The following is a 57,671-nucleotide window of genomic DNA, read 5'->3' on the forward strand; positions in this document are numbered from 1 at the left end:
ATCCACCAAAAAATCTGAACCCAAAACCGAACCTAAAAAAGCGGTGGTTAGCGGCAGTCGCATCAACGATAAGAACGATGATGATTATGTAATCAATGTTGAAGATTCGAGTTATTTGGTGCAACAGCTCATCAACGCTGCTTCAGAGCAACTCGGAACCCGTTATCGAAGCGGCGGAACCACAGCCGATGGCTTTGATTGTTCAGGGCTTATGTTTAGTACTTTTAAGAAATTTGACATTACTCTGCCGCGCTCTTCGGTTGAAATGGCTCGCATCGGACGGGTATTAAACGAAGATGATATTAGAAAAGGCGATTTGATTTTTTTTAAAACCAACGGACGCAGAACCATTAACCACGTGGGAATGGTTACTGAAGTGACCGATGAAGAAATCAAGTTCATTCACTCATCAACTCAAAAAGGAGTAGTGATATCTTCAACCAAAGAACCTTATTACGGAAGAACTTTTGCGCAAGCCAATCGAATACTAGAATAATTTTTTGGCTTATTGGCTTAAATTGAATACTTTAGAGCCATGAACGCCATACAGTTTCCGTTGACCCGGGTGGCAATCGGGTTGACCTTAGGAATTTTATACGCCCGATTTTGCCCATTACTCCCATTGCACAGTCTTGCCCTATTTGGGTTACCGTTGCTGATGCTTATCACTTTGCATTTACTGGTCAAAAAACGACCTAAGCTTATACCTATGATAGGCTTGACTATTTTTTTAACATCAGTTGGTGTTGGAATTTCAGCTTTTACAATTCATTACGAAAAAGGTTATCCGTGTCATTTTACTAATTATTTGAAAGCTGAATCCATTGATCATGTAGATGTTTTATTGCGTGAAAAATTAAAATCTTCAGACAAAAACTACCGATTTGTAGCCCAAGTTGAGCGCATCAATCAAAAAGCATGTTTTGGAAAAGTAATCGTTTATTTAAGTAAAGTTGATTTCAAAGCCCCCTCTATCGCTATTGGTACTAGGCTGAGCATCAACTCGATGATTTACACCTCAAAGCCTCAGATGAACCCAGGAAGTTTTGACTATTGGGATTATCTTCAACTCAAAAATATTTATGGGCAAGTTTTTGCAAATGGTCAAAATACTGCCATACAAAAGCAACCAAAGCAGGATGTTTTTTATTGGGCCGACAAAATACGTCAAAGAGCCATGACTAAATTACAACAAAGCGGTCTAAACTCTGAAATTTTACAGATTTTAGCAGCGCTTACAGTAGGCCAACAACAAGAAATTTCACCTGAAATTATTCGTGATTATCAATCCGCAGGCGTGGTGCATATTTTATCTGTTTCGGGCTTGCATGTTGGTTTTATCGTTTTGTTTTTGGGATTTATACTGAAATTTTTACCAAAAAATCAGAAGACTCGTTGGGTGAAATTGATTGTTATTTTAATTTCTCTTTGGGGATTCGCACTGCTCGCCGGGCTTTCTGCGTCAGTGGTTCGTTCGGTAACTATGTATTCTTTTGTGGCGATGGCCATGCATTTAAAGCGCCAAACAAACATCTTTCATACTTTGTTGGTATCACTTTTACTCATCTTACTAGCAGCACCAACACTCTTATTTGATGTAGGCTTGCAATTGAGTTATACTGCCTTATTCTTCATTTTATGGTTACAACCTCTCTTAAATAAATGGTGGGCTCCTAATTATAAGATCACACGATATTTTTGGCAAATAACTACTGTATCATTGGCGGCCCAAATAGGTACTTTACCATTGAGCTTATACTATTTCCATCAATTCCCAGGGCTTTTCTTACTGGCAAATTTAATCGTTATTCCGATGATTGGATTGATTATGGCGGTTGGTGTTTCGATAATGATATTTGCAGCAATTGGTTGGGTTCCCAAAACCGGAATAGAGCTTATTAGTTGGTTGATTCAGAGATTAAATGGGTTTATCAAATTCATTGCTCAGGCTGATGAGTATGTTTTTAAAAATATTCCATTCAATTTATGGATGACTTTTGCGGCTTACCTTTTTGTCATACTTGTGGTATGGGCTTTAAAAAAACCGATATATAACCGAGTGAAATGGGCTTTGGTTGGTGTTTTGGCTTTACAAATAACCTACACTATAAGTACTCAAAATACAAGAACAAAAAGAGAATGGCTTGTGTTGCATCAAAGAAAAGCAACCGCTATCGTAAATCGATTCGGAACAAAAATGGAAGTCTATTATCGTGAGACTTTACCTAAAAATATCCTAGAAAGTTATCAAACTTCTGAATTTATAAAAAAGGTTCAATATCAGAAGTTAGGTCGGCAAGGGCGTTTTAAAAATTCAAAAATCTTAATTGCTGATGATCTGAGTGACTACTCAAAAAAACTAAATCCAGATATAATTGTGCTTTGTAACCAACCCAAAGTTAATCTTGAGCGTTTGCTGGTTGACATGAACCCAAAACTTGTTATAGCTGACGGAAATAACTACCCATCAAGTATAAAACGATGGGAACAAACTTGCCGTCAAAAAAAAATCCCTTTTCACTACACAGGTAAAAAGGGATTCTTTAGATTATCAGATGAAAATTATTTTTTATTTGCTAAAATTTGATTAGCTCCTTCTAACCATTTTGATGGACCTCCAGCTACGTATCCGGTACTGCCCAATTTGTCAAGATTTATTTTTCCATCTTTCTTGTTTGGATGAGCAAACCAAATGGTTGGATATCCGCGAACACCAAAAACTTGTTGTAGTTCATTGTTTTGCTGTTGAATTTCGGGCAATTGAGGAGTTCTTCTCGGGAAATCTAACTCAACCAAAACTACATTTTCTTTGGCCCATTTAGCAAAATCAGGTGTTTTAAGTACTTCGTTTTGCAATCGAATACACCAACCACACCAATCACTTCCGGTAAAAAACAACAGCAAAGGCTTTTTTGTTTTAATAGAAATATCGGCAGCCTTCTTAAGGTCTGTTTCCCATTTAAGCTCTTGAGCCTGAACTGCTATCGAAGATGTTATCAACAATAAAGCAAAGAATATTTTTTTCATAAAAATCAATTTAAAAAGTTGGCCGCTTGTGGCAATAATAGTGCCGAAGTTAATAATTTATCTAACATCTTGCATGAGTTTTTTTACCAGCGGAGAAATAGCTATTAAAGCAACTCCAGCGACAAGTGCATAAATAGCCAATTGTTCGTATCCGTCGGCATACACATTTAATTTTTCAAGATTGGATGCATTTTCAGAGGCACTGGCTATATTGGCTCCGAGCAATCCGGCAAAGTATTGCCCATAAGCGCTGGCTAAAAACCACATACCCATAATAACCGCTTGTGTCTTTTGCGGCGAAAGTTTGGTCATGGCACTCATTCCGATGGGAGACAAACACAACTCACCAAACGTGATGACAAACCAACCAAAGGTGAATAAATCTAAAGAAGTTCTTCCGTCGGGCGAGGCGAAAAATTTGGTGTAATAAAACACCCAAAAACCGCCGGCGAGGAATAAAAACCCAAGCCCAAATTTGACTACGGTGTTGGGTTCTATTTTCTTTTTGGCCAGGAATATCCAAACCATACCCACCAAAGCAGCAAATATGATCACAAACAGAGAATTGGCTGAATTGTTCACACCATTCGGATCAAGTGCAACACCCAAAACAGTATTGTGCAGATTGTTGGCCGCAAACAAACTCAATGAACCTCCGCTTTGCTCAAAAAACGCCCAAAAGAAAATCGAAAATATAATGAACACAAGTGCTGCCAATAGTTTTTTGTTTTCAGATGAACTAAAATTTCGCATCTCATAAAACAGATATACAATAGAAGCCGGCCCAATAATCATCATGAAATAATCGGTATAAACCGTGTTGGCCACCATCATAATAATAATGGGAATAATGGCCAATGAACCAATGTAAGTTAGAACTTCATATAGTTTTCGCTTGGAATTTTCGATGTTGAGTAAAGGTGAAAGTCCAATTTCTCCAAGGCTTTTTTGCGTTTGGGTAAACGTGAGCAAACTAATTACCATGACAATCGCAGCAAATCCAAAAGCATAGTTCCAACGCAAGGCTTCCGGAACCAACGATGCCCACAAATTACCGTTGGCCACAGCAATACAAATATATCCGCCAATAAGCGCACCGAGATTAACTCCGGCATAAAACAATGAAAAACCGGCATCGCGTCGCGGATCATTGTCTTGGTACAATTGGCCTACCATTGATGAAATATTGGGTTTAAAAAATCCAGTTCCCACGATGGTAAAACTAATCCCGATGAAGAAGAAATTCTTCGGATCAACCGCCAAAATCACACTGCCCAAAATCATGAGCATACCGCCCCAAAAAAGTGATTTTCTAAAACCCAGAATCTTGTCGGCAAACAAACCACCAATAAACGTAAAAGCATATACCCAGGCTTGTGTTGCGCCGTATTGCAAGTTGGCCACCTCGTCTTTCATGCTGAGTTGACTCACCATAAAAACCACGAGCATACCGCGCATTCCGTAAAAGCAGAAGCGCTCCCACATTTCGCTAAAAAACAAATACCACAGTTGTTTTGGGTATTTTCCGGAAAAGTTTTGAATTTGTTCGGTGGTGATTTTTGATTCCATAGAAGTTAGTTTATTCCTTTTTCTTTCATAACGGCGTTGAGTTGTTTGAGCAAAACAAACATCAATGCGGTAGCAAACATAAGCAATCCGAAGTTAATCCAGAAAAAATCGGTCTTGTCTTCATAAGAATCCCACATACTGGCCAAAACGCCACTGAGTTTATTGCCGATGGACGTTGACAAAAACCAGCCGCCCATCATGAGTGAAGTAATATTTTTAGGACTGAGTTTGGAAACTACTGAAAGCCCCATCGGACTTAAGAACAATTCGCCAATGGTTATGATTCCGTAGTTGGCCACGAGCCACCAAACACTGACTTTTTCGTTACCGTTGGCACCAGCTTTCACCGCAGCCACCATCACCAATACGGACAAAGCCGAAATAAGCAAACCAAAAGCGATTTTAGTAGGCGTGGATGGTTCTTTTTTCTTGCTTCTTAAATAAGTAAAAAAAGCTACCACCAAAGGCGTGAGCAAAATAACCCAACCCGGATTAATCGATTGACTTAAGTTGGCCGACCAATTGTAGACTTGAGTTCCGTCTGCCGGAAGTTTGTCTTTGGCTACGTTTCTGAAATACAGCGGATAATCAACTACTTTAACTACTTTTCCGTCTTTTTTCTGAATGCGAAAAGCTTCGTCATACAAAGCCACCGAGTCTTTTTTATAAATCAGTGTATCGGTCAGAACCAATTGGGAAGCAATTTGTTGTGAAGTGCCTTGCAACGAACGATCGGTGTATTTATCGCCCCAATTATTGAGCGCCGATCCGTTGAGCTTGAACACCGCCCAAAACAGAATAACGACACCAAAAATAGTAAGCAATGCGCCAATAGGACGTTTCTCATCAGCCTTGGCTTTAAAGTACAAACTCGTATAAAAAAAGATAACCGGAATACAAGCAAAGATAAAAGCATCGGTACTGTCAGAACCAAAAATAGCGCAATCCGGATTTGCATCTGATTGCACGCCTTTTAAAAACCAACCAATCATACCAAAAACAACTGATGGCAATAGAATAAACAAAACAATTTTATAAAATGGCATATCCCCGGGCTGTACGCCTTTCTTTTCGGTCTTATCGCCATAGTGTCGGGTTCCGGCCAAAAAGACAAGCACACCTATAAACATGCCCACTCCGGCGGCCATAAACGCATATTGCCATCCGAATAAAATCTTGAAAGCCGCGCCAAAGAAATTACAAATAAACGCCCCGACATTGATGCCCATGTAAAAGATGTTATAACCTTCATCTTTGCGTGATTTATAGGGTTCGTCGTTGTAAAAATTACCGAGTAAGGTTGAAATGTTGGGTTTAAAAAATCCGTTGCCCACAATCACCAAGATCATCGCAAGGTATAACATGGTCAGATTGTGAATGCCCATCATCATATAACCCGCGCCCATCATGAGTCCGCCAATAACGATGGATTTTTTATAACCCAAATATCGATCGGCAATCAATCCACCAATAAAAGGCGTGAGAAAAACCAGGGCAATGAAGGTTCCGTACAAATCGGACGCTTCTTTTTCGGTCATGGCAAAACCGGCTTCAACATCTTTGAGATAAAGTGTAAAAATACCGATCATGAGATAGTATCCGAAACGCTCCCACATTTCAGACAAAAACAAATAAGGCAGAGCCTTTGGATGATTATTCCACATAGTTGTTTGATTTTAAAAAAAGAAACCTACAAGCGAGTAACTTGTAGGTTTGAAAGATATAAAAATATTTTGAGTTGTTCTTAGCGAACCCCGTGCATTAGTTTTTTCAACAACGGTGTCAAAGCAAATAAAATAATGGCTGCCAAGCCGCAAAGCACCACAAAAACCATAAAGAATTCAAAAAGATTGTGGATTTCAAATCCGGCGAAAATTGGGTTGTGATCGCTGATTTGGTTATCGGCTAACAACTTAGCTTGCTCTGGAGTCAAGGTTACGGTTTTGTCTAATACGCCTTGCAAGTCAATTCCAAGTTCTTTGGCTTTGATGAATTTATCTCCGGTGGCCGGCATAATTGAACCCAAAGTTCCCGCCAAAGCATAACCTGAGGCATTCGATAAGAAAAACACTCCGTATAAAAGTGATGAGAAACGTTTAGGTGATAGTTTTCCGACCAACGACAATCCAATCGGTGACAAACACAACTCAGCACAAGTCTGAATTAAATACAAAAGAATCAACCATTTGATGGCCAATAATCCGCTGTTGCCCAAATCTTTTACGTTGTGCGCAATGATGAAGTAGCTCAAAGCAATCAACGCCAATCCGAAGGCTTGTTTCATCGGAGAAATCGGCTCTTTACTTTTGCTTCTGAGGTAATCCCAAAGCATACTAAACGGAACCGCAAAGGCTACAACGAACAATCCGTTGAAGATTTGAACCATCGATGGCGGCATGTTCCAGCCGAAGAAATTTCTATCGGTTTGGTTGTCAGCGATAAAGGTTAATGAAGAACCCGCTTGTTCAAAAGCAGCCCAGAAAAAGATGATAAAGAAAGCTACGATGTAGATAACAAAAATTCTGTCGCGTTCAACTTTGGTTAAAGAAGAATCAGAGACAATAAGTCCTGCCAAAGTCAAACCACTCGAATAAATTAAAGTATATATCAAGTTCTGATCAAAAACAAAATGAATCAAAGCACCTAAAGACAAAAATGCAACACCTGCCATGATCAATGCAGTTGAAGAGAAAACTGCTTTTTGCGATTCTCCTTCTTCGTAATCTGCTGCCTCATTTTTTGAAGGTAATCCGCCCAATGGTCTGCCTTCAGGAGTAACTACATATTTATTTTTTAAGACATAAAACAATGCTGTACCGATGAGCATGGCCATAGAAGCTGCCAAAAATCCCCATTTGAACGCGTGGATATCGCGGATACCTTCAGCATTTTTGACATCGCCAACAATCGGGCAAATCAACTGTCCGAGGAAAGCACCTAAGTTGATGCCCATATAGAAAATGGTAAACGCAGTATCAAGTTTGCTTTTTTCTTGTTTTGGATATAAACTACCCACCATCGATGAAATATTGGGTTTGAAGAATCCGTTCCCAAAAATGATGATTCCGAGTGCCGACCACATTAAAGTATTGGCCAAACCAATGTTAGTTCCGAAAACGCTGGCACTAAAGAACAATAGTAATTGTCCGATGGCCATCATCAATCCGCCGAGTAAAATACAATTGCGGTTACCAAAAAAACGGTCGGCTATGAATCCGCCCAACATCGGTGTGAGGTAACAAAGTCCGAGGAAACCGCCATAAATCAGCGATGCATCTTCTTCTTTCATCATGAGTGAATTCACAAGGAACAAGGTCAAAATAGCGCGCATTCCGTAAAAGTTGAAACGCTCCCACATTTCGGTTCCGAAGAGTACCCAAAGCCCTTTTGGATGTCCGGTTTTTGCTGTAGTTTCTGTCATAATAATGGTTTTATAAATTGGTTTTTAGTTTAGAATTATAGGTTTTCTTTGATGAAATTGGTGATTTTGTTAAACAACTGAATACGCGTTTTTCCGCCGTAAATTCCGTGGTTTTTATCGGGATAAATTTGCGAATCAAATTGTTTGTTGGCTTGAATCAGCGCTTCCATCATTTGCATTGAGTTTTGTACGTGTACGTTGTCATCGGCCGATCCGTGAATCAGCAAAAACTTGCCTTTGAGCTTATCAACGTGGTTGATCGGTGAGTTATCGTCATAACCCGATGGATTTTCTTGCGGCGTTTGCATATAACGCTCGGTATAAATGCTGTCGTAGAATCTCCAATTGGTTACCGGCGCCACCGCCACGGCCATTTTGAATACATCGGCGCCTTTCATGATGCAGTTTGAGGCCATAAATCCGCCGTAACTCCAGCCCCAAATTCCGATGCGGTTTTTATCGACATACGGATAATTCCCGAACACTTTGGCCGCGTCAATTTGATCTTCAACTTCGTATTTTCCGAGTTGTTTTTGGGTACATTTTTTAAAGTCGGCACCTTTAAATCCGGTTCCGCGCCCGTCTACACAAGCTACAATATACCCTTTTTGAGTAAGCATCGAAAACCAATAATCATCAGAACTGTTCCAGTCGTTGTTCACTTGTTGCGAACCCGGCCCTGAATACTGATACATCAATACCGGATATTTTTTGCTGGCATCAAAATCTTTAGGTTTGATCATCCAGGCATTGAGCTCGTGGCCTTTTTCAGTTTTGAGCACAAAGAATTCTTTTTGCGGCAAATCGTAGGCTTTGAGTTTGTTTTGCAAAGCCTCGTTGTTTTCAATGACTTTGATGGCTTTGCCTGATTTTGATTCGTTGAGCGAATATACCGGCGGCTGTTTGGCGCTTGAATACGATTGAATAAAGTATTGAAAATTCGGGCTAAAAGTAGCCGAACTGGTTCCGGTTTGTGCTGTCAAACGAACTTTGTTTTTTCCGTTGATACCGATGCGATACACATCGCGGTTGATCGAACCGTTCTCAACCGATTGATAATAAACCGTGGCTGTTTTCTCGTCAAATCCGTAGTAATTGGTCACTTCCCAAGGCCCGGAAGTCACTTGTTTTTTGAGTTTTCCGGTTTTGTCATACAAATAAATATGGTTGAAACCGTCTTTTTCGCTGGTCCAGATAAAACTGTTGTCTTTTAAAAACGTTAGGTTATCGGTCACATCTACATAGGCTTTGTCTTTTTCGTTGAGCACCACTTTGGCCGCCGCCGAATTTCCGTCTACAAACAACAAATCAAGGTTGTCCTGGTGACGATTGAGCACTTGAGCTGACAAAACGTTGGCATCATTGGTCCATTTGAGGCGCGCAATGTAAAAATCTGAGTATTTGCCCAAATCAACTTGTTTTTGCGATTTGGCGGCCACATCATAAATGTGCAACGAAACTTCTGAGTTTTTCTCGCCGGCTTTCGGATATTTGAACGTCTCCATTTTGGGATACAAATCTTTGTGAAAAACGCTCATCGAAAATTCCGGAACTTGGCTTTCGTCAAAACGAATATAGGCGATTTTTTTGCTGTCGGCGCTCCAATCAAAAGCGCGAACAAAAGCAAATTCTTCTTCATAAACCCAATCGGTAATTCCGTTGATAACGGCGTTTTTCATGCCGTCTGATGTTACTTGGGTTGATGTTTTTGAAGCAATGTCATAAACAAACAAATTGTTCTCATGCGCATAGGCTATTTTGGTTCCATCGGGCGAAAAAGTAGGTTCTTGCACCTGAAAATCAAAGAGTTTAACAAGTGTTTTTGCGTTTAAATCAAACAAAAAATAATCCGCCGTAAACGAATGGCGGAAAATTTGGTTTGAATTGGCAGCAATTAAGATTTTCTTTTCATCAGCACTGAATGAATAGCTGTCAATGCCATCGGCCAAATCAGTAAAGTTTTTGGTGTCAATCAACGTTGATACTTTGCTGAGCGTTGCAAAATCGTACAAATCAATTTGCATGCTGCGTGTGGCGCGATCAAAATTGAGTACGGTGTACTGATTGGTGTTTTTGAGTGATTGCAATTCGTCCATGCCTTTAGCTCTGAACGCACCGCTGTAGATTTCTTCTACGGTGATTTTCTGTTGCGCGACAACCGTGGTACAAACCAACAAAACAAGCGCGAAAAGTTTGTTTAATTTCATCATGTAAAATGTATAAAAACCGTCAATTTTAGTGAAAAAATTACACATATGCGTACTTTTTTCGGATAAATCCATGAGTCACCAAAATCAATAAGCTGTTACAATCAGAATATCAACTTAAAACAATTTGAGCTGACCATCTTTATAGGGCGCATGCAGCGAAGTATTGAGTTGCGGAAATTTTTTATCAGCAAAGTATTTTCGTTTGGCTAAATGCATTTGCGAACGAATCATCTCGGCCATTTCGCCTTCTCCGCGCATGCGACTTCCCCAACGACTGTCGTTGAGCGATCCGCCATGACACGCCTCAATTTGATGCAAAACTTTATCAGCTCTGTCGGGCATCGCTTTGCGAATCCAATCGGTAAAAATTTCGGCAATGGCGCCATTGAGCCGAACCACCGTGTGCGCAATCGAGAGCGCTCCGGCCTCAGATACTGCTTTTGCCATCGGTAAAATTTCATGACTGTTGATGCCGGGAATAATTGGCGCAAGCATGACATTCACCGGAATACCATTCTCTGACAAAACGCGAATGGTTTCAAGCCTTTTCTGAATGGTTGTGGTGCGCGGCTCGAGCAACATTCTGGTTTTTTCAGATAGCGATGTCACAGAAACATGAACACCCACCAATTGTTCTTGAGCTAATTGCCGGAGCAAATCCAAATCGCGCAAGACCAAAGCATTTTTGGTGATGATGCCCACCGGATGTTTGTATTTCAAAAACACCTCTAAACATTGACGCGTGATTTGATAACGACGTTCGGCGGGCTGATAACAATCGGTATTGCCCGAAAGAACAATCGTATGCGCTTGCCAACTTTTGCTTTTGAGCTTTTCTTCGAGCAATTGGGGCGCATTTTTCTTGACCAAAATGCGTCGTTCAAAATCCAACCCGGCACTATACCCCCAATATTCATGGCTGTTTCGCGCATAACAATAAATACAACCGTGCTCACAACCTTGATACATATTCATCGAATAAGTCATACCAACATCTGGGCTATCAACCGTATTGACAATGGTTTTCGGGAAGACTTCTTGATAGATGGTTTTATTGCTTTCGGGTGTTTCTTGTTCGAGCGCACAATAGTTCAAAAACTCATCTAAAATTTCTTGTGATTGCGCCAAAAAACGATTCTGCACATTGATTTGCGCGCCTCTTCCTTTGATATATGCGGGTTGATTTTCGGAGTTCATCGTTTGAAAAATTACTTCTAAAAGCCGGGCTAACCAAGTCATTTTGTGTTAAAAATAACGTTTGTTGATAAAATTTAAAACCGCACAAAAACCAAGGGTTTCGGCTTAAAATGTATCTTTGCCAAAAATTTTATACGATGGATCAAGCCGTTTCTGGATTTTCAAAATTGTCAAAAGAAGACAAGATCAATTGGATTGCTCAAACCTATTTTTCTGAACCTGAAAAAGCAGTGAAGCTGATTAAAGGTTATTGGAATTCTGATCCTGCACTTCAAAAACTCCACGACGAATTCATCGAAAACACCATTACCAATTTTTATTTACCACTGGGAATCGCTCCTAATTTTGTCATCAACGGAAAAAACTATACCGTTCCGATGGCTATTGAAGAAAGTTCAGTGGTAGCGGCGGCAGCCAAATCGGCTAAATTTTGGGCCACACGCGGCGGTTTTAAAACCACTATTATTGATACAGAAAAGATTGGTCAAGTGCATTTTATTTTTCACGGAAGTGCCGATAAAATTCAATCGTTTTTCAATCAAAACAAAGCTGATTTGATCGCATCAACTGATTCGATTACGCAAAATATGCGCGCGCGCGGCGGCGGAATTAGAAGCATTGAATTACGAAATTTGACCCATCAACTCAACGGGTATTTTCAGTTGCATGTGACCTTTGAAACCAAAGATTCGATGGGTGCGAATTTTATCAATTCGTGCTTAGAACAACTCGCGCAAACCCTCAAAACCAAAGCTGCTGAACACAGTGATTTCAATGCCGAGGAAAAAGCGGTTGAAGTGGTCATGAGCATTTTGTCGAACTATGTTCCGAATTGTTTGGTGCGTGCTGAAGTTTCATGTGCCGTTTCAGATTTGGTTGAAAAGAAAATCGAAAATCCGCAAGCCTTTGCTGAGAAGTTTGTACAAGCGGTGCGCATTGCCGAGATTGAGCCTTATCGCGCAGTAACGCACAACAAAGGCATCATGAACGGAATTGATTCAGTGGTGCTCGCTACCGGAAACGACTTCAGAGCGATTGAAGCCGGCGTGCATGCTTATGCTTCACGCAACGGACAATACAGCAGTTTATCATATGCCGAGATTAAAGACGGTATTTTTAGATTTTGGATGGATGTTCCGCTGGCCTTGGGCACCGTGGGCGGTTTGACTTCATTGCATCCGATGGTGAAATTTGCTTTATCGGTGCTGGAACAACCATCTGCGCGTGATTTGATGCAAATTGTAGCCACCGTTGGTCTGGCACAAAACTTTGCCGCGCTTCGATCGTTGACAACCACCGGAATTCAAGAAGGCCACATGAAAATGCATTTAAACAATATTCTGAATCAATTTCAAGCCAACGATGCTGAACGCCAACAAGTAAAAGAATACTTTAAAAACCAAGTAGTTTCACACGCCGGTGTGGTAACCTTTTTGGAGAACCTGAGAAAATAGAATTATGCAAAAGCGCTTTTACAGCAACGGAAAACTCCTGATTACCTCGGAATATCTGGTTCTGGACGGAGCGACTGCCTTGGCATTGCCCACTAAATTTGGCCAAGATTTAGTGGTTGAAGAAACGCAAAATCAAACCATTGCTTGGACAAGTTATGAAGTTGATGGCGGCATTTGGATGGAAGTTCATTTATCGATTGAGAGCATTATCTCTGGCCATGGCAACAATTTAAATCCGCAGGAAGAAAGATTATTTTCAATACTGCATCAAGCGCATTTGATGAATCCTAACTTGCTCCAAAACACTTCGGGTTTTAGCGTTGAAACTCATTTAGGCTTTCCGAAACTTTGGGGATTGGGCAGTTCATCAACTTTGATCAACAATGTGGCGCAGTGGTTTGACATAGACGCCTATCAATTGCTCGAGAGAACCTTTGGCGGTAGCGGATATGACATTGCTTGCGCGCAACACAATTCGGCCATTCTGTACCGAAAACATCAAAACAATCCCGAAATACAAGAAATTGATTTTGAGCCTGCCTGCGCTGAGCACATTTATTTTGTTTATCTAAACCAAAAGCAAGACAGCCGAAAAGCTATTGAAACCTATAGAACCAAAAATCAAACCTCTAAGAATATTACTGTATTTAATACTTTGACTCAAGATGTTTTGGCTCAAAATGATTTTGATTCACTAAGTCAAATCATGCACAAACACGAGGAGCTTTTATCTGAAATTTTAGAAATAAAACCGGTTCAAGAAACTTTATTTAATGACTTTAACGGAACGATTAAAAGCCTGGGCGGCTGGGGTGGTGATTTTGTGATGGCTCTGTGCAAGTCAAACCCAAAAGATTATTTTGCAGCAAAAGGATTCACAACCATTCTGCCCTACTCAGAAATGATTCAATAAAAAAACCGGCTGATTGCTCAAGCCGGTTTTTTTGTGCTGATATAGTGAATTAATAATTGAATCTTGCTCTATTATCTTCGATGTCAGCATCATCTTTCAAAGCTCCGATTACTCTTCCAGAATAACCTGAAACTTGAGGTTTTAATTTATCTACATACTCCTTATAACTTGGCAAGGCAGGAGCTTTAGTGATTACAGTTGGTTTTACGACGTAAACTCCAACTCCGCCCTCAATTGGTTTAGAGATTTTGTTTACACCAGTGGCAAAAGCAGTACCAACTACTTTGCGCTCAAATCCTGCATTTGGAATGTTTGCATTTTCAAGAGTCAAATCAACCGCTTGTTGAACAGTTGTTCCATTTGCAGCAGCTATAGCTTCAAGGCTAGCTCCCTTCATTTTGGCAGCAATTTTCTCAGCTTTTTTCTTGTTTCGTAAAATTGGCTCAATCATCGGACGAGCAGTCTCAACCGGCATTAATCCTTTTTCGTTTACTTTTTTAAGTTTGGCAATGATGTTTCCAACATTCACAATTTCAAAACGTTTAACATCGCCTACGTTGGTTTCTTTTTCATAAGCCCAACGAATAATTTGACGTTGTTGCCCTGCGGCTCCGAAATACTCATCCATAGCTTGAACTTTTACAGCCGGATTCACAGTAAGTCCAGCGGCTTTAGCCACTTTTTCAAAATCTTGTTTGTTGGCATCCATTTCAAACTTAACTGCTTTAGTGTATAATTTATCCGCAGTAGCTTCAGACGGCTCAATTTTACGAGCAATGGTTGCTAAACGAACAGCATCTTGCTTATCGGTTACATTGATGATGTGGAAACCAAAATCTGTTTCAACCAAACCTATTGAACCAACAGGGCTATTGAATACATAATCATTAAATGGTTTGACCATTTGGCCTGGCGAAAAATAGCCTAAATCACCACCTTGCTGAGCTGATGAGTCATCAGAGTTGGTCATCGCCATCATAAAGAAATTACCCGGATTAGCTTTTACTTGAGCTAACAATTGCTCTGCTTTGGCCTTGGCTTGTTCTTTAGTTCTTTTCTCTTTTTTGTTTGGCACTTGAGTACCTTCATAACTAATTAAGATGTGGCTGGCTTTTGCATTCGCGCCCGCTTTTCTACCCATTCCTTTTGAGATACAGTAGTATTTGTCACGCATGTATGGTCCAAAAATCTCACCCGCAGGCAAACTAAACAATTGCTCAGAAACCTCAGCAGGTAAATCTTTTTTGGCAACATATGCAGAATCATAAGGAATATCAGAGTTTTCATTAACAAACTCTGCTACATTTGTTGCATATTTAAAACCAGGCAAAGTATCATTTTTTCCTGTAGCCTCATTGTAAACTACTCTTGAATCTAAAAGCGCATTTACCGTAGTTTTAACCTCATCGATATCTTCGTTTGAAGGTTTGTCTTCAATCATCACATAGTCAAGTTCACGAGTTTCTTCGGCCTTGTAGCGTTTTTCATTTTTCTTCATGTAATCAACGATTTCTTCGTCTGATACTTTAACGTCTTTGTCGTTGATTGTTGCATATTGTACAGAAACATAATCAAAGTTAACCTTGTCTGCTTCCATTTGGTATTTTAATTTACCTTCAGCCTCAGTAGTGTACAATCCTGCTTTAACCAGAGTGTTGTAAATCTGATATTTAGAATTTAGCTCAGCATCTTTCTCACGATCTTTTAAAACCTGTGCTTGCTCTGGGTTAGCTTTGAAAAACTCTTTGAATTTAGCTAAATCAAACACTCCGTTGGTTTGAAACATAGGGCTTTGGCCGATACTTGGATCAGCTTTAAAAACTTCTAAAATATGTTTTTCACTGGTTCGGATGCCCAATTTTTCGAATTCTGCGGTTAACAAAGCAATCGATACTTCTTGATCCCAAACGCGATTCACTGCTTGGGTAGGAGTCATTCCTTGTTGTCCGCTTTTTTCGACGTTGCTTACTTTTACTCTGAAATCTTCAAAAGCAATGTCTTTACCGTTAACGGTTCCTACATTTTTAGGAAGATCATTAAAGCCTCCTTTGTTGTACAAATCCTGTACAATAAATGCTAATAATGAAAAACCAATAACGAGGATCAGAAGTAAAGAACGTTGTCTGATTTTTTGTAAAACTGCCATTGTATAAATTGTTAATTTTTAATTCAGTTTGCGAAAATACAATTATCTATTTAATAACCATAACCACAGGGTTATATTTTGCAAGTTTTTTTGTTTGGAAATGGATTTTTAGTCTTCCAAAGTCATTTTGACCAATTCGATTTTTTGTCCTGAGGCTTTTTCAATAATAAAATGAAAGCCTTGAATACTCAAATGGTCTCCGTTTTGGGGAATTTCTTTGGTGTGATTTACAATAAATCCGCCAAGTGTACTATATGAATCATCTTCAGGAATTTGCAATTTGTAGGTTTGGTTAAGATAGTCAACTTCATGTCGTGCTGAAAACAAAAATTCTGCAGCAGAAATCTTCTCTTCAAGAAGTTCTTCGACAGCATCGTGTTCATCTTCAATTTCGCCAAACAATTCTTCAACAATATCTTCAACGGTAAGCATTCCGGAAGTTCCGCCGTATTCATCAAGCACAACAGCCACACTTCTTCTCTTTTTAGTCAGCAAATCGAGAATATCTTTAACAGACATCGTTTCAGGAACAAACTCAACCGAGATAAGCACTGATTTGATGGTGCGCGGTTTCTTGAACAAATCAAATGAATGCACATAACCCAATATATCATCAAGCGAATTCTGATAAATCAAAATTTTAGAATATCCCGTTTCAATGAATTTTTCTTTGAGTTCAGCAACCGAATCGTGAATTTCAACAGCCGAAATTTCGGTACGAGGTGTCATGATATCGCGGGCTTTAACAGCTGAAAACTCAAGAGCGTTTTGAAATATCTGTATCTCAGAATCCATATTTTCTTGATCTTCAACCGAATTGATTTGCTCTGAAATATAATTTCCTAACTCAATTTTACTAAACAAAAGCGGAACTTGATCGCCTTGGGTTTTAAAAAATCGACGCAAGATAAAATCCGATATCCACAAGACAAAAGTTGAAATCCAATAAAACAGCAAATAAAAAAAATAAGCCGGCAAGGCAAAAAACTTAATCAAATGATTGGCGTAAACCTGAAAAAAAACCTTGGGTAAAAACTCTGAAGTAATGAGCACCACAAAAGTTGAAATAGAAGTCTGAATGAGTACATTGGAAAAATCGGTAAAATGATAACCGAGCCGAAAGATATATTGCATGAGCAAATCGCCCATATAAAACCCGTAAACCACCAAAACAATGGTATTACCAATGAGCATTGAAGCTATAAACTTTGAGGGATTTGCGGTGAGCTTGGTGAGAATTCGAGACAAAAAACTGGCTTGCTTTTTCTCAATTTCAAGATAAATTTTATTGGCTGATATGAAGGCAATCTCCATACCTGAGAACAGTGCGGCAAGTAATAGGCATATAATGATAATACCTAATTGCATGGTTTAGCGGGTTTTGTTGCGTTGTTGCATTTTTTGAGCAAAACGTCTGCGAAAAAAAAACATAAATAGTGACATGGCAGCCAAAAAGAAAACCATCCAAGGAGATTCGCCGGATTGGTACTTTAGATATCCTTCATAAAGAAAAATAACAACAAAAATCAAATAAAGATATTGGGTGTATTGAAGTATGCGCATAATTTATTCTGCTCTGTTGATTGCTCCGCTGATTCGCTGTGAGTTTACGATGCTGAAATCTTTACTAAAATCAACACCTTCCCCATACGAAACACCATTCGGGTCAGTAAATTTATATTTTTTTTCGGTAAAAAACCATTCATTTTTTTGGTCAAAATACAATTGCTCAGTTTCAAGTTGCTGGCCTTTTTCATTGTATATCTTGATGTTTTTTTGCAAATCAATAATATCGGTACCTTTAAAAGTAACCGCATAATCTGAGCTGATAAAAGTGCGTTGACCGCGATTGTCGTACATGGTAACGTTAACACCTTTCGGAAACTCGGTAAAAGGATAATCAACCGTTGCGTAATCAAGCATTTTTGGACTGACTAAAATAGATTTGATTCTTCCTGAATCGGTATATTTTAAATTAAAATTATCTGCCTCGCCTGTAGGAACAAACTCTGTGTAGTGAATTTTTTGGACTTCTTTAAAATTACTTTCACAACTGCTCAAAAACACTGTAAAGAGTACACTCAGAAAAAACAATATGAAAGCCTTAATTTTCAAGTACTAAAAAAGTTTAGTCGTATTTGCGTTTGATAAACCAACGATCATTAAGTGAAAGACTAATGATCACATTGGTGTAGTTTTCTTCGATGAGTAAGGCTTTGGCGGTTCCGCGACGCCCCCATTCAACTCCCAAATTCAGGTTTGAAAAAGCACCGCCCAACGGCAATCCGAATCCACCTGTTATAGCGTAATCGCGAATAGGTTCTTGATTGATAATCATTCCGGTTTTTTCATATCTAAATCCGGCACGGTAGGTAACTTTATTGAGGTAATTTGAAAAACTCGCATAGTTGGGAATATAATAACCCCCAAAACTGTATTTAAAACCATTTTCGTATTCAACTTTGTTCAAATCGTTTGTGCGCGAACCAAAGTTACTGGTTTGTTGTAAGGTCAATTCGGTTCCGACCATCCATTTCTTATTTTGGCCAATACCAACACCTAAAGTATATTTTGCGGGTAGATTTAATGTACTATTGTCATTAATTTCATCAAGCTGATCCACTTCAATAGGCTCAAAACCATTATACAACAATACCGACGAAATTATTCTTGAATTTCGAGATTTTAAACTGGTTTGCGGTGTAAAAACAAAACTGGTTTGCAAATCAAGCTTTGAATTGATTTTGTATTTGTAATACACTCCTAAATCAAGGCTAAAACCAGATAATTGAGAGGTGTTTGCTTCTTGCGAGCCCAATTGAGCTTCAAAAATTTTAGCGACAGTTGTGGTTTCAATCTGCCCAAAGTTGTAGTGACCACTGAGCCCTAAACTCAAACTATTGTTTAATTTGTATGCGTAACTTAAAAACACTTTATTTAGTCCTCCTGTTCCTTCAAATGCTCTGTAGTCAAGCGTTGTAGAATTGGTATTTCGGATTTTATAACCTACTGAAGAATACGGTATCAAACCAAATCCAAAACCGGAATTTTTCATAGGTATTGCAACCATTAAATAATCTAAAGTGCTTCGCTGTGATTTTTCGTTTCCGTTGTATGCATTCAGACGTGTTGCATTAAACGAGCCTCCAGCAGTATATGTAGATAGTTTAACTCCCGAAAAACTTGCCGGGTTAGTGTAGTTTATATGTATACTATCGGCAAAAACTGAAGCGCCACCCATCATTCTGTTCTCGGCATTGCCTTTAAATCTGACATCACCTATACCGTAAAATGAATATGGCGAAGAAGTAGCTTGCTGTGCTCTTAAAGTTATCGAAATCAGCAGAACAAAAGCAATGAGAATTTTTTTAATCATTTTGGGTTTGATATTGAAACATTTGGTTCAAACTATCGAGCAGAAAATTTGAATGGGCAAATATGGTATTTTTTAATCGTTTAGCCAAAAAATCTGCATCACCGCCCGTTAAAATTATGATAATGTTTTCGTTGGTCTGCTCATATTGATCGATAAAACCTTCAATCTCGTGAACAACACCCAAGACAACCCCCGAATGTATTGAACCGGCCGTTGATTTGCCAATAAAGTCATCCGGCTGTAATTTTTCAAGTAAAGGAAGTTTGGCTGTGAACTGATGCAAAGCCTTGTAACGCATTTGTATTCCGGGCGATATTGCGCCTCCGTGATACACATCTTGCGCATCAACAAAATCATACGTAATACAAGTTCCCACATCAATAATAAGTCTTGCTTGTTTCGGATATTTCAAAACAGCACCTGAAGCGAGAATCATTCTGTCAATGCCAAGTGTTTGAGGTGTGTGATAATGATTGATAAAAGGAAATTTAGCAGCGTGATCAACAAGATGAACTCGAACACTTGAAGAGTATTTTTTAAATTGATCAGATGATATCTGACCAACCGATGCCAAAACCCAATCCAGACAGTCCGGATACTTTAGAAGTATTTTTTCAAATCCTTTTTCATAAGCATCTGCAGTAAATTGAAATCGCTCAATGAAGGTATTCTCTTCATATACAGCTGCTTTAACCAAAGTATTGCCAATATCAATCGCTAGGCGCATAAACACTCGTTTGATGAGGCGAAGGTACGAATAGATTTTTTTTAATATTTGTTTTGGATAAATTAAAAATCGTTCTATATTTGCAACCGCTTTAAGAGCATGGTACCTTAGCTCAGATGGTAGAGCAACGGACTGAAAATCCGTGTGTCCCTGGTTCGATCCCTGGAGGTACCACAAAAAAACCCAAAGTTCACGCTTTGGGTTTTTTGTTTTTTACATTAAATCTTCAATGCTCCTGATGTTGTCGGGTAATCGACCCACATTTTGCAACTTGATGCTCGCCAGTTTTTGTGCAACAGATATGCATTCTTCCATTGATTTCTGGTGTAGACGGGCAAATAAAAAGCCGGTCCAAAAAGCATCTCCCGCGCCGGTTGAATCTTTTACTTCTTTGAGCGGAATAGCCGGTCTATATAAAGTTCCTGTATGAATATCTGAAACAACAACCCCATCTTTCCCTTTGGTTAGACAAATGGTTGAAACGCCCAGCTGATGAAAATAATCAAAAATAGTTTGTTCCGATTTTACCTCGCCAAACAATCGCATACAATCGTCATCACTCACTTTCACGAGTGGATTGGTTGAGAGATAATCTTTTAGAATTTGATGCGCTTCATAGCGATTGGGCCAGATTTTTTCAGAGTAATTAATATCAATACTCATTTGCAAACCAAGCGATTTGGCTTTGTGCGCCCGATTGAGAATCGTCATGCGCGCCGGATCTTTGCTCAGTGCAAAACAAGTAGTGTGAAAAATCTTGGCGTTTTCAAGTAAAGCATCAGGCAATTGGTCTTCAATGATTTCGCGATCGGCTTCCCGAAACGGAATAAACTCTGGCGTTTGTGTTGAACGCGAAACAAAAATAACCGAAGTTGGCAACGAAAGTGATTTGCGCATATAGGTTGTCAACACTTGATTTGCATGAAGTTTCTGATGAATGTAATCGCCAAAACCATCGCTCCCACTGGTGGCTACAAGCGCAGATTTAAGACCTAAACGTGCGGCATTAACAGCAACATTGGTCGGTGATCCGCCCAAAAAGCGATGAAAATCTTTGGTTTTATCTAATGAAGATATTTCGTGACCGATAAAGTCTATGAGTACTTCGCCGACACAGATGATATCAACCGATTTGTTCATTATAAAAGTAATTTAAAGTTGGTATGTAGTTTTTGATGCAACAAAACAGCTCCTGCCGCACTCCACGCACATTGCGGAACGCCGTTGGGCTGAGTTGTTTGCGAATTGAAATTTTCAAAAAAGGCACCTTGCTCTTGCGCATTCGCCTGATGAATCGAAGTTAGAAGTTGTTGTGATAAAGAAGCATCGTAAGATGAAATAGCCCATCCGACAAAACCATTCACCATGGGCCAACTTCCGCCATTGTGAAATTCGTATGGATGATTGCGAAACTCGTATTTGCAATTATTTTTGAGTAAATTCCACTCTGGGTCAGATTCAAAAATAGGCGGCCAAAAAGCCGGAACCATGCCTAGTTTTTGTTGCTCAATTAAGTTTTCGTAATACCTGACAACCCTTTTTCTGAAGGAATATGAACCCACCTCAAGCATTAAAGCCAGCGAATTCCCAAAAGCGTCAAATGGTTTTTTGTAACCGGCCGGAGTAAAACAGCACGGAAAAAAATCATCAAAGCTATGCAACTGATGTGCTTGCGGATGGAATTTTTCAGATGGACATTCATCGGTGAAATTGGCTTCAATGACTTGTTTAACTTGCTTTATCTTGAGCTGAATCTCAGCTGACTGAACAAAATAAGCGTATGATTTTAAAGCCCAAAGCCGCAATAATTGATCGTACAAAACATAGCCTTCAACAATATATTCATCTGCCCAATTGCCTGAAAGCGGAACATAAAGCAAATGCTTGTTATTGAATTCCCATGCCTGAAGCAAAGCAAAGCACTTTTCAATAGATGCTTTGTGCTGATCAATCCAACTTGGATTTTGAGTGGCATAAGCATATTGACAATGGCCAATAATATACCAAGTAACGGCATCAACACGACCGGCCAATCCACCGTAACTTACATCAACACCTGCTTGGGTAAAAGCCACATTTGACGGAATCGTTCCGCAAGAATGCTGGTGTTGGGCTAAGGTTTCGAGGGTTTTTTTAAACGTATCAATGAGTTGTGCATCGCCCGATGCCAAAGCGGCCAAACCACATATAACTCCGTCGCGCGCCCAAACTCTTTTGTAGTTTGAAATGGGTTGAGCGCTGGCCAAAAAGCCTTGGTCAGACGAGCAAAGCTTTAATAAATCAATAGCTTTTTGATAAGAAATGTTCTGCATTACACTACTACTTCATTCTTGTTCTTTACGGTAATAAACAACGTACACAATCCGCCTAAAATGAGAAAAGTTCCTGCTAAACGAATCACATTAATCGGGTTTTGACCGAGCCAATCAAACACAAAAAACTGCATCGTAAATATTTGAATCGCCATAGGAATCACGATAAACATATTAAAGATGCCCATGTAAACGCCTCTTTTTTCTTTGGGAATTGAACCCGCAAGCAATTGATAAGGCATGGCCATCATTGAGGCCCAGGAAATACCCAATCCGAAAGAGAAAAGGTAAATTGAGCTCACCGATATAGACGTTCCGAACGGATTATACAATTCAAATAATACATCGGTATTGTTTAAATAAGGCATTAAAAGCAAACCGGTTCCTCCGATCAGAAGCGCAAAAACATGGACGCTTTTGGCTCCAAACTTTTTAGCCATGGGTACTAAAGCAAATGCGACCAAAAAACAAATGATGTTATAGGTTCCGTTGAGATTACCGGTTAAAAGTTGTGCTTTCATAAAGCCTTCAGCGTGTTGATCAGTCGTGTGAAAAATAGAGATGGACAAACCTGAAGTAATATATTCCCAATAACAAAACATGGCATACCAACTAAAAAACTTGACCGGAATGAGTTGCTTCATGGTCAAAGGCATGGTTTGAAACGCGTGTTTTATTTCTTGAAAGGTTCGATAAATAATATTGCTCTGTGCTTTTTGTTGGGCTATTTCATCTAGTTCTTCTTGTGTAGGCGGATACTCTTTGGTGGTGAGTACCGACAACAAAACCGAAACAATCGCGGCAACAGCTCCGATAAAAAATGCGTAATAGGTATACGTTGGAATTCCGTTACTCATTTTGTCGGCAAAAGTCAAAACACCAAAAGCTACCAGTAAGGCCGGGGTAAAATTGGCCAGAGTAATCCCTAATCCTGTAAAAAAACTCTGCATTAAAAAACCAATAGAATGCTGTTCGTTGGGCAGCTTATCAGCTATAAATGCTCGGTAAGGTTCCATGGCAATGTTGTTGGCGGCATCTAAAATCCAGAGTAAACTGGCCGCCATCCATAGCGAACTTGAAAAAGGCATCAAAACCAAAGCAATACTTGAAATCAGTGCTCCTATCAAGAAAAAAGGTTTTCTTCGACCAAATCTAGGAGACCAAGTGCCATCACTTATAGCTCCGATGATGGGTTGTAAAATCAATCCGGTAATCGGGCCTGCCAACCAAAGCATGGGCAAACTGGCCTCGTCGGCTCCGAGGTATTTATAAATGGCGCTCATGTTGCTTTGCTGTAAACCAAAGCTGAACTGAATTCCGAAAAATCCAAAATTCATATTCCAAATCTGCCAGAAACTCATTTTTGTTTTTTGGTGCAAACTCATGCTCTTCAAGATTAAAAAAATTCCTGTACCTCTAAATTAAAGATACAGGAATTCCATTATTAAACTAAACAAAACAAACTGAAATTTTAGAACTTATACGTAAGCGCCATTGATATTGAACGCCCCGGAAGCGGTCTTGCACGAACATAATTTACGGTGTTGTTGGTGATACTTCCTTCTTCGGCCTCAGTAATAGCGAGGGTATTGAAAAGGTTGTTTCCGGCTAAATTTAATGATAATCCATTGGCAACAGGAACTTCAACAAATCCATTGACAATCACAAAACTATTCATAACCAAATCATTTGAATCTTGAGCATATGCTTTGGTTTGTCCGATGAAGCTCAAACCAATAGTGCTTTTCTTTTGACCAAACTTATAAGTAGGCATAAAATTGTACATCATTTTAGGCTGTCTTCTTGGCTCATTGCCTTTGTTGGCACCTGAAGTAATTTCAGCTTTTGTGTATGTTAAACCTCCGCGAAGATTTAAGTTATCCATTACGTTATATGAAGACTCTAATTCTAAACCTAATGATTTATAATCGTTCTCGATGATGCTGTTTGAGGTTGCTTCATATCCGCCTTCTTCAGTAGTCACGGCACTAAACAAAGTAGCATAAACATAACCTTTACTGAATTTTTGTTTGTAACCAACTTCTGTTTGGGTCAAATAATCTAATGAGTTGATCTTATCTCCATCAAAATAATTCAATCCTTGGAACAAAATTCGATCAGCTTTGGCCGATGCACCACGGCTGTGACGAGCAAAAATAGATTGTTGCGTGTTGAGCAAATAATTGGCACCCAATGAATAAGAAACATAGCTATATTCGTAATTAACTGCTTGTTCTTTGGCTGTATTTACAGCGAACACATTGGTTTCAGGAACAGAGATTACGCCATCGTTGTTCACATCAAAAGATCTTGAAGCTCCGCCGGCAAATGAACCACTTACTTTTCCTTTGTCATAACGAACACCACCTTCTAATGAAAGTTTGTCGGTAGCATCAAAAGTAATGTTGGCGTACGGTGCAGAAACATCATATTTGGTGTCATAGTTGCGCGCCAAGTTGCCCCACGCCGGTGTTCCGTATGCGTACAAACCGTTTTCAGACAAAAGATTTCCTCCGGCATCGGTTACGTTAATCAATCGAGGATTGTCATCAGACACTTCTTGCAAATAAGAATTCCACAACCATGACATAGAGATGTTTTGGGTTGATTTAAACCAACCGGCAGTGATACCAAACTTTTCAAACTTTTTGGTCAAACGCAAATCATTCATAAAGTTATTGAAATCATTGAGTTGTGTATCAAACATATGAATACGTGACACCAATCCGTTAGCGGTATTAAATGGCTGACCGTTGTTGGCATAAGTTAATGTTGAACCTGCTCCAAAGCTAGCAGCTATGTTGGCCGCTGTATCAACTTGAGCCGGGAACGGTGCGATAAAACCTCCGCTGTTGGCAGAATAACGCATGTTGTCGCTTACTTCCCACCCTTTGTCTAAATCAAATGAAGCGCTGGCACCGATTGATTTTGAAACTGGATGCATACCATTAGCTACAGACTCACGACGCAATTGTCCGTCTGGACCCAAACCAACATTGTGCATTAAATAAGGAGTTTGTAGCGCTCCATGTGTAGCATCAAATCCTGAGATGCTTCCCCAAGTTGGGCTTGAATTAGTACCTGTAACTTTTACCGGCATAGGCATGTAAGCCGCAGCGCGATCATCTAGATATTTAGCATAAACCGTGATGTGTCCATTTTCAAATTCTTTGGTAAAATTCACTTTGAATTGACCGCCATTATTGGCATTGAACCCAGTTGATCTAACACCTTCACCGGTTCTGTAAAAACCTCCTGCATGAAAATACATTCCATCACCAATGCGTGAACCGTATTCAATATCTGTTCGGAAATTGTTATAGTCAACACCAAAGCTAGAAGTCATAGAACCTCCTTCGGTTTTTCCGGTTTTGCTGATGAAGTTGATGATACCACCCGGAGAGTTTGAAGAAAGTACTGAAGCTGAACCTCCGCGAATAGCTTCAATTTTAGAAATATTGCTATCAAAGCGCGTAAAAATATCAGCCGTTGCAAAAGCGATATCACCATACAAAAGTACTGGCAAACCGTCTTCTTGCAACTGTAAATATTTGGAACCTCCGGATGAGATAGGAACACCACGCACAGCAATATTGGCATTTCCTTCACCACCTGATGATTCTGATCGAACACCGGGAATGGTTCTGAAAATCTCTGCGGTTGAACGCGGAGCCGATTGCTCAACTTGTTTCACATCTAAAGTAGTGATAGAAACACTTGACTTGATTTTGGCTCTTGGGTTAACAACACCTGTCACAACCACATCTTCAAGTTGGTTGGCATCATCACTCATAGTGATATCAAGTGAGGTAGCGCCCGAAACCAGAACTTGTTTTTTTTGAGTTTGGTAACCTACATACGAAGCAACTACTTCGTAATTTTTCTCGGCAAGACTTGCAAAAGAATAATGTCCAGAGGCGTCAGTGGCGGTTGCTTTTGACTCACCAGATAGCTGAACGTTTACCCCGGGAAGCGGATTTCCTTTGGCATCAGAAACCACACCCGACAAAGAGGCATTTTGTGAAAAAGACCATTGAAAACAAAGCAAAACTGCTAAGAATCCAAACTTCTTCAAAAATTGGGTAGTTTTTTTCATGGTTTAAAATTGTTAGATTAATAGTAAAAATGTTTATTAATTTCGAAATTACTTTTTAAAGTGTTAATTTTTGATTGATTCAAATCGAAAACGTTTTCGAAAATACCGAAAACGTTTTCGATGTCGGATATTTTTTCTAATTTGCTTGCATGAAGAATATTACACTCAAAGAAATCGCTCACAAATTGGGCATCTCCATAACTACCGTATCAAAAGCACTTAAAAACTATCCGGACGTAAGCCCCAAAACCAAACAAGCTGTTATGGCTTTGGCCCATGAACTTCAGTATACACCCAACTCGTTTGCCGTGAATTTGCGCACCCGCGAATCAAAAACCATTGGCTTGATTATTCCTGAAGTTGTGCATCATTTCTTTTCAAATGTGATTAATGGCATTATTGCCGAAGCCGAGAAGAATGGTTATTTGGTGATTATTCTTCAATCAAACGAATCATTAGAGCTTGAAAAAAAACAAGTAGCCTTGCTCATCAACAAACGAGTGGATGGGATTTTGATGTCATTATCAAATGAATCAAATGACGATGACCACATCAAAGAAATTCTTCAAAAAGGAATTCCGTTCGTGCAATTTGACAAGATTGCCAAGCTGATTCGCAGTTCAAAAGTGATTATTAATGATCAATTGGCCGCCATTCAAGCGGTGCAACATCTTATTGATAAAGGTTGCAAAAAAATAGCACACATTCGCGGCCCGGTAAATCCGCAAAACGCGATTGACCGATTTTTAGGATATAAAAAAGCACTCGAAAAAAATGAAATTGCATACCAATCTGACTTGGTTTATACCTGTGAAAGAGTGAGTTTTGAAGAAGGCTATGCCTTTGCCAAACAAATTATTGAACAGCATCCGGATGTAGATGGCATTTTTGTGATTACAGATTTGGTTGCTGTGGGTGTATTGGCCTACTTTAACGAGCAAAAAATTCCGATTCCCAGCCAAATTGCGGTGATTGGGTTTAGCAACTGGTTTATGTCGCAGGTAATTACGCCCAAGCTCAGCACTGTTGATCAACCGAGTTATGAAATGGGCGCTCAAGCTTTTCAACTTCTTTTAGAGGAAATGATTTGTCATCGAGACCAAAAACCGTTTGAGCCCAAAACCATTGAACTTAAGACGACTATTATTGAGCGGGAATCGACATTGAGAAATTAAAATCTAAAACAATTTCATGGTTAAACATATTTCATTAACCAACAAATTGCTTATTTCAAAATATGAAATTAAATGTAGTTGCCATTCAAAGAAAATCAATATTCCTAATTAAGCCTTCAAATTTAGTTCGTTTTACAGCAGAGTTTTTAAATACTTTTTGAAAAGTTTCAATGGTAATTTCTTGCCAATCTTTTCGAGTCATTTTGAGTAAATCCGGATGTGGCTCAAATGCTTTTTCAGCGTGTGGTTTTGAGAATCTATTCCACGGGCAAACCTCTTGGCAAACATCGCAGCCAAAAATCCAATCATCCATTTTGCCCTTTGCTTCTTGCGGAATGTTTTCTTTGAGCTCAATGGTATAATACGAAATACACTTGCTGCCATCAACCACATAAGGCGCAATAATGGCTTGTGTTGGGCATGCATCAAGGCAAGCGGTACACGAACCGCAGTGATCGGTTGTTGGCGCATCGTAGGCAAGTGGTAAATCGACAATCAATTCGGCAATGAAGTAAAACGAACCCACACTTTTGGTAATTAAATTGGCATTTTTTCCGATCCAACCCAAACCACTTTTGGCGGCCCAAGCTTTGTCGAGCACTGGGGCCGAATCAACAAAAGCGCGCCCGTGAACTTCGCCAATATTTTCTTGAATGAAATCTAAAAGTTGTTGTAATTTTTCTTTGATGACTGTGTGGTAATCTTGCCCGTAAGCGTATTTGGAGATTTTGTATGTGTCTTGAACTTGACTCTGCTCAGGATAATAATTGAGCAACAACGATATCACGCTTTGGGCACCATCAACCAACAACTGCGGATTGAGTCGTTTGTCAAAATGATTTTCCATGTATTGCATTTGCCCATGGCGATTTTGATTCAGCCAACGTTCTAATCGCGGCGCTTCTTCTTCAAGAAAACCGGCTTTAGAAACACCACAAGACATAAAACCCAACCGAAGGGCTTCGGCTTTGATGAGCTGTGTATGTTGGTACTGAGCATTCATTTGTACACTGAATTTGCATTAGGGATTGAAGCGGCATCCTTTTGGAGCGAGGCACGAGCGGCAAAAGATACAGCGAAAAGCCCGACCCGAAGGAAGACGAATCTTAAAACTTGAAGCCTGATTCCCCTGAGGGAAATGCCCTAGAACAATCCGCCTTGTATATGGGTTTTTATTTTACCCAAATGTTTGTAGGCCTTCTCGGTGACTTCACGACCCCGCGGGGTTCTGACAATAAACCCTTCTTGAATTAGGAACGGCTCATAGACTTCTTCAATGGTTTCGCTACTTTCTGAAACGGCGGTGGCCAAAGTGGATAAACCTACCGGACCGCCTTTGAACTTATCAATGATGGTAGTGAGGATTTTGTTGTCCATTTCATCGAGTCCGTGTGCATCAACATGAAGGGCTTGGAGCGAATATTTGGCAATTTCTATATCAATCTTGCCATTGCCTTTGATCTGGGCAAAATCGCGTACTCTGCGCAACAATGCATTGGCAATACGCGGTGTACCCCGACTGCGTCCGGCAATTTCTATGGCAGCCTCCATGGTAATGGGCATTTTAAGAATGGCTGAACTTCGTTGAACGATGGTAGTGAGTAATTCGGTGGTATAATATTGCAAGCGACTTTGAATGCCAAAACGCGCGCGCATCGGAGCCGTTAGCAAACCTGAACGCGTAGTAGCGCCTACCAAAGTAAATGGATTTAACGTGATTTGAACCGAACGCGCATTCGGGCCAGATTCAATCATGATGTCAATTTTAAAATCTTCCATGGCTGAATAGAGGTATTCTTCAACCACCGGGCTTAATCGATGAATTTCATCAATGAATAAAACATCACGCGGTTCTAAATTGGTGAGTAATCCGGCCAGATCACCCGGTTTATCGAGCACCGGTCCTGAAGTGATTTTGATGCCGACTCCGAGTTCATTGGCGAGTATATTGGCCAAAGTGGTTTTACCCAAACCCGGAGGCCCGTGAAACAGCGTATGATCGAGCGCATCGCTACGCATATTAGCGGCCTCGACAAATACTTTGAGATTCTCTAATATTTGATCCTGTCCTGAAAAATCGTCAAAACTAAGTGGCCTGAGTTTTTTTTCAAGGTCTAACTCTTCAGGATTGAAGTGTTGGTTGGTAGGATCTAAATGCTGGTTCATGCGACAAATATAAAGAAATAAATAAGCTGAAATAAAAAAGCCTTTCACAGACGGAAAGGCTTTTTTATATTCTTAGAAGGATTAGTGATGAAGTTGCTCTTCGCCCGGTTTCATCGGAACGTTTTGCGGAACGAAATCATCATCGTGTCCTGGTTTGCTGTAATCATAAGCCCATCTGTGTACGTGAGGAATTTCTCCGTGCCAGTTTCCGTGGATGTGCTCAATCGGTGCAGTCCACTCAAGGGTATTAGATTTCCAAGGGTTTTGAACAGTTTTCTTACCGTAGAAAATACTGTAGAAGAAATTGAACAAGAATACCAATTGGAATACACCGCCTACTAAGGCAAATGTAGTAATCAATACGTTTACATTTTGTAAATCATCAAATATTGGGAAATTGGTGTTGGTATAATAACGTCTTGGAAGACCTGCCAAACCAATGAAGTGCATTGGGAAGAATACTCCATAAGCACATACGGCTGTTACCCAGAAGTGGATATAACCTAAGTTTTTGTTGAGCATGCGTCCGAACATTTTTGGATACCAGTGGTATATACCAGCAAACATTCCGTATAAGGCAGAAATACCCATTACCAAGTGGAAGTGTGCTACTACAAAGTAGGTATCGTGCACGTTGATATCAAGTGTACTATCTCCTAAAATCAAACCCGTCAAACCACCTGTGATGAATGTTGAAACCAATCCGATGGAGAACAACATAGCTGGGTTCATTTGCAAGTTACCTTTCCAGAGTGTAGTGATGTAGTTGAAAGCTTTTACCGCTGATGGAATCGCAATCAAAAGTGTGGTAAATGTAAATACAGACCCCAAGAAAGGATTCATTCCAGACAAGAACATATGGTGACCCCATACAATCGTTGACAAAAATGCAATTGCAATCATGGACATAATCATCGCGCGGTATCCAAAGATAGGTTTACGAGCATTGGTAGCAATTACTTCAGAAGTAATACCCAAAGCAGGTAACAATACGATATATACCTCAGGGTGACCTAAGAACCAAAACAAGTGCTCAAACAATACCGGTGAACCACCTTGGTAATGCAAAACTTCTCCAGCAATATATATATCAGACAAGAAGAACGATGTGCCGAAACTTCTGTCCATGATGAGCATCAAAGCAGCTGATAACAATACCGGGAATGAAATCACCCCAATTACTGCCGTAATAAAGAATGCCCAAACGGTCAATGGAAGGCGCGTCATTTTCATTCCTTTGGTTCTCAAATTCAAAACCGTTACGATGTAGTTCAATGAACCCAACAAAGACGAAGCAATGAAAATAGCCATAGACACCAACCACAACGTCATACCTGCACCTGAACCGCCAATAGCTTGCGGTAAGGCACTAAGCGGAGGATAAATTGTCCATCCAGCTGATGCAGGCCCTGACTCAACAAATAATGAGCAAACCATGATGACACTAGAGGTAAAGAACAACCAATAAGAAACCATGTTCAAAAATCCTGAAGCCATGTCACGTGCCCCGATTTGTAAGGGAATTAGCAAATTACTAAAGGTTCCACTTAAAGCAGCAGTCAATACAAAGAATACCATGATGGTTCCGTGTATGGTAACCAAAGCCAAATAAATATCGTTGGTCATGACTCCGTTAGGAGCAAACTTTTCACCTAAAAAGAAACTAAAAACTTTGAACGACTCTTCTGGCCATGCCAATTGCATTCTGAAAAGCATGGACATTCCAACACCTATAATCCCCATCACAATACCCGTAAGAAGGTACTGTCGAGCAATCATTTTGTGATCAATCGAAAAGATATATTTGGTGATAAAAGTGTCTTTATGGTGGTGCTCATGCTCATCGTGTCCGTGTGCGTGGTCATGTGCGTGATCTAAAGCTTCTGCTGACATAATATATGCTTTAATTAAATTTTAATCTGATTTATTTTTTTACAACTGCTGCAACCATTTTTGCATCGGCAACTTTTGAAGTATCTGTTCCTGGAGCAGCTCCTTCAGTTGCTTCAGGTTTAGCGTTAGCTGCTTTTACTTCTTCTGCTATGGTTGCTTTCTCTTTCAACCATTTTTGATAATCTTCAGGCGAATCAACTACAATTTTCATCTGCATATTGTAGTGAGAAGATCCACAAATCTTGTTACACAACAATACATAATCAAAAGTGTATGGGTCAAGAGCAGGCTGGCCTTTGGCAACCAATTCTTCACTTTTTTTGTTTCGGAGCGCATTAATTTTAGCCACTTTTTCTTGCATGAATGTCATGTTGCGCATTTCATCTGTAGTGTAAATAGGCGTAAAAGAAAACTCTGTAACCATTCCAGGAACACAGTTCATTTGTGCTCTAAAGTGTGGCATGTAGGCTGAGTGCAAAACGTCTTGAGAACGCATTTTGAAGTGAATTTTCTTTCCTTTTGGAATGTGTAATTCAGCAACTACTTTATCGTCTTGAGCATTCGGATCTGACATGTCTACACCTAATGCATTTACACCCTCAATATAACGCACATTCGCTTTACCTAAAACATTATCAGACCCAGCATATCTGGCTGACCATTTAAATTGCTGAGCATAAAGTTCAATCTCAATAGTGTCCTCATCTGCATCAATAAACATAATATTAGACCAAGCATAAAGACCATACAAGATCAAACCTGCTAATGTAATGGCAGGAATAATACTCCAAATAGCTTCCAGTCTGTTGTTATCAGCAAAGTATAATGCCTTTTGATCTTTTTTTCCTCTGTATTTGTATGCAAAATAATGAAGTAAAGCCTGAGTAATGGTTTGCACTAAGAAGATTAATACCCAAGTAATATTCATGAGATTATCAACCATATCACCGTGAGCAGAAGCAGGTGTATGCAACACAAGACCACCCCATTGAAGCAAACCGTATATAGTGAATACATAAATGAAAGCTAAAAAGCCAAACATTAAATATCCTTGAACATTGTTATCATTATCGTCAGCAACGCCAGTATCATTTGACTTAGAACCCACTTGGGTAAGGTCAAAAATCTTGGTTAATTGCCATAAAGCAATTGACAATAAGACTAAAATTATAATTACCAACAAACTTGTCATCTGTCTTTACTTTAAATATTAATAATGAAAATGTTTACTCTCTTCGATGTAAGGATTGCGTTTTGGCAACAATGGAGCTTTGGTCAATGTAGTAAATACTACAAAAATGAATAATCCAAGGAAGAACATCAAAGCACCCAACTCAGGAGCACCAATAAACCATTGATCTCCTACAGTAGCCGGCATAATCATGTTGAAGAAATCAACATAATGACCCAATAAAATAACTGTTCCGGCCATAACCAAAACCCATGTAATACGTTTGAAATCTGTATTGATTAAAATCAAAATAGGGAATACAAAATTCATGGCTACTGCACCGAAGAAAGGTAAATTATAATGCTCAATACGAGTAACGAAATAGGTAACCTCTTCCGGAATGTTTGCATACCAAATCAATAAGAATTGTGAGAACCACAAATAAGTCCAGAACACACTAATACCAAACATGAACTTAGCTAAATCATGGATGTGGCTGGTATTTACATGCTCTAAATAACCTTGACCTTTCAAGTATAAAGTAATCATACAAATAGTCGTAATACCACTTACAAAGAAACTAGCAAATACATACCATCCGAACAAAGTACTAAACCAGTGTGGGTCAAGTGACATAATCCAATCCCAAGACATAATTGACTCAGAAACGATGAAGAATACCAAGAACATCGCTGAAATGTTGAAGTTCTTTTTGTAGAAAGAATTGTCATTGGCCTCATCTTGTGCCAAACAATTTTTTCTAGAAAAATGACGATAAAGATTCCAACCCAGTAAAAATACAATTGCTCTAATAATCCAAAACGGGAAATTTAAATAACCTGACTTCCCAGCGATGATTTCATCATAGTTAGGGCTTTTAGGATCAGTTACACCTTCGCCTAACCAAGGGAATAAATGATGCATGTGTAATCCACCTGCAATTAAGAAAACCAATAGAAGAACAGAACCTACTGGCAAATATGAAGTGATTCCTTGCATTACACGAAACAATACTGGTGACCAGCCCGCTTGTGCTACTTGTTGTATTGCATAGAAAGCTAAAGTTCCCATGGTTAACAATAAGAAGAAAATACATGAAACATAAACCGCAGACCATGGCTTATTTTGCAATTGATGCAAAACATGCTCTAAATGTGCTTGATGTGCTGCGTGCTCTTCAGCTTCGGTCACTACTTTTTCTTTTTTAGGAGCTTCGTGAGCTACAACTTCGGCAACTTTAGTAGTGTCAACTGAAGCAACTGTATCGTGAACTGACTCTGCCTGTGCAACGACACTTGTATCGTGCGCTACTGCTGGAGCTTCAGCTGCTGCTTTAGCTTCATGCGCTGGAACTGCGTGATTGGCCTGAGCTGGAGCTACGTGATGTCCACCACCGTGATGCTCCTCAGCTGCTAGAATTTTCTCAACATCCTCAGTAGTTTTAGGTGCATTTAAAAAACCATATCCAATCCCAAGGACACCAACGACCATCAGAATGAAGGAGAATGTTTTTAATTTACTTGAAAAGGTATACATATCTATTAAGATCAGTTTGTTCTACAATTATAATTTGCTTTTGAGCTCCATGACATATGCGGTCACCATCCAACGTTCTTTTGTACTCAATTGATTTGCATATGAACCCATTGAATTTAAACCATAGGTTTGTACGTGAAAAACACTACCCTCAGTAATCGGACGATCTTTGTAGTTAGGAACACCGAGGAATTTTCCTTGTGTTACCAATTTACCTTTGCCATCACCGGTATTACCATGACAAATACCACAATAGATTTCAAAAAGTTCTTTAGCTTTATCCATATCAACACTAGTAGAATCAAGTGGAGATTTCAAACTCGCACGAGCGGCTTCTAGCCCAGCAGTAGTATTTGGATATTCATAAACTTCGAAGCCTCTGTTGATGGTTCCGGCAGGTGGCAATTGACCTTCTTTACCATTCTTAAAAGCATTAGTTTCTGCATAAGTTTCATAGCCCACAGATTCGTACATGTTGGGCATATATTGGTAGTTTGGTTGCGACTTGTCATGACAAGACCAAGCAACAACTGCAAAACCAACGACAAGTGATATTTTAAAAATGCTTTTCATAAGACTAATCATGCTTTTCAATTACTTTTACTTCAACGGCACCTGTCCCTTGAAAGAAAGACACTAATTCATTTTCGTTGTCGTGAATAGCTACTTCCATCAAGAAGTGGTCATCAGTTGTACGAACATCTGGGTTTTCAGCTTTTTTGAACGGCCATAATTTACTTCTCAAATAAAAAGTAATAACCATTAAGTGCGCAGCGAAGAATACTGTTTCTTCAAACATAACCGGCACAAAAGCAGGCATGTTTTGTATGTAGCTAAAACTTGGTTTACCTCCGATATCTTGTGGCCAATCTAAAATCATGACATAATTCATTAAGAAAGTTCCAAAAGACAAACCAACCAAACCATAGATAAATGCACAAATAGCAATTCTGGTTGGGGCAAGTCCCATAGCCTTATCTAATCCGTGAACCGGAAAAGGCGTATAAACTTCTTCAATATGGTGGTGTGCTGCACGCGTTTTTTTGACAGCATCCATCAAAGTGTCATCGTCATTATAAATGGCGTAAATAACTTTATTACTCATGATGTGAATGTTTGTGTGCTTCTCTTTCTTTGATATAATTTTCTCCTGTAGATTTCAAAATAGTTTTAACCTCTGCTTGTGCAATTACAGGGAAGCTGCGTGAGTACAACAAGAATAAAACGAAGAAGAAACCAATAGTACCGATGAAGATTCCAATGTCGACAAATGTTGGTGAGAACATGGTCCATGAAGACGGAAGGTAATCGCGGTGTAACGAAGTAACAATAATTACAAAACGTTCGAACCACATTCCGATGTTTACAACAATAGAGATGATGAATGAGAACATGATACTGGTTCTCAATTTTTTGAACCACATGAACTGTGGAGAGAATACGTTACAAGTCATCATTGACCAGTAAGCCCAAGCATATGGTCCGGTTGCTCTGTTTAAGAACGCATATTGCTCATACTCAACTCCAGAATACCAAGCAATGAATAACTCAGTAATGTAGGCAACCCCAACAATTGAACCTGTAATCATGATGATGATGTTCATCAATTCAATGTGTTGGATTGTAATATATGCTTCTAGTTGACAAACTTTACGCATCACAATCAAAAGGGTGTTTACCATCGCGAATCCTGAGAATACCGCACCCGCAACGAAGTATGGCGGGAAGATCGTAGTATGCCATCCCGGAATAACCGAAGTAGCAAAGTCCATTGATACAATGGTGTGTACCGAAAGTACAAGTGGTGTAGCCAAACCGGCCAAAACCAATGATACTTCTTCAAAGCGCTGCCAATCTTTAGCACGACCGCTCCATCCGAAGCTTAATATTGAATAAATTCTCTTTTGGAAAGGGTTTACTGCTCGATCGCGAATCATCGCAAAGTCAGGCAAAAGTCCAGTCCACCAGAAAACAAGTGAAACTGAAAGATAGGTCGAAATCGCAAACACATCCCAAAGAAGCGGTGAGTTAAAATTCACCCACAATGAACCAAATTGATTCGGGATTGGAACTACCCAATAAGCCAACCATGGACGACCCATGTGGATGATTGGGAACAAACCTGCTTGGATTACAGAGAAAATGGTCATTGCCTCTGCAGAACGGTTGATGGCCATTCTCCAACGTTGACGGAACAACAACAATACAGCTGAAATCAAAGTTCCTGCGTGACCGATACCTACCCACCATACAAAGTTGGTAATATCCCAGGCCCAGCCAACGGTTTTATTCAAACCCCAAGTTCCAATACCGGTTGAAATGGTATAAACAATACAGCCCAATCCCCAAAGGAAAGCAGCTAATGCAATTGAAAATACGGTCCACCATTGCTTGTTGGCAGGTCCTTCAACAGGAGCAGCTACATCTACGGTTACATCGTGATAAGTTTTATCACCCATAACCAATGGTTTTCTAATACTTGCTTCGTAGTGATGAGACGACATATCTTACTATCTTATTTTTCTTGATTATTAATTGAATTAGATATTTCTAACTTTAACTTGATAGAATACATTCGGTTTGGTTCCGACATGCTCCAACAAGTGATACATACGCTCATCTTGAGCTAAAGTTGCGATTTCACTTTCTTGGTTGTTGACATCTCCAAACTTCATAGCGCCTGAAGAACAAGCTGCAGAACAAGCGGTTTGGAATTCGTCAGCTTTCACCGGTCTTCCTTCGCGTTTAGCATTGAGAATAGTTGCTTGTGTCATTTGGATACACATAGAACATTTCTCCATAACTCCGCGTGAACGAACATTGACATCTGGGTTGAGTACCATTCTACCCATATCGTCATTCATGTGGAAATCAAACTCGCTGTTGTTGTTGTACAAGAACCAGTTGAAACGACGTACTTTATACGGACAGTTGTTCGCACAATATCTAGTTCCTACACAACGGTTATAAGCCATGTGGTTTTGACCTTGACGTCCGTGTGAAGTAGCCGCTACCGGACAAACTGTTTCGCATGGAGCGTGGTTACAGTGTTGACACATCACCGGTTGGAAAGCTACTTGCGGATTATCAGCTGGGTTCTCCATTTGACCAAATCCGTCGAGCGAACCTTTATCTCCGAATAAACCGTTGAAATTTTCTTTCTTTTCATTGTCACCAGCAAAAGTAGCTTCAGATGAATAATAACGGTCAATACGCAACCAATGCATATCACGGCTTCTTCTCACCTCAGCTTTACCAACTACCGGAACATTGTTCTCAGCATGACAAGCAATTACACAAGCACCACAACCGGTACAAGCATTTAAGTCAATGGCTAAGTTGAAGTGGTGACCCGTTGAACGATCAAATGATGCCCAAAGATCAACAGTTGTTGCTGCCACTTCTTGGTGGTCTAAAGAAACCATTGGAATTGGATTCCAAACTTCAGATTCTTCTTTGTTGAATATTTCTAAAGTGGTTTCTTTAACGATGTCACCACGACCCATCAAGGTTTTTTGCGATTGAACACAAGCAAACTCATGCTCGCCACCTGCTTTTTCAATGCTGGCCGATTGAACGTTATTGAAATTATTATACAGCGCATAAGCGTTAACACCTACTTGCATTTCTTCTTTTAACGAAGCGGTTTTACCATAACCAACCGATAAAGACATAGTACCTACAGCTTGTCCTGGCTGAACAATCACCGGAACATTTTCAAGGGTTTTACCATTAACTTTTAAAGTTACATAGCTTCCGTTAAGCCCTCCGTTGGCAACGATTCTGTTTTCTAAACCGAGTTTTTGAGCATCAGCTGGAGCAACCGTTACATAATTGTCCCAAGACACACGAGTGATTGGATCTGGAAACTCTTGCAACCAAGGATTGTTGGCTTGTTGTCCATCACCCATACCTGTTTTGGCATACAACAAAAGTTCAAAACCAGTAGCTTTTTTAGATTGAGCTAATACATTGGCTGCACCCGCAAAATCAACAGCACCACCCGCAGCTGCAGATGAAGCACCGAGGTAAATTCCGTCATGCAATACCTTATTCCAAGTAGCACCCGCGATTATTCCTGATGCATTGGCTTTTAAGTAGTCATAGTATGAACCTGAAATTCCATTGAGTGACATAAGCACTTCTTGGAATTGTTTGGTATCAAATAAAGGTCGAATCGTTGGTTGTGTAAGTGCGTAAGAACCTCTAACAATTGTTACGTCATTCCATGATTCAAGGAAATGCGGAGCTGCAGCAGCAATCGTAGCCACAGAAGCAGTTTCATCTTCTCTCAAAGAGAAAGCCACTGTGGTTTTTGCTTTTTTCATGGCCGCAGCAAAGTCAGCGGAAGCCGGCATGGTATACACCGGATTCACTCCACTCATGATAAGTGTATGAACATTACCTGCTTTTAAATCAGAAACGAACTGAGCAACTTTAGCATTTGATCCTTTTCTAATTTGACGCGTTCCGGCAGTTGTAAAAGCCTCACTTACCAGGGCACGATTGATCGCAAATACCAACAATTGAGCGTTTTTATCTTCAATACCACAAACCAAAACACCTTTTGAGCCCGCAGCTTTTAACTGTTGCGCAGCTTTTACTACTTCGGCTTCGTTTTCAACTTTTCCGGTTGAAACAGATGAATTGGTAATGATATTATAAATTTTAACTAAGGCTTGCTTTTGATCAGCAACCGACATCGGCAAACGCTTATCAGCAGCAGCACCCGTTAAAGTCATATTTGATTCTAATTGGAAATGACGAGACATTTTTCCGTTTTTGGGAATTCTACCTTGTGCATATCCGGCATCATATCCGCCACCTTGCCAATCTCCAAGGAAATCAGCTCCTACAGATACAATTAAAGAAGCTTTTGAGAAATCATAATCAACCAAAGCGCGTTCTCCGTAGGCCATTTCAAAAGCATCTAAAGATTCAGATGATGAAACCGCATCATAAATGACATGTTTGGCTGTTGGGTTTTTGGCTAAGAAATCAGCAACTAGTTTTTCAGTGGTTGGACTCGCTAAAGTTCCCGTCAATAAAACTACTTGCTTACCTGTAGATTTAGCTTCAGCTAAAGATGACTTGATTTTGGCATCAACCTCTGACCATGAAGCATTTTTGCCCGCAACTTTAGGTTGCTTCAAACGCATACTATCATACAAAGACAATATCGAGGCATGAACTCTAGCATTGGCAGCAAACTTAGCACCTGGCAAAGTATTATTATCAATTTTAATTGGGCGACCTTCACGTGTTTTGACCAACAAATGAGCAAAATCAAAACCATCAAACATGGTCGTTGCGTAATAATCTGCAACACCCGGAATGATTTGCTCAGGCTGAACTACGTATGGAATCGATTTATGAACCGGACCTTCACAAGCAGCCAAAGTTGCGGCAGCTGTACTGAACCCGACATACTTTAAGAAATCACGACGTGTGGTTGATGAAGTTGAAAGAGTTTCTTCATCGCTCAAAAATTCATTTGTTGGAATTTCTTCTACAAACTCGTTATTTCTGAGTGTCTCAACAATTGAGCTGTTTTCGTTCAGCTCTTCAACACTTTTCCAGTATTTTTTGTTAGATGACATATATAATTTGTTAGCTTCTTAATAAATTCTGATTAGTAGTGGCATTTACCGCATTCCAAACCACCCATTTGAGCAGCTGTTAGCTTATCAACACCGTATTTTTTAGAAAGTTCTTCGTGAATTTTGGTGTAATATTCATTACCCTCCATTTTCACATCGGTTTTTCTGTGACAATCAATACACCAACCCATAGTGAGCGGAGCAAATTGTTTCATTACTTCATATGTTTGTACCGGGCCATGACAGGTCTGACATTCAACACCAGCCACTGTAACGTGCTGTGAGTGATTGAAATAAGCAAAATCTGGAAGATTGTGAATACGAACCCATTTTACCGGTTGTGTTTTACCTGTATATTTTTGAGTAGATTGATCCCAACCAACCGCAGCATATAGCTTTTTGATTTCATTGTCGTAAAAAGCTTTTGAGTGCTCTGCCGTAGCTGTTGTATCAGAAACCTCAGAAATATTTTTGTGACAGTTCATACAAATATTCAAAGATGGAATTCCGGCATTTTTACTTACACGTGCCGCAGAGTGGCAGTATTTACAATTGATTCCATTACTACCGGCATGTATTCTGTGCGAGTAATGAATTGGCTGAACAGGTTCATAATCCTGATCAACACCAACCTGCATGAAGAAAGCATAAGCATAGTAACCACTCGCTAAAATCAACAAGACTGAACTAGCAAAAACCAAAAATTGGTTTCTAGCAAAAGCCACCCAAATTGGAGTGGTTGGCTCACTTGGTTCAACTTCGATTCCGTTAGCTTTTGCAATTTTGTTGAGCACACGAGTAACCAACATAAGCATAACCACCAACATCATCATGACAAGAGAAAGAGCTCCAAGAATTACATCATTAGAGATTCCACCTGACGCAGTTTCAGTTCCAGGAGGAGCACTTGCCGGACCAGCTTTAGCCGGTTCTGGTTTTGGCTCAGAAGTATAGGCTAGAATATTGTCTATGTCTTCATTGGACAATTGCGGAAAAGCCGTCATCACAGCTTTGTTGTTTTCTTCGAACAACTTAACAGCAGCAGCATCGCCTGATTTGATTAAATCAGAACTGTTTCGGATCCATTTGTAAAACCAATCTTTGTCGTGCTTAGCAGAAACTCCGCGCAGAGCAGGCCCCGTTGCTTTTGCATCTAACTTGTGACAAGCAGCACAATTTGTATTAAACAATTCTTTTCCTTTTGCCACATCACCACTTCCTGAAGCAGCAGGAGCAGCGGCTGCCGCAGCGTCCGCAGGAGCAGGAGCGGGATTTTGCGCAATTGAGGTTAAGGAGAATGTTAGCAGAAGCGCTAAACCGAAGATAAATTTTTTAGAAAACGAATTATGGTTACCCACTTTTTTCATATTTAGTTATGATTATCTACTATAATTTGAAATTCGAGTTTTGGCGTAAAATCAGGCTTCAATGAGCACTTTACTTCAAAACTGCCACAAAAATACGATTTATGAGTTATCCACAAAACCTTAAAATACTCTTAAAACTCAATTTATATCAATTCTAAATAGATATTCTTGTTTTGGGTAATTCAAGAAGTATTACATTTGTATAAAAATCACTACTTTATGAAAATTAAAACAACAAAACGGGTCATTTTGGCTGTCTTTTTTTTAGCATTTACCTCAAAAAAAATATGTGCACAAGAGTCAAATGTTACCTTAAGTCAAGATCCGAAATTCGAACAACTCTTATCTGAAAAAAGGAAAATAAATAGCTCACTTACCATTACTGATCGTTACAAAATTCAAATTTACAGTGGTGAAAGTGAGCCTGCTAAAAAAACTCTAAGTGATTTTAGGAAAGAGTTTAAAGTCTATGATGGAACGATTGTTTTCAATACACCTGTATACAAAGTTTGGATAGGAAACTTCAAAACAAGAATTGAAGCCGAACGAAATTTAAATTTGCTTAAAAAGAAATTTCCAAACGCACTTTTGATAAGACCAAACAAATAATAGTCATAAAAAAAGCCCTGAAAACAGGGCTTTTTTTATGACTATTTAAGTTTCTTTTTGACCGCAACTTCCTGAAAGGCTTCAATGATATCGTTGATTTCGATGTCATTGTAGTTTTTAAGTTGAATACCGCAATCGTACCCTTTACTGACTTCTTTTACGTCATCCTTAAAGCGTTTAAGCGCCGTAATATCACCTGTATGAATTACTACTCCATCACGAATTAATCTGATTTTTGAAGATCGGAATATTTTACCATCTGTAATCATACATCCGGCAATAGAACCCACTTTCGAAATTTTGAACACCTCGCGAATCTCAGCAGTACCTGTGATTTCTTCTTTCATTTCAGGAGACAACATACCCTCCATTGCATCTTTTAAATCATCAATCGCGTCATAGATAATTGAGTAATTTCTGATATCAATTTCTTCTTTCTCAGCTAATACTTTTGCGCTACCTGCCGGACGAACATTAAAACCAATAATAATCGCATCAGATGCCGAGGCGAGCATTACATCACTTTCAGTAATAGCTCCAACTCCTTTGTGGATAATATTGATTTGAATTTCGTCTGTAGAAAGTTTAGAGAACGAGTCTGTAAGCGCTTCTACTGAACCATCCACATCTCCTTTGATGATGATATTGAGTTCTTTAAATTGACCCAATGCAATACGACGTCCAATTTCGGCCAAAGTAATATGTCGCTGTGTACGAACTGATTGCTCACGTTGCAATTGTGTACGTTTAGCCGCAATTTGCTTCGCTTCACGTTCATCTTCGTAAATGTTAAACTTATCACCAGCTGTTGGTGCACCGTCTAAACCAAGAACTGAAACTGGCGTTGAAGGTCCGGCTTCTTTTACGGTATGTCCACGCTCATCAAACATAGCGCGAATCTTACCGTGATTCTTACCAGCCAACATATAATCACCAATGCGCAACGTCCCGTTTTGAACCAAAATTGTTGCTACATAACCTTTCCCTTTATCCAACTGAGCCTCAACAACAGTTCCTTGTGACAAACGGTCCGGATTAGCTTTTAAATCAAGGATTTCAGCTTCTAACAATACTTTTTCAAGCAGCTCTTTGACACCTGTTCCTGCTTTGGCTGATATGTCATGCGACTGAATTTTTCCACCCCAATCTTCAACCAAAAGGTTCATTCCTGCTAAGCGCTCTTTAATTTTGTCTGGATTAGCATTGGGCTTATCAATCTTGTTAATTGCAAATATAATAGGCACACCGGCAGCTTGTGCGTGACTAATAGCCTCTTTGGTTTGCGGCATGATGTCATCGTCTGCAGCAATCACAATAATAGCAATATCTGTAACTTGAGCACCGCGCGCACGCATGGCCGTAAAAGCCTCGTGACCTGGGGTGTCTAAAAACGCTATTTTTTGTCCGTTTTCAAGAGTAACTCCATAAGCACCGATGTGTTGTGTAATACCTCCAGACTCGCCAGCAATTACATTCTCTTTACGAATATAATCAAGCAAAGACGTTTTACCGTGGTCAACATGCCCCATAACTGTAACTATTGGTGCACGCGTCAACAAATCCTCTGGGCTGTCTTCTTGAATTTGTATATTTTCTTCAATATCTGTTGTTATGAACTCAACTTCAAAACCAAATTCATCTGCAACAATACTTAGCGTTTCAGCATCCAATCTCTGGTTCATCGTAACCATGATTCCCAAAGACATACACGTTCCGATTACTTTGGTAATTGGCACATCCATCATGGTTGCAATCTCTCCCACAGTTACAAACTCGGTAACCTTGAGGATTTTGCTTCCTTCTTCAAAAGCTCTTTGCTCTTCTTCCGTTTTTTGACGATGCGAATCGCGTTTGTCCCGACGATATTTAGCCGCTTTAGACTTGCCTGACTTGCCTTGTAGCTTCTCGAGTGTTTCGCGAATTTGATTTTTTACTTCTTCTTCACTTGGTTCAACTTTAGCAACAACCGGACGGTTATTACCTTTGTTGAAGCCCGGTTTACCAGCCGCTTTATTATTACCTCCCGGAACATTTCCTCCTGGCCTTGGGCCTGATTGATTTTGACCCGGTTTTACCTCATTGGGTTTCGAAGGTATACGCTTACGCTTATTTTTTTGATTTTGATTTGCGCTATTGGCCGATTGCTTTGGATCTTCTTTCTTCTTTTTGGCACGCTCAAACTGAGATAAATCGATAGTTTGTCCTGTCAAAGTAGCTCCTGAAAGTTTTTGATATTGGGTTGTAATTGTGTCGTCTATTGCCGGAGTTTCATCAGCTACCGGCTGCACTTTTTCTTCAACTTGAGGTTTTACAGGAGCAGGTTCTTCAGGGGTTGGCGCTTCAATCTTGTCTGAAGTAGAACGAGCACCTTCTAAATCAATAACACCCACTTGTTTTAGTCCAGAAACAACCGCTCGAGCTTTGATGACCTCATTACGCTGACGTTCTTCGTCTTGTTTGCGCTTATCTTCAATCTCTTTTTCACGCTCTAATCGAAGCGCTTCTTTTTCTTTGCGTTTTTCTTCGCCTACTTCTTTGGATGCTTCTTTGTTGCCTTTATCACCGGCAAACTGGCTTTGTAGAATTCCGTATTCTAGATCAGAGATTTTTGCATTCGGATTGGCATCAATAGTAATACCCCTCTCTTTGAGATGCTCTACAGCTCTGTCTAGGGAGATATTAAATTCCCTCAAAACCTTATTAATTCTTATTACTCTTTCTTCAGACATAAAATCTTTTTATTTGTAGCTTGCGTTGTGTTGTTGCTTTGTGTTATATCCTTTTAAGAATTCAACTCTTCTTTGAGAATGCGAATAACATCGAGAATGGTTTCCTCTTCTAAATCAGTTCTTCTAACTAAATCATCAACATCTTGATTAATAATACTTCGAGCAGTATCCAAACCGATTTTAGCAAACTCATCAATCACCCATCCGTCAATTTCATCAGAAAACTCTGCTAATTCAACATCGTCTTCTTCATCAATAGCACTTCCTTCACGAATAACATCCAACTCATATCCTGTAAGCAATCCAGCCAATTTGATGTTGTGACCACCACGGCCAATAGCTTTTGAAACCTCTTCTAATTTCAAGAAAACTTCAGCTCTTTTGTCTTCTTCAAAAATCTTAATTGAAGACACTTTAGCCGGACTAAGCGCACGTGATATATATAATTGTGTGTTATTTGTATAGTTGATAACATCAATGTTCTCGTTGCCTAATTCGCGAACAATTCCGTGAATACGTGAACCCTTCATACCTACACAAGCACCTACCGGATCAATTCTGTCATCGTATGAATCAACAGCAACTTTGGCTTTATCTCCAGGAATACGGACAACTTTTTTAATCATGATTAAGCCGTCAAATACTTCTGGAATTTCTTGTTCAAATAATTTTTCGAGGAATTTTTCTGAAGTTCTAGACATGATAATCTGTGGCTTATTACCTTTAAGCTCAACGTTTTCGATAATTCCTCGTACATTATCACCTTTTCTGAAAAAGTCAGAAGGAATTTGTTTTTCTTTCGGCAATACGATTTCATTTCCTTCATCATCAACCAAAATTACAACTCTAGGACGAACGTGGTGAACTTCAGCTGTGTAAATTTCTCCGATCAAATCTTTAAATTGTTTATACAAATTGGTGTTGTCATGCTCATGAATTTTGGAAATCAAATTCTGGCGCAATGCCAAAATAGCGCGACGTCCTAAATCAATGAGTTTAACTTCTTCTGAAACTTCTTCACCAATTTCAAAATCCGGCTCAATTTTTCTAGCTTCAGTCAAGGTGATTTCTTCATTTTCTAAATCGAGATCCTCATCTGCAACGATAACTCGTCTGCGCCAAATTTCCATATCTCCTTTATCAGGATTGATAATGATGTCAAAGTTCTCATCAGAACCGAATTTTTTCTTCAATGCGTTTCTGAACACATCTTCTAAAATTGCCATAAGCGTTACGCGATCGATCAGCTTGTCATCTTTAAACTCTGAAAACGACTCGATTAATGCTAAATTTTCCATGCCATCTTTTGATTAAAATATTATTGTAACAATAGCTTTTTTAATTTCTGAATAAGAAATTTCAATTGTTTTTTGAACGGTTTCTTTTCCTTTTCCGATTTTTTTTGGCTCTCTGGCTTGCCATGATAAAGTTATAAAATTATCATTAGCTGCTACAAGCTCAGCCTCAATAGTTTGATTTTCAGTACTAACAATCAAAGTCCGACCTATGTTCTTGATGTATTGACGAACCAACTTTAATGGTGAACCGACTCCAACCGAAGCGACTTCAAGCGCAAAATCTTGCTCTTCACGGTCTAAGTTGTGCTCAATAGCCCGGCTTACATCTATACAGTCCTGCAAAGTCACGCCTTTGTCACCGTCAATCTCAATGTTAATTTTACCCGCTTCAGAAATGGCAAAATCAATCAAAAACAATGACGGCCTTTCTTGGAGTGCCTCATCTAGCAATTGTCGAACTTTTTCTTTGAATGTCATATTTTTTTATGAAAAGAGGGAAGCATTGCTTCCCTCATTATTTAACATCCTATAAATAACGGTGCAAATATAATTTATTTTATAATGCAAAAATCATTGAGGTTGTAAAAAATTTATATTACCTTTATGACGTAGAAAAACAAAAAAAATATCTATAAATTCTTACATTTTTTACTATGAAAAAAATACTTGTCCCAACGGATTTTTCAGAACACGCCGAATACGCATTGAAAGTTGCCGCACAAATTGCAAGAGAAAATAACAGTGAAATTATTTTACTTCATATGCTAGAACTTCCTCACCAAGCCGGAGACGCGATTGGTAGTGGACACCAAATTCCTGAAATCATGCTTTATAAAAACAAGGCGTTAGAAAACCTTGAAGAGCTTATGGATTCAGACTTTTTAGACGGATTAAACGTCTCTGAAGCTGTTCAGTTCGAGAAAGCTTTTGACGGAATAATGAAGATTATCAAAAAGAACGAAGTTGATTTAGTGGTTATGGGATCACACGGCACAAGCGGTTTTGAAGAGATGTTTATCGGATCAAACACAGAAAAAGTAGTTCGTTTTTCAGATGTTCCGGTATTGGTTATCAAAAATCAAGTAGATGATTTCAAAGCATCAAATTTTGTTTTTGCTTCTGATTTTTCAAATGAAATCAAAAAACCTTTCAAACTCTTGCTTGACTTTGCAAAAGTTTTCAATTCAAAACTGAATTTGGTTATGGTAAACACGCCAAACAGCTTCAAACCAACACATATGGCCGAAAAAACCATGAGTGAATTTATGTCCGAGTTCAACTATACCAACTACAGCATGGACATATACAACGACACGAATGTTGAGAAAGGTATTTTAAATTTCGCCAACAAAGTAAATGCAGATTTGATTGGCATGTGTACACACGGAAGAACCGGTTTTGCACACTTCTTTAACGGAAGCATTAGCGAAGACTTGGTTAACCACGCTGTTCGACCAGTGATTACTTTCAAGATTTAATCTAAAGTTATTGTATAAAAAAAAGCCTCCTGATTTAGGAGGCTTTTTTGTTGGTCCACTAGGACTCGAACCTAGAAAGACGGCACCAAAAACCGTAGTGTTACCATTACACCATGGACCATTACCATTGCTGTAAAGCGAGTGCAAATTTAAAACAAAATTTATTTTAAGCAACATTTTATAAAAATTTTCTCGATTTTTTCTTGAATTAATTTTCGTCAACAATACTTACCCATATAAAACGTTGATAAACAGCTCTAGATTTTTTTATGAATCAAAACGGGCATACACAAAAAAATAGTTTCTTTGTATCGCTTTAAAAAACTACAAACAATTATATGACGACATTCAATTTCAACAAGTGGAATACCATCACAGGTTGGGTCGCTTTTACCATCGCCTTAATTACTTATTCTTTGACCGTAGAGCCTACTATGAGCTTTTGGGATTGTGGCGAATACATTGCAACCGCAGCTAAACTTGAAGTAGGCCATCCGCCAGGCGCACCCCTTTTTCAGATGATGGGCGCTTTTTTTGCCATGTTTGCCACAGATGCACAGCATGTTGCATTAATGGTTAATATGCTGTCCGTATTCTCGAGTGCGTTCACCATTTTGTTTATGTTTTGGTCGTCAACGATGATTCTAAAAAAAATAATCACCGCAGGAACAGAACCTGAAGAAATCACTCAAAACAATGCCATCGTAATACTAGGAAGTTCATTTGTAGGTGCTTTAGCCTTTACTTTTTCTGACAGTTTTTGGTTTAATGCTGTAGAAGCCGAAGTTTATGCCATGGCCATGTTGCTTATTGCATTACTACTCTGGTTAGCCTTGCGCTGGGAACAGGACATGTTTACACCACGCGGAAACAAGTGGATTTTGGTGATTAGTTTGATTATCGGACTGTCCTTTGGCGTTCACTTTATGGCATTATTGGCCATTCCATCGATTGGTTTTTTGTATTACTTCAAGCATTACAAAACCATTACGATGAAAAATTTCATCATGGCCAATGTTGTAGTTGTTGCGATTTTGTTGTTTATATTTAAATTACTTTTACCCCTTACCATGGCGTTTTTCGGAAAAACCGAAATCTATATGGTTAACAATTTAGGTTTGCCTTTTAACTCAGGAACCATTTTTGTCGCTTTGCTGTTTATAGCTTTTTTTTATTTTGGCCTGCGTTACACCAGACAAAAAGGATTCATTTTTTATAACACCATTATTCTGTGTATTCTTTTTATTCTCATCGGTTTCTCGACGTGGATGATGTTGCCTATTCGCGCCAATGCCAATACAGTTATCAACGAGAATAAGCCTTCAGATGCTGCCGAAGTTTTGGCTTATTATAACCGCGAGCAATATGGAGTAAACCCTTTGTTTTATGGGCCACAATACACCGATACCTTTGCAGGATTAGATGAAGAAACACCTTATTTAGACAAGGCGCCTAACTACGAGCGCGATTACAAAACGGGCAAATACGTTATTACAAACAATTACAAAAACGCAGAGCAAAACAGTGATGACCGTCAAAAAGCAATCTTGCCTCGTTTGTGGAGTACTGAACACATTGAGAACTACATCAACTTTACCCGTGAACCTGAATTTAAAATTAAATCTGAATATTCAGAAGAAAAAGAATTGGTTGATGTCATTGCAGAATTCAGAAAAGCTTATGCCGACAAACAAATTGACACCGAAGGTTATATCACTTTTTTGAAAAGCTATGGTGAATATCTTGAAATTGAAAAACCTTCAACTGTAGACAATTTGAGCTTTATGTTTGAATACCAATTTGGTTATATGTATTGGCGTTATTTGATGTGGAACTTTGTGGGAAGACAAAACGACAATCAAGGAAAATACGACCAACTTGACGGAAACTGGCTCAGCGGTATTACCCCAATTGACCAAATGCATTTGGGCTCACAAGCCAATCTTCCGGACGATCAATTAAACAACAAAGGCAGAAACTTATATTATTTCTTACCTTTCATATTAGGGTTGGCAGGTTTGCTTTTCCATGCCAAGAAAGATCTCAAGAGTTTTTATGTATTAATGGCCTTGTTTCTTTTTACCGGAATTGCACTTAAAATATACCTCAATGAAAGACCTTTTGAACCCCGTGAACGCGATTATGCGCTCGTTGGTTCGTTCTTTGTGTTTGCTATTTGGGTTGGATTTGGTGTATATGCACTTTATGAGTCTGCAAGAAAATATCTACAACCTAAATTAGCTGGCCCGATTTGTATTGGACTGAGCTTATTGGTCGCTCCTATTTTAATGGCTTCGCAAAACTGGGACGATCACGATCGTTCAAACAAATATACCGCAATTGCCATGGCCAAAAACTATCTAAACTCTTGCGAGCCCAATGCGATTTTATTCACTATTGGTGACAATGATACGTTCCCGCTCTGGTATGCTCAAGAAATAGAAGGTATCAGAACAGATATTAAAATTGTCAATACGAGCTTGTTCATGACCGATTGGTATATTGATCAGATGAAAATGAAAACCTACAAATCGGATGGTTTACCAATTTCATTTACACATGATCAATATGTAGGTGACAAACTTGATTATGCGGTGCATAATGCCAAAACCGAAGCGCGCTGGAATCTCAAAGATTTACTACATTTCATTGCGAGCGATGATTCGCGAACACTTATTGAAATGGATAACGGACAAAAAATCCATTTTTATCCAACCAATAAAGTTCGTATTCCGATTGACAAAAACAACATCATTGCCAACAAAGTGGTCAATCCGGCACAATATGATTCTATTGTTCCTTATATTGATATAGAAATCAAAGGCCCTGCTTTGTATAAAAACCGTTTGATGATGCTTGATGTTTTGGCCAACAACAATTGGAAACGCCCGATTTACTTTACCGGCGGAAGTTTTGGTGACGATGATTATCTGTGGATGAAAGACTATTTGCAACTCGACGGAATGGTCTATAAACTAGTTCCTATTCATACTCCAATCCCTAAAGACGGAAGCCCACTAGACATGGGTCAAATTGACAGTCAAAAAATGTACAACCTCGTGATGAATTGGGATTGGGGCAACGGAGAACTCAAAACTATTTATCACGACCCAGAAACACGCAAAAACAGCATTTCTTACAGAGCCAATATGGCGCGCCTGATGGAACAACTCATCAACCAAGGGCGCAGAGATCAAGCAGCAAAAATCATTGATTTGGCCATGGAAAAAATGCCCCTTCAACATTATGGTTATTATTCGTTGGTAGACCCATTTGCAGGAGGATATTACGAAGTAGGTCAAAAACAAAAAGCACGTCAACTGCTTATGGATTTGATTATAAAATACCAACAAAACCTTAAGTTTTACAAAGGGTTGAAGGCTTCGGAACAAAACGATTTAATGATTGACATTATCACTGATATTGAGCGATACAGAACGCTTATTGAAGTGATGCGCGACCGTGGCGATACTGAATTTTTCAACCAACAGAAATCGACATTTAATTCGTATAATCAAATGTTTGCTCGCTTCCAACGCGACAACATGTAATCATAAAAAGGCGTCTTCATGGGCGCCTTTCTTTTTCAGATGAAATGGTATTGGATTAAAACATCGCAATTAGTCAAATGGTTGTTCAGAAAATATATTTGGGATATTCCAACCTCTGATAAAATTGTCTATTTAACTTTTGATGACGGCCCAACGCCTAAAATAACACCTTGGGTTTTAGATCAACTCGATACATATCAGGCAAAAGCTACCTTTTTTTGCATAGGCGACAACATTCGGAAATTTCCAGAAATCTATCATGAGGTTAATGCGCGTGGGCATCAAATAGGCAATCATACTTACCACCACCTCAACGGATGGAAAACCGGTTCTCAAAAGTATATTGATGATGCTTTACTGTGGGAAACCATTGCAGAAAGTCAAAACAAACTATTTCGTCCGCCGTATGGAAAAATAAAATCTCGACAGGCCCAAAATCTCATGCAGTCAGGATATAAAATGATTATGTGGGATGTTTTGAGTGCTGATTTTGACCCATCTATCAACCCAGAGACGTGCCTTGAAAACGTTATTAAAAATATCCAGCCCGGAAGCATCGTCGTATTTCACGACAGTGTAAAAGCGTTCAAAAATCTAGAACATGCTTTACCGCAAACTTTGCGCTATTTGAAAGAAAATGGGTATGAATGTGCCGGAATAGACTAAATCTGTTCTTGTACCAAACCAATAATTGTGTTGGCGTCTAACTCTCCGGATTGTCTCCAAATCATCTGGCCTTCTTTATAAATCATCAGTGTTGGCAAGCCTTTGATGCGAAGTGCATCGGCCAATTCTTGATTTTTGTCAACATCAATCTTGATGACTTTAGCCTTATCTCCTAATGCTGCAGCAACATCACGAATCACAGGATGCATTGATACTGAAGACTCACTCCATTCAGTGTAGAAATCAATTAAAACCGGAACTTGGGCGTTGATAAGTTCTCCAAACTTTGACATGAAAGCTAAAATTTAATTTATAATCGGCTGTCAATTGAGCTATTGCGTTACAAATGTAGCGTTTTATACGAATTATGCTAATTTTTCGCCTTTTTTTAGTTGAATAACCGTTATTTCAGGCATAATACCTACCCGACCCGGATAAGCGTGAAACCCAAAGCCGCGATTGACATATATATATCGTCCGAATTCTTCGTATAAACCGGCCCATTGCTTATAAATATATTGCACGGGACTCCATTTCAAAAAACCGGGTATTTCAATACCAAATTGCAAACCATGAGTGTGGCCTGAAAGTGTTAAATGAATGTTCTTCGGATGCTTTTTAACCTCATATTCCCAGTGGCTTGGGTCGTGACTCATGAGAATCTTAAAATCTGTTTCAGAAAGATTCTTTGTTGCTTTATTTAAATCACCGGCTTGTTTAAAATTGCGACCCCAATTCTCAACACCAACCAGAGCAATGCGTTGCCCGTCTTTTGCAATAAATCTGTTTTCATTTAAAAGCAACTCAAACCCAATTTCACTATAAAGATTTTTAATATCTTCAAAATTTTTCTCTTTGTCTTGTGGTGAAGACCAAGTAACGTACTCTCCGTAATCATGGTTTCCTAAAACTGAAAACTTGCCAAACTTAAAATCTTTGATGCGGTTGAAAGACTCAATCCACGGATGCATTTCTTTAGCATGCGTATTGACAATATCACCGGTAAACAATATCATATCGGCTTCTTGCTCGTTGATTAAATCAATGGCGTAGTTAATTTTTTCAGGATTGTCAAAACTTCCGCTGTGTACATCTGATATTTGGGTAATGGTAAATCCGTCAAAAGCATCGGGTAAATCCGGGAAAAAAATACGTTGCTTAATGACTTTATAATTGTATTTGCCAACGGTCATTCCGTAAATAAGTGACAAAAACGGAACCGCTGCCAACCCTAATCCTATTTGACTGATGAACTTGCGCCGTTCTGGCAAAAAACCTGTTGTTGAACTTTTGACAAAATATTGAACTGAACCAGATAAAAGTCTAAAAACATCTTCGCCAAGCATAACAAGTGTTACTACTATTTTAGGTAAATAAACCAGTAACATCAAACCCAAAGTAAACAGAGTATAGCGTGTTTGTCCAACTGAACGGTCAAATTGGCTAAAAGAATATAGAATAAAAGCCAAAATTAAAACACTCAACCCGAGATAAATTCTCAAAGCCCAAGTATTTTTGAGCAGAGTTCTCAAGGCTTGAAAGGCATAAACTTCAACCAGAAGAAAGATGAACGAAATAAATAAAAAGCGAAAAAGCATTGAAAAAAATTTGCGTAAAATAACAAATTAATCAAACGCAAAACCCGAGCATTATATCAATTTTAACGTAAGTTGAAAACAATAAAAAAGAGGGCAATTGCTTACCCTCTTCTTCCCAATCAAACAATCCTATTTGGCCGACATCATCCAAATGTCGGCAATATAGAAAGGTGATTATTTTTTTATTTTACCACCGGTAGTCACAAGTGCCGATTTTATCTTTTCAACTTTAGTCTTTTTAATTTTCTTGGCTTTGATTTCTTTTACATGAGCTATTTTTTGGTTATCATTTTGGTTTTGAAAGCCGGAAACACCAGTAAAAACAAAGAATGAAATGATAAAAGCTTTAATCATAAACTTAAAATCTCATGTAGTTTAAGACTTCAAAATTAAGGCTTGAAAATGAAGATTAAATGAAGTTTTTGCTTTTTGGCTTGTAAAAATCAAAAAACCGGTGTGTCTAGTTTAAAAATTAACGTAAAGACACTGCCTTTATTGGGTTCTGAGCTAACTTTTATACGGATGTTCTGAAAATGAGCAATGCTATCAACAATCGCCAAACCCAAACCATAACCTTCTTGATCTTTGTTCTGACGAGAAAACCTTTTAAAAAGATTGTCTAGCTGCTCTTGAGTCATGCCTATTCCGGTATCAATTACTTCAAGCATATATTCGTTTTGATTCATGTAATCTGAGAGCACTATCGAGCCATTTTGACGATTGTATTTAATGGCATTCACCAATAAATTGTTGAGTAAAACCTGAAAAAGTGTATGATTGCCTTTGAATTTATATCGATATTTAAGTTGGTTGCTAAATGTAAGTTCACTTGCTTGAATTCGATCCTCGAGTTCATGTGTCAAATTGATCGCAATTTCATAGCAATCAACATCTTCATTAAGTTGATATTGATTGTTTTCAATACGTGAAATCAACAATAAATTACTAATCACTTTCTTGAGTCGATCAATGGTTTTGAGCGACGCAGCAATTTTGTCAACGGCATCATCATCTAATGAATCGTTTTGAAGTAAATTTTCAAACTTACTTTTGAGTAAAGCTATTGGTGTAAGTAATTCATGTGAAACGTTGGCAATAAACTGTTTTTCTTTGGCAAACAACTCGCTAATGCGAACCATCATCTGATTCAAACCCTCGTCTAGTGCTCTAAAATCTGCCGATGCACTGTGAATTGGCGTATGATCAAAAGTCTCGGGCTGATTAACCTTTCTGATTTTGGTGTCAATTATTCTATAAAAAGGCTTGAGCAAATATTCAATATAAAGTGTGTCAACAGCAAATGTCACAGCGATAGTTACAAATAGAACTACCAAAAAAAAGACGCGAATGGCAATGGTTAAATCTTTTATTTCGCTCAAACTACTCCCAATTTCAAGTTGATAAGCCTGATGGTCGTATGTAAATCGATGTTCGAGAATTCGGTAATCATTTTGTTCTCCTTCAATAATTCGTGGCTCAGTAATAAAACGTGTATTTTGGGTCACTTGTAAATCGGGCAACCTAGAGAGTTGTAAAAATTCATCGTGCAAAGTTGAAAAACTAGCATAGGTTTCAGAAGAATCTTTCTTGATGATGTAGTCATTAATCTCTTCTTTATCAAGATGCTTGATGAAATTCTCTTTTTTGAAGGTCAGGTTTTCATTGATGTGCTTATAAACTACCCTTTCAATCAAAATAGGCAACAACCACCACAAAATCAGCACTACAACAAAACGACTGAGTGCATTAAAAATGGCAAGTCTGTGTTTGATTTTCATAATTAATCTGAGATGCGGTATCCTACATTTCTAACGGTTTCAAACCACGGAATCGGAGCGTGTTTGTCAAGCTTTTTGCGCAAGTTACGCACGTGTACATCAATAAAATTAGAATCAGAATTAACCTCGAGCACATCGCCCCAAATATGTTCAGTAATTTGCAACCGCGTCACCACTCGGTTTTTGTTGAGCACCAAATACTGAAAAATATCAAATTCTTTTTTGGTCAAATTAATCGGAACCGAATCATAGGTTACTTTGTAATCTTGCAGTTGCAAATGAAATCCGTGCAGGTTCAAATCATTCACTGCAAAACCGTGCATGCGGCGAATCACAGCAAACAATCTGGCCGAAAGTTCACTCAAGGCAAAAGGTTTGGTCAGATAATCATCGGCACCCAACTGAAGGCCGTCAATTCTGTCGTTGAGTTCACCGCGCGCCGAAATAACAATTACCGCAATTTTATCGGCCTGTGCTCTGACTTTTTTGAGTATTTCAAATCCGTCGCCATCGGGCAATCCTAAATCAAGCAGCATTACATCATATGAATTCACCGCCAATTCTTCATAAGCGGCACCACAACTTGAAACCCATTTGCAGACATAACCTGACTTAGATAAAAAGTCTGTGATTTCTTGCGCCAAATCGCGATAATCTTCAACAATCAATACATTCATAAACAAAAAATGTTGGGTAAAGATATAGAAAAAGCCGGCTGAATTATAGGCCGGCTTAATAAGCTGAAAAATCAATTGCTCTAACTCAATTATTTTTTTGCTTTTTCTTCTGATTTGATCGGTTTAACAGCTGCTTGAACGGCTTTTTTAGCTTTTTTGTGACGACGCATTTCGTGCACTTTTACTTCTTTGGCCGCTGTGGGTTGTTTTTTAATGATGTTGGCGTTTGCGAATGAAAAACCACCGAGTAATACAGCTAATAAGAAAACTACTTTTTTCATGATTTCTAAGTTTTTGAATGAATATCCTTTTAATTTGTGAAGTAAAATTAGCCTCAGAAAAATGAAGTAAAAATGAAGAAAAGCCCTGCTATGACAATATTTAACAGCGTATTGTGAAGCCTTACAAAAACCATCAAAAAAAAGCTGCTGTAACGCTAAAGTTCAAAATCAGCCGAATTTACAACTCATGAGTTCATGCTCAATTATTTTTTTTAGATTTAACCAAATTTACCTTATGTTCCGAGCCTGTATTTTCAAGATTGTTGTTTTTAGCTTATGGCTAATCATGCCTGCATACAGTCAACAAGAGCAAAACGGTTTTGACACACTTTTACAGAAAGCAAAATCCTACACAGAATCTGATAACGACAGTGCTTTTGTGTATCTCAAAAAATCTAGAGAATATCTTGAAAATCATCAACTCAATTTACTCAACCAAGTAAAACTGCTCGAAGCCGAAGGCGATTATTACTCACTAGTTAAAAGCAATTACAATCTGGCTACAGAGAAATATCTTGCGGGCATTAAACTCAGCGAAAAGCACCACCTCAACTACACCAATGTTTTGTATCATGCGCTGGGTGTACTCTTTCACATCACCGATAATTACCAAAAGGCCAAACAGTATTACACCAAATCCATTTCGCTTTCTGCCCAACAAAAAGACACTTTTTTTCTATTGCGCAGCAGCATCAATTTGGCCTCGGTCTACTCCTCTTTAGGGAATTACAAAACCGCTGAAAAACTTTATCTGAACGCACTTAAATACCCAGCTCCTGCTAAAATTCGCAATACGCTTTTGGCCAACTTGGGCAATATGAAAATTCGCGAAAAAAAATATTCAGAAGCCGTTCAAGTACTCAAACAAGTGGTTGCGGTATCCAACCCAGATGCCATTGATTTGTCATTTTTTTTAGATGCAAAAGTGCTTGCCCATGACTTTAGCGGATCAGATACCATCATGGCTAAAGCAGACAAAGTTTACCGTCAAACCCATGATTTGCGCGACAAGAGCATTCTTTTAAAATCATTGGGCAACTTAGCCAAAGGCATGAACAATCTTCAAAAAGCCATTGATTACAAAGACCAATACATTGTGCTTTATGACAGCCTGAAAGCCCAACAACGCGACGAAGTAGTGTATGAAATGGAATCAAAATACCAAACCGAAAAAAAGCAGCAAGAACTTCTGCAAAAAGACAAAGAAAAAAGGCAATTGCTGTATTTGGTTTTCGGAGCCTTCGCAATTGTACTGTTATTGTCATATTTGGTTTGGGTCAACATTCGTCAGAAGAAAAACTTAGCCCGACAAAAGCAACTTTTAGAAACCGCGGTTGACGAGAAAAACATCTTGCTCAAAGAAACGCATCATCGCGTAAAAAACAGTTTTCAAATCGTGTCGAGTTTGTTGTATTTGCAGTCTGAAAACATGAAAGATCAAGAAGCCGCTTTAGCAGTTAAAGAAGCCCAAAATCGCGTAAAATCAATGGTGTTGATTCATCAAAAACTCTACAGCAAAGACCAACTCATCGGGATTGACAGCCAAGAATATATTGAAGATTTGGTGCGCGACATCATCGACAATCAAACCGATTCAATGGCGAATTTAGAAACCAAAATCAAGGTAGAATCGGCCATTTTTTCAATTGA

The 57,671-nt window shown here is 39.0% G+C and carries 44 protein-coding genes and 2 tRNA genes (2 of these 46 only partly in view); 11 read left to right on the forward strand and 35 right to left on the reverse strand.

Going from position 1 to position 57,671, the window contains the following annotated elements:
- Both KIH23_RS01065 and KIH23_RS01070 read left to right on the forward strand, forming a co-directional pair.
- Positions 1-496: the 3' portion of a C40 family peptidase gene (locus KIH23_RS01065; RefSeq protein ID WP_249684748.1), read on the forward strand. Its footprint begins 146 nt before the window's first position; 496 of the gene's 642 nt are visible here — the last part of the coding sequence; the start codon falls outside the window, past its left edge; it ends in the stop codon at positions 494-496.
- Positions 497-535: 39 nt separating this feature from the next.
- Positions 536-2,587 (forward strand): ComEC/Rec2 family competence protein, encoded by a 2,052-nt coding sequence (locus tag KIH23_RS01070; RefSeq protein ID WP_213210803.1) that lies wholly within the window; start codon positions 536-538, stop codon positions 2,585-2,587.
- Here the strand turns inward: KIH23_RS01070 and KIH23_RS01075 are convergent.
- The 6 genes from KIH23_RS01075 to KIH23_RS01100 all read right to left on the reverse strand — a co-directional run bounded on the left by KIH23_RS01075 (position 2,563) and on the right by KIH23_RS01100 (position 11,424).
- Positions 2,563-3,027 carry a thioredoxin family protein gene (locus tag KIH23_RS01075; RefSeq protein ID WP_213210804.1) on the reverse strand — a complete coding sequence of 155 codons (465 nt, stop codon included), beginning with the start codon at positions 3,025-3,027 and terminating at the stop codon, positions 2,563-2,565. The two genes, KIH23_RS01070 and KIH23_RS01075, sit on opposite strands and share 25 nt — an antisense overlap.
- A gap of 57 nt (positions 3,028-3,084) precedes the next feature.
- Positions 3,085-4,596: a peptide MFS transporter gene (locus KIH23_RS01080; protein ID WP_213210805.1), complete on the reverse strand. Its 1,512-nt coding sequence runs from the start codon at positions 4,594-4,596 to the stop codon at positions 3,085-3,087.
- A 5-nt stretch (positions 4,597-4,601) separates the two neighbouring features.
- On the reverse strand, positions 4,602-6,260 hold the full coding sequence (locus KIH23_RS01085) for a peptide MFS transporter (protein WP_213210806.1): 1,659 nt from the start codon (positions 6,258-6,260) through the stop codon (positions 4,602-4,604).
- A gap of 80 nt (positions 6,261-6,340) precedes the next feature.
- Positions 6,341-8,017, reverse strand: a complete 1,677-nt coding sequence (locus KIH23_RS01090) for a peptide MFS transporter (protein ID WP_213210807.1) — start codon at positions 8,015-8,017, stop codon at positions 6,341-6,343.
- Positions 8,018-8,052: 35 nt separating this feature from the next.
- Positions 8,053-10,224 (reverse strand): S9 family peptidase, encoded by a 2,172-nt coding sequence (locus KIH23_RS01095; protein WP_213211100.1) that lies wholly within the window; start codon positions 10,222-10,224, stop codon positions 8,053-8,055.
- A 117-nt stretch (positions 10,225-10,341) separates the two neighbouring features.
- On the reverse strand, positions 10,342-11,424 hold the full coding sequence (locus KIH23_RS01100; RefSeq protein ID WP_213210808.1) for a PA0069 family radical SAM protein: 1,083 nt from the start codon (positions 11,422-11,424) through the stop codon (positions 10,342-10,344).
- Positions 11,425-11,561: 137 nt separating this feature from the next.
- On the opposite strand from KIH23_RS01100, the gene KIH23_RS01105 reads away from it, so the two are divergent.
- Complete coding sequence (locus tag KIH23_RS01105; protein WP_213210809.1) at positions 11,562-12,878, forward strand: hydroxymethylglutaryl-CoA reductase, degradative; 1,317 nt, start codon at positions 11,562-11,564, stop codon at positions 12,876-12,878.
- Between the two features lie 4 nt (positions 12,879-12,882).
- Positions 12,883-13,791: a GYDIA family GHMP kinase gene (locus KIH23_RS01110; protein ID WP_213210810.1), complete on the forward strand. Its 909-nt coding sequence runs from the start codon at positions 12,883-12,885 to the stop codon at positions 13,789-13,791.
- A 49-nt stretch (positions 13,792-13,840) separates the two neighbouring features.
- Here KIH23_RS01110 and KIH23_RS01115 read toward each other — a convergent pair whose 3' ends face one another.
- The 5 genes from KIH23_RS01115 to KIH23_RS01135 form a co-directional block, all read right to left on the reverse strand.
- Positions 13,841-15,937, reverse strand: a complete 2,097-nt coding sequence (locus tag KIH23_RS01115) for a peptidylprolyl isomerase (protein ID WP_213210811.1) — start codon at positions 15,935-15,937, stop codon at positions 13,841-13,843.
- A 108-nt stretch (positions 15,938-16,045) separates the two neighbouring features.
- The gene (locus KIH23_RS01120) at positions 16,046-17,305 is read right to left on the reverse strand and encodes a hemolysin family protein (protein WP_213210812.1); all 1,260 of its coding nucleotides are present in this window, start codon (positions 17,303-17,305) and stop codon (positions 16,046-16,048) included.
- A 198-nt stretch (positions 17,306-17,503) separates the two neighbouring features.
- The gene (gene lptC / locus KIH23_RS01125; RefSeq protein ID WP_317197018.1) at positions 17,504-18,046 is read right to left on the reverse strand and encodes an LPS export ABC transporter periplasmic protein LptC; all 543 of its coding nucleotides are present in this window, start codon (positions 18,044-18,046) and stop codon (positions 17,504-17,506) included.
- A 19-nt stretch (positions 18,047-18,065) separates the two neighbouring features.
- The gene (locus tag KIH23_RS01130) at positions 18,066-19,313 is read right to left on the reverse strand and encodes a hypothetical protein (RefSeq protein ID WP_213210814.1); all 1,248 of its coding nucleotides are present in this window, start codon (positions 19,311-19,313) and stop codon (positions 18,066-18,068) included.
- Positions 19,306-20,040 (reverse strand): type III pantothenate kinase, encoded by a 735-nt coding sequence (locus KIH23_RS01135; RefSeq protein WP_213210815.1) that lies wholly within the window; start codon positions 20,038-20,040, stop codon positions 19,306-19,308. The genes KIH23_RS01130 and KIH23_RS01135 overlap by 8 nt, the downstream gene beginning before the upstream one ends.
- Positions 20,041-20,141: 101 nt before the next feature.
- On the opposite strand from KIH23_RS01135, the gene KIH23_RS01140 reads away from it, so the two are divergent.
- Positions 20,142-20,214: transfer RNA gene (locus KIH23_RS01140), tRNA-Phe, on the forward strand.
- Between the two features lie 39 nt (positions 20,215-20,253).
- Here KIH23_RS01140 and KIH23_RS01145 read toward each other — a convergent pair.
- The 4 genes from KIH23_RS01145 to KIH23_RS01160 all read right to left on the reverse strand — a co-directional run bounded on the left by KIH23_RS01145 (position 20,254) and on the right by KIH23_RS01160 (position 26,448).
- Positions 20,254-21,180 carry a carbohydrate kinase family protein gene (locus KIH23_RS01145; RefSeq protein ID WP_213210816.1) on the reverse strand — a complete coding sequence of 309 codons (927 nt, stop codon included), beginning with the start codon at positions 21,178-21,180 and terminating at the stop codon, positions 20,254-20,256.
- Positions 21,180-22,352, reverse strand: coding sequence for a glycoside hydrolase 100 family protein (locus KIH23_RS01150; RefSeq protein WP_213210817.1), 1,173 nt, complete (start codon positions 22,350-22,352; stop codon positions 21,180-21,182). The genes KIH23_RS01145 and KIH23_RS01150 overlap by 1 nt, the downstream gene beginning before the upstream one ends.
- Positions 22,352-23,713 carry an MFS transporter gene (locus KIH23_RS01155; protein WP_249684749.1) on the reverse strand — a complete coding sequence of 454 codons (1,362 nt, stop codon included), beginning with the start codon at positions 23,711-23,713 and terminating at the stop codon, positions 22,352-22,354. The genes KIH23_RS01150 and KIH23_RS01155 overlap by 1 nt, the downstream gene beginning before the upstream one ends.
- Before the next feature lie 110 nt (positions 23,714-23,823).
- On the reverse strand, positions 23,824-26,448 hold the full coding sequence (locus KIH23_RS01160) for a TonB-dependent receptor (RefSeq protein ID WP_213210819.1): 2,625 nt from the start codon (positions 26,446-26,448) through the stop codon (positions 23,824-23,826).
- 149 nt (positions 26,449-26,597) lie between these two features.
- On the opposite strand from KIH23_RS01160, the gene KIH23_RS01165 reads away from it, so the two are divergent.
- Entirely contained in the window at positions 26,598-27,623 is a 1,026-nt protein-coding gene (locus KIH23_RS01165; protein ID WP_213210820.1) for a LacI family DNA-binding transcriptional regulator, read from the forward strand.
- An 85-nt stretch (positions 27,624-27,708) separates the two neighbouring features.
- Here the strand turns inward: KIH23_RS01165 and queG are convergent, their stop codons facing one another.
- The 10 genes from queG to KIH23_RS01215 form a co-directional block, all read right to left on the reverse strand.
- Positions 27,709-28,626, reverse strand: coding sequence for a tRNA epoxyqueuosine(34) reductase QueG (queG, locus tag KIH23_RS01170; protein WP_213210821.1), 918 nt, complete (start codon positions 28,624-28,626; stop codon positions 27,709-27,711).
- Positions 28,627-28,766: 140 nt separating this feature from the next.
- Positions 28,767-29,789 (reverse strand): Holliday junction branch migration DNA helicase RuvB, encoded by a 1,023-nt coding sequence (gene ruvB, locus KIH23_RS01175; RefSeq protein ID WP_213210822.1) that lies wholly within the window; start codon positions 29,787-29,789, stop codon positions 28,767-28,769.
- 81 nt (positions 29,790-29,870) lie between these two features.
- Entirely contained in the window at positions 29,871-31,682 is a 1,812-nt protein-coding gene (locus KIH23_RS01180) for a cbb3-type cytochrome c oxidase subunit I (protein ID WP_213210823.1), read from the reverse strand.
- A gap of 31 nt (positions 31,683-31,713) precedes the next feature.
- Positions 31,714-32,874, reverse strand: a complete 1,161-nt coding sequence (locus KIH23_RS01185) for a cytochrome c oxidase subunit II (RefSeq protein WP_213210824.1) — start codon at positions 32,872-32,874, stop codon at positions 31,714-31,716.
- Between the two features lie 18 nt (positions 32,875-32,892).
- Entirely contained in the window at positions 32,893-34,389 is a 1,497-nt protein-coding gene (locus KIH23_RS01190; RefSeq protein ID WP_213210825.1) for a quinol:cytochrome C oxidoreductase, read from the reverse strand.
- A gap of 27 nt (positions 34,390-34,416) precedes the next feature.
- Positions 34,417-34,962 (reverse strand): c-type cytochrome, encoded by a 546-nt coding sequence (locus tag KIH23_RS01195; RefSeq protein ID WP_213210826.1) that lies wholly within the window; start codon positions 34,960-34,962, stop codon positions 34,417-34,419.
- Between the two features lie 4 nt (positions 34,963-34,966).
- Positions 34,967-35,494: a DUF3341 domain-containing protein gene (locus tag KIH23_RS01200; RefSeq protein WP_213210827.1), complete on the reverse strand. Its 528-nt coding sequence runs from the start codon at positions 35,492-35,494 to the stop codon at positions 34,967-34,969.
- Positions 35,487-36,893 carry an NrfD/PsrC family molybdoenzyme membrane anchor subunit gene (gene nrfD, locus KIH23_RS01205; protein WP_213210828.1) on the reverse strand — a complete coding sequence of 469 codons (1,407 nt, stop codon included), beginning with the start codon at positions 36,891-36,893 and terminating at the stop codon, positions 35,487-35,489. The genes KIH23_RS01200 and nrfD overlap by 8 nt, the downstream gene beginning before the upstream one ends.
- A 36-nt stretch (positions 36,894-36,929) precedes the next feature.
- Positions 36,930-39,989: a TAT-variant-translocated molybdopterin oxidoreductase gene (locus tag KIH23_RS01210; protein WP_213210829.1), complete on the reverse strand. Its 3,060-nt coding sequence runs from the start codon at positions 39,987-39,989 to the stop codon at positions 36,930-36,932.
- Between the two features lie 32 nt (positions 39,990-40,021).
- Positions 40,022-41,356 (reverse strand): c-type cytochrome, encoded by a 1,335-nt coding sequence (locus KIH23_RS01215; protein ID WP_213210830.1) that lies wholly within the window; start codon positions 41,354-41,356, stop codon positions 40,022-40,024.
- A gap of 219 nt (positions 41,357-41,575) precedes the next feature.
- On the opposite strand from KIH23_RS01215, the gene KIH23_RS01220 reads away from it, so the two are divergent.
- Positions 41,576-41,965: an SPOR domain-containing protein gene (locus tag KIH23_RS01220; protein ID WP_213210831.1), complete on the forward strand. Its 390-nt coding sequence runs from the start codon at positions 41,576-41,578 to the stop codon at positions 41,963-41,965.
- Between the two features lie 41 nt (positions 41,966-42,006).
- On the opposite strand, the gene infB is transcribed toward KIH23_RS01220, so the two are convergent.
- Genes infB through rimP form a run of 3 tightly spaced genes read right to left on the reverse strand, consistent with a single transcriptional unit; the run spans position 42,007 to position 46,469 of the window.
- On the reverse strand, positions 42,007-44,694 hold the full coding sequence (infB, locus tag KIH23_RS01225; RefSeq protein ID WP_213210832.1) for a translation initiation factor IF-2: 2,688 nt from the start codon (positions 44,692-44,694) through the stop codon (positions 42,007-42,009).
- Between the two features lie 53 nt (positions 44,695-44,747).
- Positions 44,748-45,992 (reverse strand): transcription termination factor NusA, encoded by a 1,245-nt coding sequence (gene nusA / locus KIH23_RS01230; protein ID WP_213210833.1) that lies wholly within the window; start codon positions 45,990-45,992, stop codon positions 44,748-44,750.
- A 12-nt stretch (positions 45,993-46,004) separates the two neighbouring features.
- Positions 46,005-46,469 (reverse strand): ribosome assembly cofactor RimP, encoded by a 465-nt coding sequence (gene rimP / locus KIH23_RS01235; protein ID WP_213210834.1) that lies wholly within the window; start codon positions 46,467-46,469, stop codon positions 46,005-46,007.
- 176 nt (positions 46,470-46,645) lie between these two features.
- Here rimP and KIH23_RS01240 point away from each other — a divergent pair, with 176 nt between their 5' ends.
- Positions 46,646-47,470 (forward strand): universal stress protein, encoded by an 825-nt coding sequence (locus KIH23_RS01240; protein ID WP_213210835.1) that lies wholly within the window; start codon positions 46,646-46,648, stop codon positions 47,468-47,470.
- Positions 47,471-47,520: 50 nt separating this feature from the next.
- On the opposite strand, the gene KIH23_RS01245 is transcribed toward KIH23_RS01240, so the two are convergent.
- Positions 47,521-47,591 (reverse strand) — tRNA-Gln (locus tag KIH23_RS01245).
- Between the two features lie 217 nt (positions 47,592-47,808).
- Between KIH23_RS01245 and KIH23_RS01250 the strand changes: the two genes are divergently transcribed.
- Both KIH23_RS01250 and KIH23_RS01255 read left to right on the forward strand, forming a co-directional pair.
- Positions 47,809-51,021, forward strand: coding sequence for a DUF2723 domain-containing protein (locus KIH23_RS01250; RefSeq protein ID WP_213210836.1), 3,213 nt, complete (start codon positions 47,809-47,811; stop codon positions 51,019-51,021).
- Between the two features lie 18 nt (positions 51,022-51,039).
- Positions 51,040-51,687 carry a polysaccharide deacetylase family protein gene (locus tag KIH23_RS01255; RefSeq protein WP_317197014.1) on the forward strand — a complete coding sequence of 216 codons (648 nt, stop codon included), beginning with the start codon at positions 51,040-51,042 and terminating at the stop codon, positions 51,685-51,687.
- On the opposite strand, the gene KIH23_RS01260 is transcribed toward KIH23_RS01255, so the two are convergent.
- From KIH23_RS01260 to KIH23_RS01285, 6 genes are all read right to left on the reverse strand, one after another.
- On the reverse strand, positions 51,684-51,980 hold the full coding sequence (locus KIH23_RS01260) for a thioredoxin family protein (protein WP_213210837.1): 297 nt from the start codon (positions 51,978-51,980) through the stop codon (positions 51,684-51,686). The two genes, KIH23_RS01255 and KIH23_RS01260, sit on opposite strands and share 4 nt — an antisense overlap.
- A 72-nt stretch (positions 51,981-52,052) precedes the next feature.
- The gene (locus KIH23_RS01265) at positions 52,053-53,285 is read right to left on the reverse strand and encodes a metallophosphoesterase (RefSeq protein ID WP_213210838.1); all 1,233 of its coding nucleotides are present in this window, start codon (positions 53,283-53,285) and stop codon (positions 52,053-52,055) included.
- Positions 53,286-53,459: 174 nt separating this feature from the next.
- Positions 53,460-53,639, reverse strand: coding sequence for a hypothetical protein (locus KIH23_RS01270; protein WP_213210839.1), 180 nt, complete (start codon positions 53,637-53,639; stop codon positions 53,460-53,462).
- 89 nt (positions 53,640-53,728) lie between these two features.
- On the reverse strand, positions 53,729-55,063 hold the full coding sequence (locus KIH23_RS01275) for a sensor histidine kinase (RefSeq protein ID WP_249684750.1): 1,335 nt from the start codon (positions 55,061-55,063) through the stop codon (positions 53,729-53,731).
- A gap of 2 nt (positions 55,064-55,065) precedes the next feature.
- On the reverse strand, positions 55,066-55,740 hold the full coding sequence (locus KIH23_RS01280) for a response regulator transcription factor (protein WP_213210840.1): 675 nt from the start codon (positions 55,738-55,740) through the stop codon (positions 55,066-55,068).
- Positions 55,741-55,829: 89 nt separating this feature from the next.
- A complete protein-coding gene (locus tag KIH23_RS01285; protein ID WP_213210841.1) occupies positions 55,830-56,021 on the reverse strand; it encodes a hypothetical protein in 192 nt (63 codons plus the stop codon).
- A gap of 286 nt (positions 56,022-56,307) precedes the next feature.
- Here KIH23_RS01285 and KIH23_RS01290 point away from each other — a divergent pair, with 286 nt between their 5' ends.
- Positions 56,308-57,671 carry the 5' portion of a sensor histidine kinase gene (locus KIH23_RS01290; protein WP_213210842.1) on the forward strand. Its footprint extends 295 nt past the window's final position, so the window shows 1,364 of its 1,659 coding nt (coding positions 1-1,364); its start codon is at positions 56,308-56,310; the stop codon falls past the right edge of the window.

Source organism: Flavobacterium sp. CYK-55, from assembly GCF_018413465.1.
GTDB lineage: Bacteria > Bacteroidota > Bacteroidia > Flavobacteriales > Flavobacteriaceae > Flavobacterium.

What these genes read in the sequence shown, in the direction of transcription:
- KIH23_RS01265 (WP_213210838.1), bottom strand. Translation starts at nt 53,285, where the DNA reads ATGCTTTTTCGCTTTTTATTTATTTCGTTCATCTTTCTTCTGGTTGAA.
- nrfD (WP_213210828.1), bottom strand. Translation starts at nt 36,893, where the DNA reads ATGTCGTCTCATCACTACGAAGCAAGTATTAGAAAACCATTGGTTATG.
- KIH23_RS01190 (WP_213210825.1), bottom strand. Translation starts at nt 34,389, where the DNA reads ATGTATACCTTTTCAAGTAAATTAAAAACATTCTCCTTCATTCTGATG.
- KIH23_RS01270 (WP_213210839.1), bottom strand. Translation starts at nt 53,639, where the DNA reads ATGATTAAAGCTTTTATCATTTCATTCTTTGTTTTTACTGGTGTTTCC.
- KIH23_RS01185 (WP_213210824.1), bottom strand. Translation starts at nt 32,874, where the DNA reads ATGACAAGTTTGTTGGTAATTATAATTTTAGTCTTATTGTCAATTGCT.
- KIH23_RS01105 (WP_213210809.1), top strand. Translation starts at nt 11,562, where the DNA reads ATGGATCAAGCCGTTTCTGGATTTTCAAAATTGTCAAAAGAAGACAAG.
- KIH23_RS01070 (WP_213210803.1), top strand. Translation starts at nt 536, where the DNA reads ATGAACGCCATACAGTTTCCGTTGACCCGGGTGGCAATCGGGTTGACC.
- KIH23_RS01095 (WP_213211100.1), bottom strand. Translation starts at nt 10,224, where the DNA reads ATGAAATTAAACAAACTTTTCGCGCTTGTTTTGTTGGTTTGTACCACG.
- KIH23_RS01215 (WP_213210830.1), bottom strand. Translation starts at nt 41,356, where the DNA reads ATGAAAAAAGTGGGTAACCATAATTCGTTTTCTAAAAAATTTATCTTC.
- KIH23_RS01210 (WP_213210829.1), bottom strand. Translation starts at nt 39,989, where the DNA reads ATGTCATCTAACAAAAAATACTGGAAAAGTGTTGAAGAGCTGAACGAA.
- KIH23_RS01280 (WP_213210840.1), bottom strand. Translation starts at nt 55,740, where the DNA reads ATGAATGTATTGATTGTTGAAGATTATCGCGATTTGGCGCAAGAAATC.
- KIH23_RS01275 (WP_249684750.1), bottom strand. Translation starts at nt 55,063, where the DNA reads ATGAAAATCAAACACAGACTTGCCATTTTTAATGCACTCAGTCGTTTT.
- KIH23_RS01240 (WP_213210835.1), top strand. Translation starts at nt 46,646, where the DNA reads ATGAAAAAAATACTTGTCCCAACGGATTTTTCAGAACACGCCGAATAC.
- KIH23_RS01260 (WP_213210837.1), bottom strand. Translation starts at nt 51,980, where the DNA reads ATGTCAAAGTTTGGAGAACTTATCAACGCCCAAGTTCCGGTTTTAATT.
- infB (WP_213210832.1), bottom strand. Translation starts at nt 44,694, where the DNA reads ATGTCTGAAGAAAGAGTAATAAGAATTAATAAGGTTTTGAGGGAATTT.
- KIH23_RS01285 (WP_213210841.1), bottom strand. Translation starts at nt 56,021, where the DNA reads ATGAAAAAAGTAGTTTTCTTATTAGCTGTATTACTCGGTGGTTTTTCA.
- KIH23_RS01100 (WP_213210808.1), bottom strand. Translation starts at nt 11,424, where the DNA reads ATGAACTCCGAAAATCAACCCGCATATATCAAAGGAAGAGGCGCGCAA.
- KIH23_RS01090 (WP_213210807.1), bottom strand. Translation starts at nt 8,017, where the DNA reads ATGACAGAAACTACAGCAAAAACCGGACATCCAAAAGGGCTTTGGGTA.
- KIH23_RS01250 (WP_213210836.1), top strand. Translation starts at nt 47,809, where the DNA reads ATGACGACATTCAATTTCAACAAGTGGAATACCATCACAGGTTGGGTC.
- KIH23_RS01130 (WP_213210814.1), bottom strand. Translation starts at nt 19,313, where the DNA reads ATGATTAAAAAAATTCTCATTGCTTTTGTTCTGCTGATTTCGATAACT.
- KIH23_RS01155 (WP_249684749.1), bottom strand. Translation starts at nt 23,713, where the DNA reads ATGAGTTTCTGGCAGATTTGGAATATGAATTTTGGATTTTTCGGAATT.
- KIH23_RS01120 (WP_213210812.1), bottom strand. Translation starts at nt 17,305, where the DNA reads ATGCAATTAGGTATTATCATTATATGCCTATTACTTGCCGCACTGTTC.
- KIH23_RS01200 (WP_213210827.1), bottom strand. Translation starts at nt 35,494, where the DNA reads ATGAGTAATAAAGTTATTTACGCCATTTATAATGACGATGACACTTTG.
- KIH23_RS01195 (WP_213210826.1), bottom strand. Translation starts at nt 34,962, where the DNA reads ATGAAAAGCATTTTTAAAATATCACTTGTCGTTGGTTTTGCAGTTGTT.
- nusA (WP_213210833.1), bottom strand. Translation starts at nt 45,992, where the DNA reads ATGGAAAATTTAGCATTAATCGAGTCGTTTTCAGAGTTTAAAGATGAC.
- ruvB (WP_213210822.1), bottom strand. Translation starts at nt 29,789, where the DNA reads ATGAACCAGCATTTAGATCCTACCAACCAACACTTCAATCCTGAAGAG.
- queG (WP_213210821.1), bottom strand. Translation starts at nt 28,626, where the DNA reads ATGAATGCTCAGTACCAACATACACAGCTCATCAAAGCCGAAGCCCTT.
- KIH23_RS01220 (WP_213210831.1), top strand. Translation starts at nt 41,576, where the DNA reads ATGAAAATTAAAACAACAAAACGGGTCATTTTGGCTGTCTTTTTTTTA.
- KIH23_RS01255 (WP_317197014.1), top strand. Translation starts at nt 51,040, where the DNA reads ATGGGCGCCTTTCTTTTTCAGATGAAATGGTATTGGATTAAAACATCG.
- KIH23_RS01165 (WP_213210820.1), top strand. Translation starts at nt 26,598, where the DNA reads ATGAAGAATATTACACTCAAAGAAATCGCTCACAAATTGGGCATCTCC.
- KIH23_RS01150 (WP_213210817.1), bottom strand. Translation starts at nt 22,352, where the DNA reads ATGCAGAACATTTCTTATCAAAAAGCTATTGATTTATTAAAGCTTTGC.
- KIH23_RS01110 (WP_213210810.1), top strand. Translation starts at nt 12,883, where the DNA reads ATGCAAAAGCGCTTTTACAGCAACGGAAAACTCCTGATTACCTCGGAA.
- KIH23_RS01145 (WP_213210816.1), bottom strand. Translation starts at nt 21,180, where the DNA reads ATGAACAAATCGGTTGATATCATCTGTGTCGGCGAAGTACTCATAGAC.
- KIH23_RS01115 (WP_213210811.1), bottom strand. Translation starts at nt 15,937, where the DNA reads ATGGCAGTTTTACAAAAAATCAGACAACGTTCTTTACTTCTGATCCTC.
- KIH23_RS01180 (WP_213210823.1), bottom strand. Translation starts at nt 31,682, where the DNA reads ATGTCAGCAGAAGCTTTAGATCACGCACATGACCACGCACACGGACAC.
- KIH23_RS01075 (WP_213210804.1), bottom strand. Translation starts at nt 3,027, where the DNA reads ATGAAAAAAATATTCTTTGCTTTATTGTTGATAACATCTTCGATAGCA.
- KIH23_RS01160 (WP_213210819.1), bottom strand. Translation starts at nt 26,448, where the DNA reads ATGAAAAAAACTACCCAATTTTTGAAGAAGTTTGGATTCTTAGCAGTT.
- KIH23_RS01135 (WP_213210815.1), bottom strand. Translation starts at nt 20,040, where the DNA reads ATGCGCCTAGCGATTGATATTGGCAATACTTTGGTTAAAGCAGCTGTA.
- KIH23_RS01080 (WP_213210805.1), bottom strand. Translation starts at nt 4,596, where the DNA reads ATGGAATCAAAAATCACCACCGAACAAATTCAAAACTTTTCCGGAAAA.
- rimP (WP_213210834.1), bottom strand. Translation starts at nt 46,469, where the DNA reads ATGACATTCAAAGAAAAAGTTCGACAATTGCTAGATGAGGCACTCCAA.
- KIH23_RS01085 (WP_213210806.1), bottom strand. Translation starts at nt 6,260, where the DNA reads ATGTGGAATAATCATCCAAAGGCTCTGCCTTATTTGTTTTTGTCTGAA.